Genomic DNA, 57,671 nt, shown 5'->3' on the forward strand with positions numbered 1-57,671 from the left:
TATTGCCGCTGCAAGCTCTCAACCAGGCGATAGTGTGTGCTGAAGAAACGACAGGTTTGGTGCACCATTCGGATCACGGGTCGCAGTATGTCAGCGTGGTCTACAACGAACGACTTTCCCAGCACGGGATTACAGCTTCCACCGGCAGTGTTGGTGACTGGTATGACAATGCATTGGCTGAAAACGTCAACGGTTCTTACAAGAACGAGCTGATCCATACTCGCAGGTGGGATGACGTTATCGAGGTAGAAATCGCGACATTCGAGTGGGTGTCATGGTGGAACGAGACAAGGCTCCACCAGAGCTTGGGGTACCGAACCCCGGTCGAGGTTGAAGACGCGTTTTGGGAACAAGATGAGTCTCGGGAAATAATGGAAAATAGGGTAAATGCCTAGGAACAAAACCCAGTACACTTCACTCATGAACAGATTCATTCTTCCAACAGCCTGCCTAGCCATCGCCGTGGGTTATGCAATTTCCCATGCAACATCAACAGCTATGCTCGAAGGGCAGGCGAACGGGCTACTTTTCTCACGCAATCTAGTGGGGCAAATCATGGGATCGGCGTCTTTATGGATAAGCTGTGCATTTCTGGCAGGAAAATCCATATCGGGCAGAACACTACTCTCATCGTTCGTCGGAGTATTTACACTCCTTTTTATGTTGGCAGTCCACTATGCGACGGGCGCGCTTCTCGGATTTTTTTCATCTAGTATTTTTTCTGATAATCAGATTTGGTTCCTCGCTTCATTGCCTGCAGGAATGATATTTGGCCTATTAGGCCATTTCTCGAATAGAATCCCTTTGCTTAGCTTAATTCTTGCATTGTGTTTCTTAACTGAGCCTTTCGTAATTGGATATATACCTGGGGTGAAATCTCTTCCCTGGACAACTGTTCTCGCCGGCCAGATTGCCGGAATTTCCTTGATATGTGTAGGTATTCTTATTGTTTATATAGCCTGTAAGGAAGCCATTAAGGGTGGTAGAAATGGGTAACATACTTATATAAGGGTTTGCTCCGAGCAATCTTGGGACGTAGCGGAACAACTGGCTGCAACCTTCTCTGTAAAAGTTACAGATGATGAAATTCAGTACGATTTCCCAAGGGATATTACAGTCGTGCAAGAGGATGAAGATTTACCTGAATTATCCCCTCTAAGAGAGGTTTATCGTGTTTTCGACGTCAGTGAAGTGCCCCGAGTTTTGTTCCTAGGCATTTGCCTTGATTTCTATTATTGCCTGTGGCGCGTTCTGCTTCCAGAATTCGGTTTCAACCTCGACCGGGGTTCGGTATCTCAAGCTTTGGTGGAGCCTTGTCTCGTTCCACCAATTCACCCACTCGAATGTCGCGATTTCTACCTCCACAACGTCATCCCACCTGCGGGTATGAATCAGCTCGTTCTTGTAAGAACCGTTGACATTCTCAGCTAGCGCATTGTCATAGGAGTCACCAACAGTCCCGGTGGAAGCTGTAATGCTGTGCTGGGCTAGCCGCTCGTTGTAGACAACGCTGACGTACTGCGATCCGTGATCCGAATGGTGCACCAAACCTGTTGTTTCTTCAGCGCACACTATCGCCTGGTTGAGTGCTTGCAGCGGCAATACTTCGGTGCGCATGGAATCTGATAACGCCCACCCAACGATGCGTCGAGAAAACACGTCGGTGACAAACGCGGTGTAGACAAAACCTGGGACACTTCAGTTTAAGCTGCCATCGCAGCATAACCGGACCATGGCGGTCGAAATTGGTACGCAGTCGGCGGGGCTGTCTTCCGGCATGGCCGCAAAGTTCTTTAACCCAAGAAGCAGCGTTGCCGGGCGCTGGCGCAGTCGTTACCCACCACCCGCTAAATATGGTTTAGTTCACAAAAAATCCGGTTTGTTGGCTGGTTCCCCGCTATAATTGCGGGGCATGATCTTCCAACGAACCGTACCTAAGCGTTTGTCCCTGCAACCACTGCCCGATAAATTTGCCGAGCACCTGCGCAGCTTCGCGTTTACTGGTGCTGATGTTAATGCAGCTGCTGATGCGGACCGCCGCGAAATCGAAGCGCCGTTTCTCGATGAGCCCCTCGGTTGGGTGCCGCAGGTCGGTGCAGACGTCGTCGAGCAAGCCTTCGAAAAGGCTCGCACTAAGCAGACTGAATGGCATGAGCTCGGTGTGAAAAAACGCGCAAAAATCTTCAAGAAATTCCATGATCTGGTGCTCAGTAACCGTGAATTGATCATGGATTTAGTGCAGCTGGAGATGGGTAAAGCACGCTCCGGCGCATTCGATGAGGTTACCGATGTCGCCAATAACGCGCGCTATTACGCCACCCAGGCTCCAAAGCTGTTGCGGCCAGAAAAGCGTCGTGGCGGAATGCCGGTGTTGACGAAGACCTACCTGCATCATGATCCGAAAGGCGTTGTCGGTCAGATTAGCCCGTGGAATTATCCATTTAGTTTGGGCATCGCAGATGCCATCCCGGCGTTGTTGGCGGGCAACACCGTCGTCGCCAAGCCAGACTCAGAAACGCCATTTACCTCGCTGCTGATTGCGCACCTGCTGGCAGAAGCTGGGCTTCCCGACGGCGTGTTCACCATTGTTCTCGGATCCGGCAGGGTAGTTGGTTCCGCGATCGCGGATCACTGCGATTTCTTGATGTTCACTGGTTCCACCGCCACCGGCAAGACCCTGGCGGAGCAGGTCAGTAAACGCCTGGTGGGCTTTTCTGCCGAATTAGGTGGGAAGAATCCGCTGATTGTGGCGGCCGATGCCAACCTGGATACCGCCGTACGTGCGATTACTCACGCTTGTCTGTCTAACACGGGCCAGCTATGCGTATCGATCGAGCGCATCTACGTCGAAGAAGAAGTCTACGAGGAATTGTGCACGCGACTGGCCGAGTCTTTTGAGTCGCAGAAGTTGGGCGGGAAACTGGATTGGAAGAACCAGGTCGGCTCGCTGGTCAATGCCAGCCAGCTGGAAACCGTGGAAAACTTCGTCGCGGATGCACGCCAGGCAGGTGCCACGGTTCTGACAGGTGGCAAAGCCCGGCCAGAGCTCGGCAAGTATTTTTATGAGCCGACGATTCTTCTCGACGTGCCAGATGATGCCCGTGTGCTGCGGGAAGAAGTCTTTGGCCCGGTGATTTATATCCAGCCGGTGGCAGATCTGGATGCGGCCGTCGCTGCTGCCAACGACACCTGCTACGGCCTGAACTCGTCAATCTTTGCTGCACCGAAAACCGCCTGGAAGATCGCCCCGCGGGTGCAGGCAGGATCGGTCAATATTAACGACGGTTACGTCGCAGGTTGGGCATCGATTGATAGCCCGATTGGCGGCTACAAAGAATCCGGTGTTTCGCGTCGCCATGGTGCCGAGGGATTGCTGAAATACACTGAACCAAAAACCATTGCCCAGCAGCGTGGATTCCCGATCTGGGGGCCGCGGCGTCTGCCACAAAAGGCCTGGTCAAAGGTGCTGAGCCGGAGTCTTTCTCTCGGTAAAAAGACGGGGTTGCTGCGCTAGTAGTTTTTCGTTATAGTAGGAAGTGTCTTCGCAGGCCGTGGCCTTGGCCGCCACCCCCCGAGTGGTCACTGGCCCTCCTGCTTGAAGACATCGCCCCGTGGAATTCACCCCCCCGAAATTCCACGGGGCTTTAAAAATTTGCAGTGAAGTTTTTGTTGTCATGAAGCTTGTGTAGAGAAGCCGCCGCACCAGCACTGAACGCATATTTTGCCCCGCTTGAGCACCGGCGGTTGACTCGCCCGCGCTAGATTACTAAACATAAATTATGTCGCTAAAAACTACTTCCACCCGCCATTTCGGGCACAATCTTCGAGAACACACGCTCACCGTCCCATGGGAACCACAGAATCCCGCAGCAGGAACCTTCGAACTCTACGCCCGCGAGATCTACGCGGACGGTAACGAAGACAAACCAGCAATCCTCTACCTGCAAGGCGGGCCGGGCTTCCCATCGCCACGCCCCATCGGGGGAGCAGGTAAAGCAGCCGGATCAGATCTCGGCGGTGTCATCGGCAAAGCCCTCGACGAATTCCGCTTCATTCTGCTGGATCAGCGCGGCACCGGACGCTCGCACCGCATCGACAGTGCCAGCCCGGACGACGACCTCACCGTAGAACGCCTGTCGACGCTGCAGCAGGACTACATCGTCGAAGACGCCGAAGCTCTGCGCACCGCACTTGACATCGAAAAGTGGTCGCTATTTGGCCAGTCCTTCGGTGGTTTCTGCATCACTTCGTACCTGTCACGCTACCCAGACTCCGTCGAACACGCCTACCTCACCGGCGGCCTGCCTGCGACCAGCGTCGGCATCGACGATGTTTACCGCTCCACGTTCGACAAGGTCAAAGCCTGCCACCAGGGCCTGTACCGCGAATACCCGTGGATCGACGCCCGCATCCGCGAAGTCTGCCACCACCTGGACAACTCTGAGGAACGCTTGCCGACAGGCGAGCGCCTGAGTTCTCGCCGCCTGCGCACCATTGGTATCACCCTCGGGCAGGGTCCAGGGTTCCACATCCTGGCCTATCTCTTCGAAGACCCCTTCCGCACCGTCGGTGGCGAAAAGCGCCTCAAGACCGATTTCCTCGCCAGCGTTTCCGGCATGGTCTCGTTCGCCGATGGGCCGCTCTATGCTGCGATACATGAATCCATCTACGGTGGCGTGGTCACCCCCGGTGCGACCAATTGGTCGGCACACCGCATTCGCGAAGAGATCCCAGGTTTTGCAGAAAACGCTGATCCGCGCGCGAAAGACGAGCCGTTCTACCTCACCGGCGAGCACGTGTTCCCCTGGCAGTTCGAGGAAGATCCCGCGTTGCAGGCCTTCCGGCAATCTGCTCATGACTTGGCGCAGCACGACTTCCAGGTCTCGCCCTATGACCGGGAAAAGTTAGCGCAAGCACCAGTTTCCGCGGCGGCCGTCTACCTCGACGACATGTACGTGCCGTTCGAGCTTTCTCGCGATACCGCCAGTGCCTTCGCTGACTGCCGTGTGCACGTGACTAACCTCTATCAGCACGATGGCATCGGATACGCCGGCGAAGACATCTTCAGCGCATTGCGCGAAAAGGTCCGCGATTTCTAGCTTTTCGTAGAACCAGAGTGCATCTGCGCAGCCGCTAACAACCGCTGCGTATAAGCCGCGCTGGGGTTATCCCAGATCGTATCGACGGCACCTGTCTCGATAATGCGCCCGTTGTGCATGACGATCACCTCATCGCAGATCTGGCGCACCACCTGCAGGTCGTGGCTGACAAAAACCAGTGTCAGCCCGTAGTTTTCTACCAAGAAATCGAGCAGGCGCAGTACCTGGGAGCGCACGGAAACATCAAGGGCAGACACTGCTTCGTCGGCAAGCAAAATTTCCGGGTAGCCGGCCACCGATCGCGCGATGGAAATGCGCTGACGCTGCCCGCCGGAAAACTCATGCGGCAGGCGCTGTCGGGCGTCGGCGGATAGGCCTACCTCTGCGAGGATTTCTGTGATGCGCTCGTCGCTACCGCCACCTTCGGCGATCGTGTGCCCGATTTTCAGCCGCGGGTTCAACGACGAAAACGGGTCCTGGAATACCATCTGCACGCTGGCGCCAACCTGCACGCTTCCCGACGACGGTTGCTCTAGGCCCGCAATGATCTTGAGTAACGTGGATTTGCCCGAACCAGAGCCGCCGACGATGCCCAATCGTGCGCCGCGGCGAACCTGGAGGTTGATGTCGTGCACGACGGTATTCGTGCCATAGGCATGATGGACATTATCCAGGGCGATGACGGCATCATCGCTCGTGTCCGCCGTGCTGTTCGCGCCCGCTGTGCTGTCCGTTCGTGCAGTGTTAGCAGCTACTCCTGTGCGCCGTGGCAATTCCTGCTGCGAGGCCGCCACTAAGTGCTGGGTATACGGCTGCTCCGGGTGCGCTAACACAGTGGACGTCGCGCCGCGTTCGACCGCACGGCCGCGATAAAGCACCAGGACGCTGTCACACATCCGCTGGACTACCGCCAGATCGTGGCTGATGAACAACAACGCCATCCCACGTTCGCGCACCAAACGCTCAACCAAGCTGAGCACCTCATCTTGTGCGATAACATCCAGGGCAGTGGTCGGCTCGTCGCAAATGAGCACCTCTGGGTCCTGCGAAATTGCCAAGGCCAGCAGCACGCGTTGGCGCTGCCCACCAGATAATTCGAACGGGTAGCGGGACACTAAATCTGGGTCAAGCCCGACCTCTGCCAGCAGCGAGCGGGCAGTACGCCCGAGCAAGCGACCAACTTTCTTGAGCGGATCGAGTGCCGACATCGGCTCTTGAAACACCATGCCGATGCGCTTGCCGCGAATGCCAGCCCACCGCTTTTCTTGTGTGCGCCGTGAGCTGGTGCCCGCATACATGTCCGTACCGGCGATGCGCACACCACCGGAAACGGTAACCCCACGTGGGCATAACCCGAGCAGCGCCAGTGCCGTGAGCGATTTTCCGGAACCGGATTCACCGATGATTCCGAGCCGTTCACCGGGCGCCAGCGTGAAACTAAGGTCGTCGACAAGCAGTGATTGTGCGCCGCCCGGCGCCTGGATGCACAGATTTTCCATGTCGAGAAGATTCATCGCACCCTCCTGCGTGGATCAAGCTGGTCGCGCAACCCGTCGCCAAGCATATTGAACCCGAGCACCGCCAGTGCGATCGCCAGGCCCGGCCACAGCGCCAACAGGGGAGAGCTGGCCAGCTGCGTCTGTGCGGCTTGCAGCATCAGCCCCCACGACGGCGCCGGTGGGCTTGCCCCCAGCCCGAGGAAACTCAACGCGGCTTCGGCAAGAATCGCCAAGGCAAAAGCTACCGAAGCCTGCACGATGGCCAGGCCGCGAATATTCGGCCACACGTGCCGCCATGCAATCACCGGCGCGGAAACCCCAGAAATGCGGGCGGCCGAAATATAGTCCTGTGTTAGTACCTGCAGCGTGCCAGCGCGGGCCACACGCGCAAAGCCCGGAACCCCCGCCACACCAATGGCCAGCATCGCGGACAACGTCGACGGCCCGAACACCGCGGCGGCAATGATCGCCAACAACAAAGCCGGAAAGGCCAACACGAGATCAGCACCGCGCATGATCACCGCATCAATCCAACCGCGTCGCATTCCCGCCCAGACCCCCAACGGAATACCGAGAAGTGCCGAAATGCCCACCGCAATCATCCCGACGAAAAGCGTCACCTGCGCACCAACCATCAGCCGCGAAGCGATGTCGCGCCCGAAGCGGTCTGTGCCCAACCAATAGTGTGATGATGGTGCTTGCAAGCGATCCGCGGGCACGGCGTGTAGCGGGTCGTGCGGAGTCCACAGCAGCGACACCGCCGCGATGATCACGATGGCACCGACGATGCCCGCTCCTAGCCAGAGCGAAAAATTCTTTGGTGCAGCGCCCGTCATACTCGACCCGCCTTTGCTTGTCGACGGCTCACGCGCGCACCGGCATCTCGCCGCAAGCGCGGGTCAACAACCCGGTAGGCGAGATCGACGCACAGCGTCACCGCCAGTGTGAAAAACACCAGCACCATGACCAGTGATTGCACCGTAGGCAGGTCCCGCGCATTGACCGCATCCAACAACATAGAGCTGAGCCCCGGAATGACGAATACGCGCTCAATCACCACCGCGCTGGCGACCAAACTCGCCAGTTGCACACCCGCAACCGTCAACACTGGGAGGGCGGCGTTGCGCAAACCGTGGCGTCGTAAAGCCTGCAATTCGGTATCGCCACTCGCACGTGCGGTACGCACATAATCCTGTTCGATAACTTCCAACACCGCAGAACGCACATAGCGCGTCAAAATCGCAGCCTGTACCAACGCCAGCGCAATCACCGGCAACACCAGGTGGGCAAAGAAACCACCGAATCCATAATTTGGGGGCAACCACCCACCCGCCGGCAACCACCCGAGGTGCACCGCGAAAATCGCCACCAGCACGATCGCCAACAGAAACGACGGCACCGCGATACCTAACTGCACCAACCCGGAAAGCACAGCCGCATCCGGCTTGCCCTGCCGATACGCCAGCCAAGTGCCCACGGGTACCGCGATAGCCAGGGACAATCCCATCGCCAGGCCCACCAAAATCAGCGAGACCTGCGCGCGATCCAACACCAGCGGGGTAATATTTTCCTGCGACACCAGCGAGACTCCGAAATTGCCACGCAGCAACCCAGTGACCCAATCCCAGTACTGCACCAGCAACGGGCGATCCAAGCCCAGCGTCGCGGAGAGCTTGGCGACGTCATCTTCTGCGGCAGAAACCCCCAGCGCCACCCGCGCCGGGTTACCTGGGGCCGCGCGCAACAACACGAAAATCAGCACAGAGGCGAGCGTAAGCAACACGAAAAACCGGGCGCACACCCGGGCGATGGCACGAATCATGCAGCCTCCTGCGGGGCGTGCCGCAACGCAGACAACGTGATGGAATCGGTGACCATCGTCGGTGAAATGCCGGAAACGCTCGGATCAGACAACACAATATTCGGCAGATTAGCAATCGTCAGCGCGCCAGCGTCATTCATGATCATTTCAACGGCAGCGGCCATCTCTGGTACGGGATCGGCGCTGGTGCTGGCGGCGTCGAAAAGCTCGCGCACGCGGGGGTTATCGAAACCCAGATAATATTCCGGGTTGCCAAACATGTGCTCGGTATCGCGGGCTTCCAGGTGCGCGATGATCGAGGCTTGATAATCCGCGGCCGCATGCACCTGGTTGAGCCACACCGCCGGAAATTCCACGGTCTCGACGGCAACGTTGAATCCGACCGAACGGAGCTGCGAATAGATCAGCTCCGCCAACAGGCGCGCATAGGGCAACGACGGAACCGTGAGCGTGACCAGCTCGCCGTTATAGGAGCTGCTGGTCAATAACTCGCGTGCGCGCTCTGGAGCAAAGGGATAAAAACCAGCGGCTGCGTCGTCTACGCGTGCGACTACCTCATCGAACCACGGATCCGTCGGCGAGACCGGAGCACCCGCGGTATCGGTCGCGTGCCCCGAAAAGACCACCTCGTTTGCCGCGTGCCGGTCAATGGCAAAAGCCGCCGCCTGGCGCACCTGCACATCGTCGAAAGGCGCGGCGTTGTTGTTCATCGAGAAAATGATTTCGCCATTCGTGGTACCAATATCGACGTTGATGGAATCGTCCAATGAGCCCAGCAGCTCTGGTGCCTGCATCGCCCACACCACATCCACCTGTCCGGACTGTAGGGCATTGATCGACGAAATCGCATCCGCGAAATAACGAATTTCTACTGGTGATTGCGCTAAGGTGCCCCAATAATCCTCGCGCGGGGCAAACCGAATCGATTCGCCGGTGGCAAAACTCTCTACCTCCAATGGGCCGGTGCCGACGGGATCACTGGCCAAAGTATCCACACCAGTGGGCGAGAGCATCGCGCCGATCGTCGTGCCCATCGACCACAGCCAGCCAGAATCCGGGTGTTCCAACCGCACGCGCAACGTGTAGTCATCCACGGCCGTTGCTGCAGAAACCACGTCCATGCCTGCTTTCAAACCATTCGTCCACTCGTTTTGCACATAGGCAATGCTAAAGGCCGCGGATTCCGCGTTGAACGGGGAACCGTCCGAAAAATTTACATCTTCGCGCAGGTGAAAGACATATTCGGTGCGATCATCCGAAACTTCCCAGCTGGTTGCCAAATGCGGTGTGATCTCGCCGTCGTCGTCGATACGCACCAGCGTTTCATAGACATCATTCAACAAGGCCCCGGGAGCGGCAGAACCACCGGTATTGGTGAAATCCAGTGAGCTGGCAGCAGAGGTTGCGGCCACCACGATGGCACTGTTGTCTGTCGGGCGGGCATAATTCGCCGATTGCCCAGCCGAACACCCGGCTAACGCTAGCGCACTGACCAAGGCAATAACTGAGCTGACTGCTCTGCACAAAGGTAGGCGCACTAGCCCAACTGCCAAGCGTTCGCCAGATGCCGCATGCCCGCCGCGGTGTCGTCAAAGGTGGTGCCTTGCAGAGAAATCATCAGCTCATCGGCATGTGCGGTAGTTGCGAAATCCTGCAGGTAGTCGCGTACTTCGTCCTCGGTACCGACGGCGGTGTAATGCAGCATGGAAATAATTTGTTGCCCCTGCGGCGAGTGCACCAAATCTTCCAACTGGGCGTCGGTGATCTTCCGGCCACGCGCAGCGAAAGCACGTACGCGACTGCGAGCCACCTGGTCAAATTGCTGTTGCGCGCCCGCGGTTGTCTCGTCGGCGATGACGTTGACCGCCGCGATGACATAAGGCTCGGAAAGGTATTCGGACGGCTGGAAATTTTCGCGATAATAGGCCGTGGCATTTTCCAAGTGTTGCGGCGCGAAATGCGAGGCGAAGGCATAAGGCAGGCCGTATTTAGCTGCCAGGGAGGCGCCAAACATGGACGAGCCCAGAATATACAGTGGCACATTGGTATTCCGGCCCGGAATCGCAATGACACCAGGAACCGGGGAATCTTCCGGTGCGCCTAAAAAGCCTTGCAGTTGTCGCACATCGTCTGGGAAGTTTTCTGCCGCACGCGGGTCACGTCGTAAAGCCCGACCCAAGGTGTGCATATCGGTGCCCGGTGCCCGGCCTAAGCCAAGGTCGATACGGCCGGGATACATTTCTGCCAGTGTGCCGTATTGTTCCGCGATGGAATAGGGCGAGTGGTTTGGCAGCATCACACCACCGGCGCCCAAACGGATCGAGTCCGTGTGCGCACCCACGTGTGCCATAATCAGCGCTGGCACGGACGAAGCGATGTGTGGCATGTTGTGGTGCTCGGCGTACCAAATACGGGAAAAACCAAGTTTTTCTGCAGAACGAGCAAATTCCACCGACCGAGCCATGGTGTCGGCGGTGGATTCCCCGGAATACAAAGTGCAGAAATCAATCAGGGACAGAGGGATGCGCTGGGCGGAAGCGTCGGCGGGACTAGCGGAACCAGTGGAAACAGAATCAGACATAATGCCCGCCAAATTAGTCTTTGATTATGTTCTCCGCAATATTTTCTTGCGCGAATGTTCTTTACTGCGCATTGGTTCCATTCTGGATGCGTTTATGCTTCGCGCACTGCTTCCTGGCGCAGGTGAGTCTGCTCTGGTGCTTGCCGGGGCTTGGAAATATCCACGATCAGGCCAATGACCACAGCGATGAGCACCGGCAAAACCCATCCGAGGTTGACTGCGTGCAGCGGCGTCCAACCGATGATCGGCTCCAGGCCTTCCGCACCTTGGGACACAGCGACCATGAATGCGGACCACACGACTGCGGTCCACAGCCCGAGGCGGAAGGTAAAGAAGAAGTTGACCTTGCCGCTGAAAATGGGCTCAAGCAGAGTCAGGATGATCAGGGTGATTGCTGGCGGGTACAAGAAGATGATGATGGGGACAGCAATATCCAGTACGAAATCCAGCCCCTGTGCAGCCAGCACCAGCGAAACCACGGTGAAGATGACGGCCCAGACGCGGTATCCCATCTGTGGGGTCAGCGTCGCAAAGAACTCAGAGGTCGACGAGATCAGGCCGACGGCGGTGGTCAAACACGCCAGCAAGACGATGAAAGCCCAAATGATCTGGCCGGGGGTACCCAGCGCGGATTCGGCTGCAGCGGACAAGATTGCCGCTCCGGAATCATGATCAGCAGCGCCCGGCAGCGTCTGGCCGATATAACCCAAGCCGATATAAATAGCGGCCAAGAAAACACCGGCGATGATGCCGGTGGTGATGGTGCCGCGAACCAGCTGACCACCTTCAGCAAAACCTTTGGTGCGCAGCGTAGAAATGATGACGATACCGAAGGCCAGACCAGCGATAGAGTCCATCGTCAGGTAGCCCTCTAACAGGCCGGAGGTGAACGCGGATTCCGAGTACTCCTCTGCAGCGGTCAAGGTTTGCGGCTCAAAATTGGTGATTGCAGAAACCACCAGGATGATCAGCAAAATGGTCAGCGCCGGGGTCAAAATACGGCCCAGGGTGTCCATGATGGTGGTTGGGCGCCAGGCCAGAGCCAGGGCGATGCCGAAGAAGATTAGACAGAAAACCCAGTTTGCAGCAGTGCCTTCAAAACCCAGGATCGGGGTGATCGCGGTTTCAAAAGATACGGCAGCGGTGCGGGGAAGCGCATAAAATGCACCGATTGACAAGTAGGCCAACAGCGAAAAGACCAGGCCGAAGATTGCTCCGCCACGAGCAGCTAGGTCGCGGACGCTGTTACCGGAAATAGCGATGGCGATGATTGCCAGCACCGGCAACACCACGCCGGAACCAACGAACCCGAGGATCGCCGGCCAGAAGTTCTCACCGGACTGTACGCCCAGCATCGGCGGGAAAATCAGGTTTCCGGCGCCGAAAAACATGGAAAACAGCATCAGCGAGCTGAAGATGATGATGCTGATGCCCGGACCAGATTTGCCCGAGCCTGTAGCCGTGCTCGCGCTGGCCTGTGTAGCGGCTGTCGCCATAGTGAGTCACCTTAACTTTTCTGGTGAGTAGTGATAAGCAATATTCAAAATACTGTACACAGACCCTAATTAGTTTGTCGTGATGGGGCTAACAAATTCCCAGTTTTTATTCAGGAATGCCTGGCTCGATTGCTTGATGACGTCAGCGCTAAAGCTATTAACCTTGTGCGTGCTTGTCGACGGCTTCTGCAATTCGGGTGACGGCCTCCTGCAAAATCTCCCGCGACGTTGCAAAGTTCAGCCGTGCGTGGCCCGCGCCTCCGGTGCCAAAGTCGGTGCCTTCGTTCAGCCCAACTTTCGCGTGACGACGTAGCCACTGCGCCGGGGTATCCAGATCTCCCAGGGCAGTTTCTCGGAAATCCAACCACATCAGGTACGTCGCATGGGTCGCGGACACTTTCAGGCCGTCGACGGCCTTGGGCAAGGTCTCGAGCAACCAATCGCGGGTTTCGTGCAAGTACTCCACCTGCGCATCGAGCTGTTCACGTCCGTCGCGGTAGCAGGTTTGCGAAGCCACGATGCCGAGCGTGCCGGTGCCGTCTTTGGCGACGCCAGTCAACTGCGACCATTTCTCGCGGTCAGCGTCATTGGAAAAGATGATTTGCGCGCATTTCAGCCCGGCGATATTCCAGGCTTTCGACGCCGCGGTGACGGTGATGCATACCCGTGCGGCTTTGTCCGATAGCGAAGCCGCCGGTACGTGCTCGCCGTCATAGACCAGCGGCGCATGGATCTCGTCGAGAAGCAGGCGTGCGTCGTATTCGTCGGCAAGCTCCACCAAGCGGGTCAGGGTCTCGCGGGAAAAGACCTCGCCCAGCGGGTTATAGGGGTTAGACAGCACCAGTGCACCGGCGCCGTCGCGGAAAGCGCGCTCAATCTCGTCGAGATCCAACCCACCGCAGGCATCCACCTCGATTTTTTCGCGACCAGCGGTTCCGGGTAGTTCCAGCAACGGCGGGTACGACGGGGTAGGGATGATGACCGCGGATTCCTCGCGCGTGAAATACTGCAGGCCCAGTAGTAGCCCGCGCACTACGTCAGCGCACCACACGATATTGTGCGGATCCGGGCGCCAACCGAAATAGTCTGCATAAAAATCAGCCAGCGAATCCGCCAGATGCGTGGTGTGCGGGGCAGGGGAATAGCCGAAGGTTTCTTCGTCGATGGCCTGCCGGATGCGCTGGTGCACTGGCGGCGCGGTCGGGAAATCGCTTTCGGCAACCCACAGCGGAAGTACGTCGTCGTCGAAAACGGTCCACTTGCGGGTGCCTCGGGCACGGAGTTGTTCTAAGGTCGGAAATTCTAAAGCATTCATGCATCCCAGCCTAGTGTTGGCAGCCAGTGCGCGGACAAGGTTTGGCGTGGTTGGTAATTACTCGGCGTTATCGTGGACCATGCCGTAGCGCTGGAAATGCTGGCGTTGTTCCTCGGTAACCCGCTTATCTGGGTTTGCCGAGACGGTCTCAGACAACTCCAGCAGTTGTGCATATATTCCGCCGCTGCGCGCCAATTCGACCGGGGAACCGGATTCGACCACGCGGCCTTTTTCTATGGTGAAAATCGTGTCCACATCCGCGATGGTGGAAAGCCGGTGCGCGATGATCAGCGTCGTGCGGTTTTTCATCAGCTCCTCGAGTCCGGCCTGTACGCTGCGCTCGGCCTTGGTGTCCAGCGCTGAGGTGGCCTCATCCAGAATCAGTAGTGGTGCATCTTTTAACATCGCACGGGCGACAGCCACCCGCTGTTTTTGCCCACCGGATAGCCGCAGGCCACGCTCACCGATCACGGTGTCGTAGCCATCTGGGAATGCGGAGATGAAATCGTGCGCGTTTGCTCGGTGGGCTACCGCGACTATTTCCTCCATCGTGGCCTCGGGTTTGCCGTAGGCGATGTTTTCGCGGATCGTGCCAGAAAACAGCGATGGCTCTTGGAACACCACGCCAACCGAAGCGCGCAATTTTTCTGGCCCTAGCTCCGCGGTGTCGTGACCCAGCACGGAGACCTGCCCAGCTTGTGGCTGGTACAACCCCAGCAGCAGGTTGACGACGGTGGACTTGCCACCGCCGGATTCACCGATCAGCGCGATCTTGCTGCCCTTCGGCGCAGACAGTGAGATATCGTCAAGCACGGGCTTGCCTTCTTCATAGGCGAAAGAGACATTGTGTAGCTCGAAGCCAGGCTCAGAACTTTCCTGTTTCACCGGTGTTGGGATCGACGTGTCGACGTCTGGAATATCGGGCGCAGCAATGGTTTTCAGTAGCTGTGGGTTGGAACTGGCGTCGAGTTCCTCGTCCATGATCTGGAAATAATCCCGGGAGTTAGCCATGGCTTTTTGTGCGGCGTCGACAAGAAACGACAGCATGAAAACCGGGGTTTTGGCCATGTTCATCAGCTGAATCAGCATCACCATATCGCCGAGCGAGAAATGGCCTTCCAGCGTGCGCCAGAAAATCAGGGCGTAGATGCCGAAGAAAATCAGCGCTGTGCTCAGCCCACGGGCGATATCCATCGAGTGCCACCAGCGCGACTGCGGGCGCGTGATCGAGACCGTACGACGATAGTGCTTGCCGAAGCTGGCCAGCTCACGGACCTCAGAAACAAAGGACTTGGTGATTTTTACCTGGCCAATCGCCTCAGCGAAACGCGAGTTTGCGGTATCGACCTGTTCGTTTTTCTCGTGCTCATAGCGCTGCCAACGATTCGAAGTCAGCGCGGTCAGCCACAGATAGGTCGGGAACAAGAGCGCAAGTAGCACCGCCAGCGGCCAATAATAAAAGAAGGTGATGCCCAAAATCACGACCAGCTGCATCAAGATCGTGAACATGTTGTTCGAAAAATACTGGATGAACTGCGTGACCGCATGAATCGAGCGATCCAGCCGGGCGATAATCGCGCCGGTGTTCTGGTTATCGTGGAAGCGCTGCGGCAATGCGAGTAGCTTCGCGTAGTAGCGCGTCGACAAGATCTGGCGCAGGCGAGCGGCCATCACATCGCCCCAGTAGCCGCCGAGGTTATCCACGAGAACGCGCAGGGCATCAGCGGCAAACAGTGCGACAGCGAGCCACAGCACCGTCGTCAAGACCGCCGAGGTATCGCCTCCTTCGCGAATGCCGTCGGCAATGGTATCCGTGGCCTGGCCGACCAGAAACGGGCCGACCATCGACAAAATAGCGACGACGGTAGCGGAGATAATGACGCCTAAATACAGCGGCCAGAGTGCGGACGCGCTGCGCATGATACGGAAGAGGGAAGACACGAAACTACGCTCTCACAAGGTCTCAAAAATATGGGCCGACCAGCGGAGGCGCGAGACCCATAAATAAAGGTTAATCAGTCAAGGTATTGAACCGACCATTGTGCCATAACGCTCTAACACCGAAATTGCGTTGCTGTACGAGCGGAAGTGGTGTTGCCACAGATGAGTGTTCGATTACCATGACTTTTACGGTGAGCAACTACAATGAAGTGCTTGACGACGACGTGTGATGACGTTTGATGATGTGCAACGATGCTGAAAGGCAGTGGAACAACCATGGTGAAACCAATCGTGCAACCGCGCACAACCAAGCGGGCGTGGGCAGCCGGCGCGCTGGCGACCGCAGCCTTTACCCTGGCAGCCTGCGGAGACACGAATGGTGGTTCAACCGCGGACCCCGCCAGCACCATTGAGGTGGAAGAAACCGAGGAGCCGGATTATAAATCGAAATCCGTTGATCCGGTCAAACCAGAAAACATCAACGCTCAGGTAGAAGACCCAGGCTATGGCGTGAGCTTTACCTACCAAGGTGCGGTATCGGGGAGCCAAGGCGGCACGGTGATCACCATCGCTGTGCGCAACGATAACGACGTGACTCTGCCGCCGGATGCTTTTGATGAGCCAACCCTGGAAACCGGCAGCGGCGACGGAAACTACAGCAAGGTAGATCTGCTGCAGTCCGAACCGAGCGACGGTAACCAAAACAGTGCGCTCGGTGGTCTCGACCTGCCACTCGGCGTGGGAGCGACGACAAATCTACAGTATGTTTTCGATACCACTCCGGGAGCGTTGTGGAATGCGCGTTTGACCATCGGAAACGTGGTCTATGAGGGCAACCTGAGTAACTAATGCGCTAGCGCCGGATTCCTGCCAGCGCTGGCTACCTACTAGCGCCGGGATTCCGTCGGGAAATGATTGGCCAACCGCGGGATGCGGGACTGTGCCATCGTGGCTTTTCCAGTCCCGAAATCCAGCCGCCAGGTGCGCCCCGTGGAAGAGTAGCTTGCAAACCCCGGATCACCGGTGCGGGCAAAAGCCAACAAAGCCTTGTGCAATCTGTTGCGCGCGGATCGTTCCGTCTGCCCAGTGCCGACGCCGAACAAATAAGCGATATCAGAAGAATGCTGCACACCACCTGGGGTGCTGCGGTAGTACTCAGACAACCAGACTGGCCCGGTGGCTTTGGTGACCGCGCTGGCCGCCCAGCGTCCAATGAGAGCATCCGTGAGCAACCGGCCCATTGGGCGGTAAGGATCCAGCGCGAGCGCACCTTCCATCCACGCGTCAAAATTGCGGGATAATTGCAGATCCCGTGCGGTCTTTTTAAACAGTGCTTTCGAACCTGGCACACTGCGCACCCACGGTTTGCTATCGGTGGCCGCTAGCGGGTGGTGGTGAAATTCATCGTGGGTGGTAGATACCCACAGTGGGACGTCGGCAAGCTCACCTAATTCGCGCAAGTCCGGCCCTAACGCGACGTCATTAATGTGTAGGTATTTGAAGCGCTGGTAGCCGCGGTCGAGTTTTTTCTGCGGCAGTTCGGCCAAACGGCGGCGAGTCAGCGGGACTTGCATTGCCATACGCAGGGTAGAAGTGCGGGCTTCGATTGGTTCACGCGGTGAGGCCGGCGACATAGCAATTGCCCGGCGGAACCCACCCCGATAATGATCTGGGCGGCAGAGCCACAGCACTAAGTTGGCCCCAGCGGATTGTCCGGCCAGGGTAACGTTTGTGGGATCACCGCCAAAAGATTCAATATTGCGCTGAATCCATTCTAGGGCCAGTAGACAGTCGTGTACCCCGCGGTAATGACCGGGGGCATCGTTATTGAAGCGGGCAAATCCAGGTAATTTCTTACGGTAACCAATATTGACCTGCACGCAGCCAGCCTGCACGTTGGCGGTGGCATCGTGGCGCGGGTCATCGTGTGAACCAGTTTCGAATGATCCACCGTGGATAAACACGATGACCGGAAGATCGTCGCGATCGTGGGCATCGGCCGGGGCTGCGACCGTCAATGCCACAGCATCTGGGGCGGGTGTGCTGGCATCCACATCGCCGTTGGCAGTACGCAGTTCGGCGTCGTCAAAATCCCCGAGGAAGTTCGCATACGGAATGGAATAAAAGCGCCGCACCGTGTGGTTGTTGCTCCAGGCCCCGGTGATCATGCCAGTGGGAGTAACGACGTGTGGTTGTGATGTCATAAACTAAGACACTAGCTTTATCCAGTTAGGATCGTTAGCGATGTGGGAGGGATCGTCCTGGATGGCTTTCTTCTCCGGGAAAATGATTGGGGAATAAGGAAAATTATTCTGCAAGAACTCAGATTTCCATGGGAGCTTTACTTTGATGTAAAACATATCTCTACTGCGCACAGTATACTGCGGAGAATAATGTTGAGTAATGTTTCCTTCAAGATCTTGGTGATAAGAGGTCTCTCGTGGAGAAATTATTCCACGTTTATAGCACCGCAATAGATGCCTAATATAATCCTCATCGAAAGATGCAGCATAAGGCGCTAACGAACATAGGTCGAAATCTTCATCTGACCGATTATAAATTCTCTCGTTTAGTTCGTCGAGGGTGGTTATGTTCTGTAAGTATTGGTTGAATCGTTCCAGAAAGTAATCAATCCGTTCTTTCTGTATTTGTTTGCCCAGAGCCCCTGCGCGTAACAATAAAGAGATTTCTTGTTTTTCCCTGTTTTGCTTCTCGCAAGCTGTTGGAGGCGCAACTATCATGATGTATTCGCCTAGCTCGATGAGAAAATCTGAATCAGGGGTTTCCTCATCGAGCAGTGCGTGACCTTGGGCACGTGTGGTATAGCCGCATTCGAACATGCACCGACTGGATGTCCATCGCGGAGCTAAATCCACGACGCAAATCCGTTCGCTCTGATCCAGAAATTTGCTCTCGTATTCCCTAATATCTTTCGTGGTGCGAAAATCTGGGTAATTTGCAGAAGTAGACATGGAATTATTTTCTTCCTATACATTTGGTATCGTCATCGACTTCGGTCTTAAATACGCCTCGGAGTGGATCGCCAAAAGCTAGTTCGATCACTATTTGGGTAGTTCCTTGATAGGGCCTGACCCCCGGTGTGTCCACTTTCCGGGGGTCAGGCCCGTTTCTTGTGCAGTTGTCTCATCAATATTTTGCTCAACTGTGCGAAAAAACTCTTGCATTTCTTCAACTTCTTCTTCTGAATAGCCGCCTACTCCGTCGACCGAAAGCGGGGGAAGATCACTGGCAAGGGTGACGGTCTCTGGGGCTTGGCTAGCTGGGACCGAAGGATCCGCATAAGCGATATTTGTCGTTGTAACAGACCCGATAAGCGCTAGGAGCGCCGTGAGCGTTGTGAAAAGATGCCGTTTTAACATGTGAGCCCTCATGTCTGTTTGTTATCTGTATCTCAGTTTATTCAAGTATGCCAGATGAAACATATTTGGTGTGGAAACTTATGGATTTATGCCAATAGGTCGGAGGAACCGTTACCTGGCGAGGGTCTAATTGGAGACATTGTGCCCTTCCACTCTGCAGGACTCTATGTCTAGAATGAACGCAATGGACGATGCACTGATAACCAGCACATCGATAGCTGGGGGAACTCTAACGGGAGTAACGCAGATGCTGGTATCGCTATCGCCGTGGCTGCAGATGCCGATTGTCGTGGTGGTCGCAGGAATCGTGGCGGCGGTCTTGGCGACGGTAATCGTGCGCGGTGTGAACTTTGTGGTAGCTGCCTGGCTGTCGTTACGGGGTAGCGTACGTAATAAACCAGCAGCGAAGACACAGGATAGCCAGTCGGCTGCCAAGTGACGGATTAAGCGGTAAAAGGCTAGGCTAGTGGCATGGCGAAGCAGAAGAAGTACCCGCGTTCCCGAGTGCGTTTTGCACTTATTACTTTGCTGGTACTGATTGTCCTGGTGTATTTGTTTAGTCGTTTTTAAGTTGTTTCTAGCTTAAGGCTTCACCGCGAACGCCCGGCATGTGGGCGTCGGCCCGCATTAGCACGTCCGACTTCGGGCAAACGCGGGGTGGGGGAGTACAGTAACCCAGTGAGTAAGTGGAACGGCACGTAACCACCTAGGAGAACTGTGCGAGAAGCCTTCAGCCCCGCGAAATACACCATTGAACCTGGCCAGACGTTATTAACCCTGACCATTGATGCGGTGAAATCCCAGCCCAAGGCCGAGATGTTTAGCCGCCCGAAAAACCACACCTGGGTCCCGGTGAGCCGCCAAGAGTTTCTCGATGAGGTCTACGCGGTGGCCAAGGGGCTGATCGACGCCGGAGTTGGGCAGGGCGACCGCGTCGCATTGATGGCGAATACGCGTTATGAGTGGATGCTCGTTAACTACGCGATTTGGGCTGCCGGTGGCATCGTCGTGCCAATTTATCCATCATCGTCACTCTCGCAGGTGCAGTGGATCATCGAAAACTCCGGAGCGGTGCTCGGCATTGGTGAAACCCAAGAGCACACCGAAATCTTGCGCATGTTGCAGCTTGCCGACGACGGACAGCCGCGGTTGAAAGACTCCAGCTCGCAGATGCGCGCGGTCTACGAGATTAACGATGGCGCGGTTGCGGCCTTAACAGAAGCTGGGAAAAATATTGCTGATGAGCTCGTCGACAAGCGCATCGCTGCCACCGCAACCGATGACGTGGCCTCGCTGGTGTATACCTCGGGGACGACGGGGCGGCCGAAGGGATGCATGCTCACCCACCGCAACTGGAACGCGCAGATTCTGGGCCTGCTGACCAACCCGATTGGCGGTATCGCGCACGCCGGAAAGCATGTGCTGACGTTTCTGCCGCTGGCACACGTGCTGGCGTTTTCGGTCTCTGCAGCCGGGATGATCAGCGGACCGACGCAGAACTTCTGGGGAGATTTCGCGACTTTGCCGACGGAATTCCAGCGCTCCAAACCGAACCTGATTCTGGGCGTGCCGCGCGTGTTTGAGAAGGTGCGCAACGGTGCGCGTGCGAAAGCCCATGATGCAGGACCAATCCAGGGCGCGTTGTTCGATCGCGCTGAGGCTACCGCGATCGCTTATTCCCGCGCACTAGATACGGAGAACGGGCCGTCGTTTGCGCTACGTAGCGCGCATAAAGCACTGGATAAACTAGTGCTGTCCAAAATCCGTGCAGGCATGGGCGGCGAGGTAGACTACTGCATTTCTGGTGGATCGGCGATGAGCACCGAACTGATGCACTTCTTTCGCGGCATCGGGGTGCCAATTTATGAAGGTTACGGTCTGACTGAAACCGCAGCGGCTGCGACGGTGGATTTCGAAGATCAGAAAATCGGCACCGTCGGCCCGCCATTGGGTGGCATGCGCGTGCGCGTCGCCGGCGATGGGGAATTGCAGTTGTGCGGAGACCTGGTTTTCGACGGCTATTGGCGCAACTCGGACGCTACCGACGAAGCCTTCGACGGGCAGTGGTACTGCACCGGTGATCTGGGGGAGATTCTGCCGTCAGGCCATGTGAAAATTGTCGGGCGGAAAAAGGATCTGATCGTGACTGCCGGCGGGAAAAACGTCGCGCCGGGCGGTATGGAAGACGAGTTGCGCTCGCACCCGCTGATCTCGCAGGCCCTGGTAGTTGGCGATGGCAAGCCCTTCGTCGGCGTGCTGGTGACTCTGGATGAAGGAGCGTTAGCGCGCTGGAAATCGCAGCACAACATTGACGCTTCACGCAGCGTGAGCGAATTGGTGCATGATGCGTCGTTGCGCGCGGAAGTGCAAGATGCGGTCAACGCCGCCAATGCCACCGTCTCGCATGCCGAAGCGATCAAGAAGTTCTACATTCTTACCGACGATTTCACCGAAGAGTCCGGCGAGCTGACCCCGACGATGAAGGTTAAGCGTAATGTCGTCGTCGAGCGTTATGCAGACGCTTTGGAGCAGCTGTACTCGCGGTAGCCTGGCTCGTCGCAAAGCAGCCGTCGCCAAGCTGATAATCCGCTGGAATTTTTCCGGCGAGTCGAACCATTTTTGGGTGGTTTCTGCAATAGGCTACAGCGCAGAGAAACTCTCAACTAGCACTTCAGGTTGTGAGGTTCGCAGACTGCCTTGGGCGGTGTTGCGCGCCGAACAGGAGGTGCTGTCGGGGGACAGGGTATTCGGTCGCGACGGTTTAGAAGGAGACAGCCTCGTTATGCGCAAAATCGCTGCTGAGCTGCGCCATCGTGAGCTCACCCAAGAGGTGTACAACATTGGCGACGAGGTGGCCGAATACATTGAGCACGTAATCGAGGCTGTCGAAGATTACGACGCGGAACTCGTCGAGGACTGCCTGGCTGAGTTGGCAGAGATCGTGGAAGATGCGCGCCGTGATTCCCGCGACGTGGTCGGTGAGCTGATCGGTTTGCGCCAGGCATTGGTTTCTGGGGTGGCTTCGGGGAGCTTGTCGGCGGCTGCCGACGGCACGAAGCGGGTGAGCGAACCGGAAGCAGTGACGGCGGAAAGTTTGCAAGCATTTTTCCCATTGTCGGGCCCGCCGGTTGTGGTCAACGAACTGGTACACACGCTGCATGAGCGCACCACACATACCGTAGATTTCCTGCACGAGTTGGTGGAGTACGTGCTCGAACAAACCGAGGCGGTGGCACACGATCTGGATGCGGTCTCCCTGCCGCATTTGTATAACAAGGTCGGACGGATGGCTGCGACGGCGGCGCACGCGTGGGAGACGACGGCTGTGTCCGCGCACCCGGCGTTCGCACGGAGTATGCGCGGGCGTAAACCACCGCAGTTTTTGGAAGAGCGCGCGCGGGTCGATCGCATCGTCGCCAAGGTTGCGGCGAAACGTGCGCGCTTGCGCGCCGCCAGCGTGGGGTAAATTGCGGGGTAGCGCTGAGGCAGACGTGGGAAAACCAATCCTTACAGCTACTTTTCTATAGCGCATCTGTCGTGGTCCCGTGGCGTTGGTATAGGCTTACGGGGTTTGGTGGATTGCGTATTGAGGGGCTTCATGGGAATTGGAAGTACTATCGCTAAGACGGCGCTGGCGGGGATTCTTGCAGCCGGAGGGATTGCTGTGGCGACCGGGGTGGTGCAGGGGAACCCGACTACGGTGACTAAAATTGTTGACGGCGATACGATTGATGTCGAAAGTTCAGGCGAAACCACACGTATTCGGCTATTGAACATTGATACGCCGGAAATTGGTCGCGGAGGTAAACCATCGGAATGCTTGGCTGAAGAAGCCCGTGATTTCCTGAAAAACCGGTTGCCTATTGGAACTGAGGTACGTCTTGAGTTCGATGAAGAGCGCGAGGACAAATATGGTCGAACTCTGGCAGGAGTCTTCCTGGATGACTCGTTGATAAATGCGGAAATTGCAGCAGAAGGTCTTGCAGTGCCAATGGAGATAGCACCCAATCGGCGTTTTTATCCAGAAGTCTCTGAGGCATCCGAACAGGCGAAGTCTGCCAATAAAGGTATCCACAGTGTTGGGCCTGAATGCTATACCGCTGATGCCAAGAATTTTGAGGAGTTGGTGGGGGCACAACAAAAGCTCAATGATATTGAACAAGATCTTCAGGGCATGGTCCAGGGAGATTTGGATCTAACGCGCATTAAGAAAGCGCGGAAAGAAGTGGCTGGGGTTATTAGGGGTCTCGGTAGCTTAAAGTACAAAAAGATCGAGCAATCAGACTTTCAACGCGCTGCATATGGAGACCTTTTCCGAAACGAAGTACATGAGTCGAGTAGGCGTGCGAGTGAACTAAGCACAGAGCTAGATGTGGTGTTCAGGGAGCAAAAACAAAAACTACGCGATGAGCGAAAACGTGAACGGGAGCGGAGCGCTGCAGAAAAGGAATCTGTGTTAGAGCGCGCCTTGGAAGAATTCGAACAATCGTTTGACAGCGATGCTTATCAAGCTCCGTCGCAGGGCTCACCGTCACAGCACCAGCCGCAGAGCCCACAGCCACAGCCCGCTCCGGCGCCTCAACAGCAAACGCCTAATCCCGCTAGTGGTGGCGGTGGAGGCGCTGATGGATATACAGGATGTCGAGCCTATGGCGGGAACTATATCTTAAGCAATATCGACAGTAAGGGTCGACCGTATGCCAAGATCGATTGCACCACCAAGCAGCAGATTGGTTAATTGAGAAGGTAGCCTCACCCGAAGGTTGCGCACTGTAAGGGAAATTGAGAATAGGATTTGAAATTCAAACATATGTTCTGATTTTGTGGTGGTCGTTGCGTCGTATGTGACGGGGTCCCGCTAGCTTATAACTAAGTAAAAACGACCAGGGCATTCGACGGGGTTGGATGCCGAATATGCCAGCAGGGGGAAGCATGGCTGAGTTCACGACACCTAACGATGCTGATGGGGCGCATGCCCCCACTGCGTATTTCACGCATTGCAACCCGCACAGCAAACAGGCAATGGCGATGCTAGAACTGCGCCGCCACAAATATCTCGTGTGGGATCGCGGTATTGACTTCGATTGCGACGATTACGACCAACTCGAATCCTTACTTGCCAAAGATAGCGGGGAAGGCAAACAGCGCGTCGAAGCCATCATGGGAGCCTATTACCGCATGAGTGAGCTGCCAAAACTTCATGCATTAGCCACCACGCTATGGCACCTGGATGTAGAACACTGGATCGCTATCGACCGAGCTTTGTGTAAGGCCGGCGGATACCACGCGCTGCTTTTCGACGTGGTTGATGAGATGCTAGTGAAACTTCTCACCCCCACCAAGCCTGCCCAACGCATGGCGACGAAACGCACCATCACTTCTCGCATTACTCGTGAGATTGATGCATATGATTCCAGCCTGCGGGTCAACGAGAAAAAGAACTCTCGGAAAACTTATACCGTCAACGATCTTTCTCCGGTTATCGCCAATGGTGATGACAGCCATGAATTCCGGTTTGACACCAATGCTGCCACCGCTATCGAGGTGGACGCCCGGATCCGCAACCACGCACAGGAGGCAGGGATTTCTTTACGTGATGCTGCTGTGGAGTTGTTATTGGGCAAAGGCGAGGCAGCCACTCTCACTCTGAATTGTTATCGCGCCAGTGATATTGCCGATGCACCGTTGTTTGTGGAGACTACTACAGGTACTGGGGTAGCGACCTTGTTTGGTGATGCCGCGAACGACCTTGCTTCTCGTGCCACGAAGCACCGCGATATGGATGCGACTATGCACTCAGAAGTTACCGGGTACGTTCCCACCCCGGCGATGCGTAGTGCAGTCGCAGGAAGGGACGGACACTGCCGGTACCCAGGGTGTAATAGACCTGCGGCTGTGTGCCAGCTGGATCATGTTGTGGAATTTAATCGTGGTGGCCCCACCACACCGGACAATCTCATGGCGTTGTGCCAGCATCATCACAATATTAAAACTGATAAGCGGATCCGCCCGATCTTGGATCCTGCCAGTGGCACGGCGGTGTGGTTGCATGCCGATGGCTCGTGGCAGTCAACAGAGGCTGAAGGCCCTCTCGCTGGGTCGAATCGGCGGTGGGCGCAAACCGTGGCGCAGAAAATCGAGTGCTACCGGCAAGCTAGCCGAGAAAACGCGGAGCAACAGCATCGTAGAGAACAGCAGCGCGAACAACAGCGTGAAGAACAGCGCAAAAATCAGCAGGACGAAGAACAGCAGCGTGAGCAACGCGGCGAACAACAAGGCAAACAAGCAGGCTGTCCTCCAGGGATCTTTTCTGCGGAAAATTCTGCAGACCGTTGTACATGGCTGACCAAAACACAGGAAGAAGAGATGTGGGCGCGTAATATGCGGCGGCTAGAACTTGCTTTGGCAGATCGGAGTTTTTCTGCGGTCACGATTCCGCAGTGCCGGGCACAGCTGGAAAAGATTCGGGCAGCGGTGGCGATATTGAAGGAACAGGGGCCCGGTGCCGAGGCAGGTGGCGGCCCGCACGAGCGAAACTCAGACGAGCCGCCGTTCTAAGGTGCACCTGCTTGAGCCGTTCTTACACGCAAAGGGGTGGCCATTCCTGCACGCAGATGCGTGAAGGTAAATAGGTTGAGACTACTACGCCACAACTACGGCGTTAGCGCTCCAGCTGCTTCGTGATCTCTGGCCACAGCTGGCCCATGATGTCGTCCCAGTTCAGAATCCACAGCGACTCGCTGTTGTCTCCGCGGCCGACGACTACGATCTGCTCGCCCAGTGCTCGCATGTGCTCGATGGCGTGCTGCACTTTCGTGGAACCAGCCAAAGACAATGCCGGGCGTGCTAGATCGGAGGCTGGGCTGTCCGCATCATGCAACAAGGTATCGCGCACGTGCACTACCCGTGGCACCGCGGATTCCTCATCCGCAACCACCACGCGCAGGCGGTTCATCGAACGGCTGGCCTCCTGCACATCACGCACCGTCGCATCATGGGGTAGGGGAGTGATCTCCACACCATGTGCCCGCGCCAAGGCAGAGACAGTCGAATTTTCCAATTCGATCACGCCGCTGATCTGCTGTGCAGATTTTTGATCCATCGCACCCGTCTGCCCGGAGTGCTGTACCAGCGTGCGCAGAGTATCTGTGTCATAGCCTTGCGCACCAGCCCTGTCGACGGGCTCGACACCAGCGGCGGCAACCAACTTATTCGCCATCACGTTGATCCACTTCAACAGTGGACGGAAAAGCCAAATGAACCCACGGGCAGGCAGTGCGATCACCCGTACAGCAAGCTCCGGGTGCGCGATCGCCCATGACTTCGGAGCCATCTCACCAACCACGAGGTGCAAAAACGTCACGATCAGCAGTGCGACAACGAAGGCGATGGTATCTGCCACCCCACCCGAAATACCGACAGCCGCGAACGCGGGCATCAGCAAATGATGCACCCACGGCTTCGCAATCGCACCCAGCGCAAACGTCGCAGCAGTAATACCCAATTGTGCACCGGCCAACATGATCGTCAGCTCATTCAAACTCCGCAATGCCGCGCGTGAGGCAGCAGAAGTTTCCGCGGTTTCTTCCAAACGGTGCCGACGCGCACCCATCAGAGAAAACTCGATGATGACGAAAAAACCAGACAAAATCACGATTGCCAGGCTCAACGGGCCAGCGATGTACCATTCCTGCATCTTTTAGCCCCTCTCCGAATTGCTGCTGCGGCTGCCGCCAGTTCTTCCGGAACCACCAGTTCGCCCGGCGTCCTCATCAGCGTCCTCGCCGTCGAATTCTTCTACCAACTCCAAAGACAAGCTCGACGGCACGTGGCGTTCGACCTCATCAACGGTGATGATCAACTGCCGGTTCGGTGCGGCATCGGCATCAATCCAGTCTTCCGGTTCTGCTTCCAACTCGATGGTGTGCGTTTCGCCTTCTTCAACCAACGAACCAACCTGCGCGATCAACAATCCGGCGACGGTCTCGTAATCACCTTCGGGTAGGTCGTGCCCAATGGCGCGTTCCACCTCATCCAGCGGGGTATCGCCGTCGACAGTCCAATGATCCTCGGCGGTTTCGGTGATCTCTTCGGATTCCTCGATATCAATATCGTGCTCGTCGGTGACGTCGCCAAGAATTTCCTCGGCGAGATCCTCTAGGGTGACGATGCCGACGAACCCGCCGTACTCGTCAATCACGCACGCCAGCTTCTCGTCGTTTTCCTGCAGCTCGACGACGACGTCGGGAAGCGGCATCAGCTCCGGCACCACCAGGGCCTGGCGCATCAGCTCCGTGGCCAAGGTGGTATCCGGCTTCTCGGTCAGCAAAATATCCGCCAGGTGTACCACACCGATCGGGGTGTGTTCGTCGTCGATGATGGGGTAGCGAGTATGCGCAATCGCCATGAGTTCCCGCAGCTCACCCAGGGTGGTCTCGGGGTCGATCACGTCGACGCGCGAACGCGGGATCATGGCATGTTCGACGTCGTGGTCCGGGAAGTCCAGCAGCCGGTCGAGCACCATGAAGGTCTCGTCGTCAATGTCACCGGTCTCGTGTGAGTTTTCGACGATGGACTCGAACTCTTTCGTCGTTGCCGAAGCATCAATATCGGCGACCGGCTCGATGCGCAACAACCGCAGCAGAGCGTTGGAAGAAAGATCAAAAAATTTGATTAGCGGGCCGAAAATCCGCAGGTACCAGGCAGTAGAGCGCGACAGGAAGAGCGCGGATTTCATCGGCGCGGCGATGGTGTAGTTCTTCGGGAACAGTTCACCGAAAATCATCTGCACGATCGTCGATACCGCCAGCGCAGCGACGGTGCCGATCGCGACAGCAGCGGTGACTGAAATTCCCGTTGCCCCCAGCAGCGTACCCAGCGACTGCCCGACCAGCGGCTCTGCCACATAACCGACCAACAAACCGGTGACGGTAATGCCCAGCTGCGCGCCGGAAAGCATAAATGACGTGCGGTCGGTGATATTCAGCGCGCGCTGGCTGGCTTCGTCGCCACGCGCCGCGTTGGTACGCAACAACGCGCGATCCACCGACATATAAGAAAATTCTTGGGCTACAAAATAGCCATTGGCCACGATGATTAAGAAAATCACTGCCAGGCCGAGAATGAGGAAAGCTACCGCACTGAGCATCAGCTCATCACCTGCCGAACCTGACAATTAGCGAGGCAATCAGCTCGATAATCAGATAGTTGCGGGGTGTCGATACTTCGACTCGGAGGCTCCACCATCATCCTTCCTGTGCTACCTGGCATTCACGCTACCGTGCATGCACGAAACAAGCTGCACAACATGCAATAAATACGACCAGCGTACACCTTGGTTGGTGGCACGACCAACTATTAGGCTGGTGCTATGCAATCGCAGTTATCTTCGTCGTCGACAAGCCCATTCGGCTTGTATATCCACGTCCCGTTTTGTGCTACACGCTGCGGGTATTGCGATTTCAACACCTACACCCCGCGCGAAGCCGGCGGCGCGAATCCAGCTGGCTACCTGGACGCGCTCGATATCGAACTCGACCTGGCAGCCCAACGCGTCGGACGCGCAGCCGAGACCGTGTTCATCGGCGGCGGCACCCCATCGTTGCTGGGAGCGGATGGGTTAGCGCGGATCTTGACGACGGTGCGCAATACTTTCGGTCTCGCCGACGGCGCGGAGATCACCACCGAGTCGAACCCGGAATCGACCTCGCCCGAGTTTTTCGCTGGCATCCGTGAAGCCGGCTACAACCGCGTGTCGTTGGGGATGCAGTCCGCCTCGCAGAATGTGCTGCGCGTGCTGGAGCGTGCGCACACCCCCGGCCGCGCCTTCGCGGCAGCTCGTGAGGCCCGCGCGGCTGGTTTCGACCACGTCAATCTGGACATGATCTATGCCACCCCGACCGAGACTGACGACGACGTCGCCCACACCTTGGATCGCGTGATCGAAACCGACGTCGACCATGTTTCGGCCTATTCGCTGATCGTGGAAGACGGAACCGCCATGGCGCGTAAGGTTCGCCGCGGCGAAATCCCGGCACCGCAAGAAGAAGTCATGGCCACCCGCTACGAAATGATCGCCGAGCGCCTGGACGCCGCGGGCATGGAGTGGTACGAGGTCTCGAACTGGGCGCGACCAGGCGGCGAATGCCAGCACAACTTGATCTACTGGCGCGATGGCGACTGGTGGGGTGCTGGGCCGGGCGCGCACTCGCACCTGGACATGCAGCGGTTTTCTAATGTCAAGCACCCGAATCGCTACTCTGCGTTGCTTGCCGACGGCCAGCTGCCGATCAATCACGTCGAAGAATTGGATGCGGCTGACCGTCACACCGAACTGCTGATGCTGGGGCTGCGTTTGCGAGAAGGTATTGCCTATTCGGCGGTCGGGCGTGGCGCGGAAGGCGTCGTCAAGAATTTTGTGGACCGCGGGCTGCTGCATTTTCCCCGCCCCGGGCGTTTGGCAATCACTGACGCCGGAAGGCTGCTTGCCGACGGCATCATCACCGATATTTTGGTGGCCGAAGATGATGCAGCACCTGCAAGTGACGCAAGCACTGCAAGCACGGAAGCGAGGGTGTGATGGCTGCTGGAACTGAAGCGCGGCGGGTGGAAGTCCTGCGTGCGATCGTCACGGACTATATTGCCTCGCAAGAACCGGTGGGTTCCAAGGCGTTGGTTGAGCGGCACCAGTTGGGCGTGTCCTCAGCGACGATCCGCAACGACATGGCGGTGTTGGAATCGGAGGGGTTCATCGCGCAGCAGCATGCGTCGTCGGGCAGGGTGCCGACGGAAAAGGGCTACCGGCGCTTCGTCGATGGCTTGGGCGAGGTTAAACCAATGTCGGAAGCGGAAAAACGCGCGATCCGCACTTTCCTGGAAGACGGCGTGGACCTTGAAGACGTGCTGCGCCGGTCCGTGCGCCTGCTCGCGCAGCTCACCCGCCAAGCGGCAGTGGTGCAAATGCCGACGCTGAATGTCTCGCACGTCAAACACGTCGAGGTGGTCGATCTGACGCCGCTGCGCCTGTTGTTGGTGCTGATTACGGATACCGGCCGCGTCGATCAGCGCAATGTCGAGCTCGCAGCTCCGATTTCGGAGGCCGAAGTGCACGAGTTGCGGCAATTGCTCAACCGGGCGCTGGCGCGGGTGCCGGTGGGCCGGGCTGCTGGTGCTGTAGCGGATCTGCTGGAGCATTCGCCGTCGGAGCTGCGGCAACACATGATTCGCGTCGCGACGGTGCTTATCGAAACCCTGGTGGAGCAGCCGAATGATCGCCTGCTGATGGCGGGTGCATCGAACCTGACTCGTGGTGTCCGGGATTTCCCGCAGGGGCTGCCGCAGATTATCGATGCGCTGGAAGAACAAGTCGTGATGTTTAAGCTGTTAGCGAACGTTCCGGAGCTGGGCAACGTCGATGTGCTGATCGGCCAAGAAAACGAAGACGAAGAACTACAACATGCGTCGATCGTTACCGCAGGTTATGGCAATGAATCCGCCACGCTAGGAGGCCTCGGTGTGGTGGGGCCCACGTTTATGGACTATTCGGGAACAATTTCGTCGGTACGCGCTGTTGCACGGTATGTCAGTCAGATTCTGGCAGGCACGAATTAGCCTGTATTCTGGTAGATCGACTAATGCATAAAATTGCATATCCTGCAGCAAACAGACCTGAGACTAGCTAAACCAACTGACCTACTAAACCAACTGACCTAAGGAATCGATACAACAGTGGCTCGTGACTATTACGGAATTTTGGGAGTATCCAAAGACGCCAGCGAGGCGGAGATTAAAAAGGCGTACCGCAAACTCGCCCGTAAATATCACCCGGATGTGAACCCATCCGACGAGGCCGCGTCGAAGTTCTCGGAAGCGACCGACGCCCACGACGTCTTGATGGATCCACAAAAACGCAAAATCGTCGACATGGGTGGCGACCCAATGGAGCAAGGCGGCGGCGCTGGTGGCGGAGCCGGCTTCGGTGGTGCCGGGGGATTCGGCGATATCTTTGAAGCCTTCTTCGGCGGGGGTGCCGGGGGCGGCTCGCGTGGCCCGCGTTCGCGCGTACAGCCGGGCAACGATGCCCTGTTGCGCACCTCGATCACCTTGAACCAGGCGTACACCGGCATGAAGAAGCAAGTCACTGTCGATACCGCAGTGCTGTGTAACCGTTGTACCGGCTCGGGTTCTGCGGACGGCGAAAAGCCGGTGACCTGTGAGGTCTGCAACGGTGCCGGCGAGATCCAGGAGATGCAGCGCAGCTTCTTGGGCAACGTGATGACCTCCCGTGCCTGCCACAACTGCCAGGGCTTCGGTGAAGTGATCAAGGATCCGTGCAACCACTGCGGTGGTGATGGTCGCGTAAAGAAGCGCCGTGACTTGACCATCAACATCCCGAAGGGCATTGACGACGGCATGCGCATCCGCATGGCTGGCCAGGGAGAAGTCGGCCACGGCGGTGGTGCAGCCGGTGACTTGTACGTCGAAGTTCGCGTGAAAAAGCACGATATCTTCACCCGCGACGCCGATACTCTGCACCTTTCCATCACCGTGCCGATGGTCGACGCCGCACTGGGCACCACCTGCAGCGTGGAAGGCCTGGACGGCGAAGACATTGAGTTTGAAATCGCCGCTGGCACCCAGCCGGGTGGCCAGATCGTCAAAGATGGCAAAGGTATGCCACGCGTGCGTACCGATGGTCAGGGCAAGATGATTGCCCATGTCGACGTTGCCGTGCCGACGGATCTCGATAAGAAGACCCGCCAGTTGCTGGAGGAAGTCCGCGACAAGCGCGAGGAATCTTCCCGCGTGAACTCCGAGGCCGACGGCAACTCCGATGGTCTGTTTAGCCGTCTTCGTGGACGGTTCGGCTTCTAGCGCACAAGGTTGTCGCAATGTCACTCCCGGTATTTTTCGCTTCCGCGCCGCTGCCCGCACGCGGCGAGCACACCACTTTGGATGGGGCAGAAGCGCGTCATGCAGTGACCGTGAAGCGGATCGCAGCAGGCGAGCACATCCAGCTTATCGACGGCGCGGGTCGCTGGGCAGAAATTGCCGTGACTGAAACCAGCGGCAAAGACCACTTGGCTGGTGAAGCCGTCGCGGTCGGCGAATGCGACCGCCCCGAACCGTACGTTGTCGTCGTGCAGGCTTTGCCGAAAGCAGAACGCAGCGAGCTAGCCGTGGACCTGGCGACGCAAGCCGGGGCCGACGAGATCATCCCGTGGCAAGCCGGGCGCTGTATTGCGAAATGGCAGGGCGCCAAACGCAGCAAAGGCGTGCAGAAATGGCAGTCCGCGGCGGCTGCGGCGGCGAAACAATCGCGCCGGGTGACAGTCCCGGAAGTCCGGGAACCGGTGAGCACCGCGCAGCTGGCGCAGCTGATCGATGGACATACCGCCGTCGTATTGCACGAAGAAGCAAGTCAGCCGCTAGCCCAGCTGGCTCCAGAGCTTTCCGGGACGGTGTTTCTTATCGTCGGGCCAGAAGGCGGCATAGGCGACGAAGAAGTAGCACTACTGCGCAGCGCCGGTGCGCAGCCAGTGGTTCTGGGGCCACAGGTGTTGCGCACGGCTTCTGCGGCGATGGTGGCGTTGTCCGTCATCGGTGCAGCCACCAGTCGCTGGGGTGGGTAGAGGGTTTTCGAAGTTTTTTGTTTGTGGTTTTCGGACTACCCGTCATAGAAGTCCTCGCTGGTGACCAAGCGAGAAGCGTGTTCGCGGAGATAATCCCGCAAATAAGGCAGTGCAAAGTCAATTTTTCCCCGCCCAGTGTCGAGGATCATTTCAGCTTCCAAGAGGCGTTTTCTATAGTTACTGATATAGGAAGCAGTCTTATTCATGCGGGTCGCAATATCACCGACATTTGACGGGCCGTCATCCTTGGCCATGTGGATGAGGAATGTGCGGTCTACCGGTGAAAGGTCCGAGAGAGCAGCCTCGTGCACCAACTTTCCGAGTCTCGTCTGCGCCCGTTTAATCCCAGTCCGTGCTGATTTTTCAGTAATGATCCCATCTTCCTTTTCATGAAAGGTGCATTGACCGACCAATTGGATCATAAATGGGTAGCCTTGACACCCAGCGACAGCAATATCTAATGCTTCCTTTGACCAGTGGACATCGGTTTCTGCAAGAGGCGCGGTGAGCGCTTCTCGGACGTCAATATCAGAAATAGTATCTAGCTCGATTTGGTGTGCCCGACGTAAAAACGTGACTGGGTTAAAGCTATCGCTACCTCGTAGGCGGCTGGCGAGTAGAGGCTTTATCGCCGAAGGAATGCCCGCCATGGTTACGGCAATTTCTTCGTCTTCCCGAACGAGATGCTGGATCGTGGTTCCAAAGTCGATGACCTCTCGGCTTCGTTGATAATGCATTTCATCTAAGGAAATGAAAACACCGGTTGGTGGTTGCCCCAATTTTTCATCGAGGCTGCGTTGGTAAGCAAGAAGGTCTTTTAAAGCGTCACGTAGGGAATATGTGGAATTTGCGAGTGTGTTGCTTTCCCAGTTTGCCCCTAAGCCAATCCCAAATAAGGTGAGGTTGAGTCCTCGTAGTTTCTTCTGGTCTCTCGCAAATTTTTGGATGATGGTGGTGCGGAGTCGCTCAGTGAACCCTTCAGTAGCTGATTCACTGATGACAATCCAGCCGCGTTCTCGTGCTTGAGACTCAAAAGCATTAAGCAAAGCGGTTTTGCCGATGCCACGTGGTCCGACGGTCAGTGAGATGCGCTCGTGGGTGCCAGGACCATCATCCAAGGCGTAGGAGAAATCCCTGATGGCTTCGTCACGACCCACTAATAGCGGTGGGGTTGCTCCGAGGGTGGCCTTATAAGGATTTCGGGTGGTGCTCATGTTCGTCATCATAACCCATACGCTTATGAATTCTTATGAACTTTATGAAGTTTATGAATTTATGCGCTGAAGTGGGGAAACGCTGACGAACATGTGTTCGCGTGTCGCTAAACTACCCAAAAGTAAACGAATACAAGCTCAAACCGGGTGAGACTTCGATGTCCAAGATTCCGGCTTGCGCGTCCTCGGTATCGAGCAGGTCGACGGTGCCGTCGGCTGCTACCGGGAACTGTTTACCATCGGCGGTGATGGTGCCGCTGCCAGATACCACTACCTGCACGCGTGATGCGCGGTAGTTCAGCCGGATCTTTGCGTTGTCACCAGCTGTGATGTTTTCTTGCTCGATCGTCCAATCGCCTTCCAGCGTGTACTGGCCGATCTCTGGTTCTGGCCCAGACAAGGTGCCGGATTTATATGCGGGGTTGGCGTAGTAGCGTGCGCGTTGGCTGCCCAAATAGGTCTCTGGGTTGCGTTGCTGGGTGGTGACGTCGTCAGCATCTTCCAGCGGTGCAGGAAGCTCGACGGATGGGTCGCGTTTTTGCAGCAACTCGCGCACTAGCTGCTCGGTGCGGGCGTAGGCGCCTTCGCCTTCGTGGATCTCGCGGACGGTGCCGTCGGCATCGACAAGATAATGCGCAGGCCAATAGTGGTTGTTGAAGGCCTTCCACGTCGCAAAGGAGTTGTCTTGGGCGACGGGGTAGTTGATGTTTTGCTCGGCAATCGCTTGGCGCACGTTTTCAGTTTCGCGTTCGAAGGCATATTCCGGTGCGTGGACGCCGATGACGGTCAGACCGTAATCACGGTAGTGATCATAAAGCTTGGTGATGTGCGCATTCGCGCGCTGACAGTTGATGCAGGCATAAGCCCAGAAATCGATCAGAGTGACATCACCGGAAGTCCGCGGGTCGATCGGTGCGTCGGTGTTCATCCAGTTCTCCAAGCCAACTAGCTCAGGCACGGTGCCGCAGTTTCCGAGTTCGCCGATGCCGCGGCAATCTTCGAGCGAATCCGAGGCTGCGTCATCGTTTGCCAGCTGTGCGGTCACGGCTTTTTCTGCATCGCCGGTCCAGTTTGGGAGCTTCTGCTGAATCCAAGCAGGTGCGCCCAGAGCCAAAGCTCCGGCCATGGCGATGACGATGATACCCGCGGTGGCGCGGAAAGCACGTTGGCGGGACTGGAAGAAGTCGACGCGCTTGCCGACCTGCTGGCCGCCGAGTGCAAAGACCAGCAGTGGGATCGCCACGCCGATGGCAAAAGAAACGCACAATACCGCGATGCGGGCGTCGATTTCTCCGGTGGCACCAGCGACGGTGATGGCGGCTAGGACAGGGCCGGCGCAGGGCACGAACACGACACCCATGGCCAGACCAACGGCGAAACCGCCCTTATCGCGGGCTTTGGCCTGCAATTTGTGTGCGCGGGGCAGGAACTGGAACGGCCATTCCAGCAGCTCTTGCAGCTTCGGGAAGATCATGCCCAGGCCGACGAGTACCAGCAGAGCGATGCCGACCTTCCACAAAATATCAGCGGGCAGACCCAGTGCATTCAACAGCGTGGTGGCAAAAAGCGTAACGACGGTAAAGCTGGTAACCAAACCGCCGACTACCAACCAAGGCCGCGCTTTGGAGCCTTGGGATACAGCTAATACCAGCGGCAGGATGGGCAAAATGCACGGCGAAATGCCCGTGATAAGGCCACCGATGAAACCGATGGCGATTGTGCTGAGCATAGTAGTGTGACCTTTCTTGAATTTCTGCAGCGTCGGCGCGCAGATCGCGGCGCGCTGTTTTGTTAGTCATGTGCTTTTTCGGAGCCAGCTATGATGCTGGATTGGTTGTGGGGCTGAAAGTTAGCTGAAGATATCGCACTGGATCTCACAGAAAACTGGAATAAAAAATGACGTGGCAACGTAGACAAAAACTTCTTGAAAAATTTTCTGATTTATCCAATCCGGTTGTGGGATGGCTCCGCAGTAGTACATGAAGGCAGTTCGCTGAACGCAATGTAGGGCTGGCTTCGCACCAAGATTTTCACCGCTATCTCGAAGGAGAAACCCCCATGTCTGCACATATTTCTATGAAGAAGTTTTTCGTCACCGCCGCTGCTTTTGCAATCAGCTCGGTTGGTTTGGCCGCCTGCAGCAACGATGATTCTGCGGAGACGCCCAGCACCACCTCGGAAACTTCGACTCAGATGAGCAGCGAGAAAATGACGAGCGAGAAAATGTCTGACGACAAAATGGAACACGACGACAAGATGGAGAAAGACGACAAGATGTCTGACTCCGACAAGATGGAGAAAGACAAGATGGAGAAAGACAAGATGGAAGGCGACTCCATGGAGCACGACGACAAGATGGAGAAAGACGAAATGGAAGGCGACAAGATGAACAAGTAGTATCAGAAGCTGTGTCTAGTTGCAGCCCCGAAGAACATGCTCGCCTGGACGCGCTCGTCGCAGGCGTCGCTCGCGGGGATCAGCGCGCCTTTTCACAGCTTTATGATGCTCTCTCGCCATTGGCGTTTGGTGTGGTAATCCAGGTATTGGGTAATAGTTCCCTAGCCGAAGAAGTTTTGCAGGAAGTCTTTGTAGAAGTCTGGTACAAGGCAGATAACTTCGACTCGGAACGCGGACATGCCCGCACTTGGGTTGGTCGGATCGCCCATTCGCGCGCAATTGACAAGCTGCGTGCGCATCGTGCCAGTGTGCGTCGTGATGACCAAGATTATGCATTGGATGAACGTATCCGAGGCGTTGATGTGGAAGGTGAAGCTTTGTCGAACGTGGAGGCGTCGCGGCTGCGTGCTGCCGTTGACACAATTGGCGAGCCACATCGCACAGCCGTGTTGTTGACCTTTTTCGACGGGCTCAGCCATGCGGAATTGGCAGAATCCACTGATGTTCCATTGGGGACCGCAAAAACGCGGGTGCGCGATGGAATACGAAAACTAGCAGCTGTTTGGGGAAGGGGTGAGTCGCACCATGAGTAATACAGAACAATTCGATGACGAGACTTTTGACTCCTTCCTCGATTCCGTTCCAGAACATACTCCGCCGCGCCATGTGAAAGACAAGGTGCTGGCAGAGATTTCTGGTGGAAACCTTGCTGCTAGCGTGACTGAAATTCCGGCTCGGGCGGAATCTAGCCCCGAAGAAACCAGCACCGTGGTTCCACTACGGGCACGCTCCGGGAAATCACGCAAGCCAATGTGGGTATTCGGCGGCGCTGCGGCTGCAGCGCTGTTGGTGGCCATCACGGTGATCACACCCGTGCTGAACAGCGATTCCGCTGGTGATGGCGATGGTGCGATCGTGGCTGAAGAAAGCGCTGCAGAAGGCGCACACGAAACCACCGACGGGCATGAACAGATGCACGAGATCATGTCCGCAAACGATATGGTCAAAGGAGCGACGACCGCGGAAGGTGCGCGGTTGGAAATCGTGTCGTCTACAGAGATGGACAAAGCCGGTGCGATGGTGGATGGCCAGCCGGAGCTTGCCGACGGCATGGGCGCGCAAGTATGGTCCGTCGACAAGAATGGTGTGGTGCGCTCGGCAGGCGTGATCGGCCAAGACCCGCACGACGGAGTCTGGATGCCTTTCGATGCGGCAACGAGCAAGGTCATGGTCACTGAAGAACCTGCCGATGGCAGCGAGTCTCCGAGGGGACGCATGCTCGCCGAAGTCGTACTCGAGGCTTAGGTGCTTGCTCGCATCCTGAGAACTTCGTTGGTATTCAGTTTCACTTGGTAGGCTGGCTCCGTGCACATTCAAACCCGCAAAATCGACCTGGACCCCGCTCACGCACGCACAGTGCTGGGTACCACCGACGAAAATCTTCGCGTGTTAGACAACCATGTGGACGCGGATATTTTTGCCCGCGGAACCATGGTGAAAATCACCGGCCCGGATTATGAGGTCGCACGCGCGGTCAAAGCCTTTGCTGAGCTCGAAGCAATGGCGCGGCGCGGGCATACCGTCAGTCCGGATGGCGTGAAGCACGTGTTATCGCTGCTGAGTGAAGATTCGCCCATTGCAGTCGCGCAAGCGCTCGGGGGCAGCATTGTCTCGCGGCGCGGGAAAAAAATTCGTGCAAAAACCGTCGGCCAGGCAGAATACGTCGATGCGATCGACGAAAACACCATTGTTTTTGGCTTGGGTCCGGCGGGTACTGGTAAGACATACCTGGCGGTGGCTAAAGCCGTGCAAGCTTTGCAGAACAAGCAGGTACAGCGCATTATTTTGACTCGCCCTGCGGTCGAAGCTGGCGAGAAGCTCGGCTTTTTGCCGGGTACGCTTAATGACAAGATCGACCCGTATTTGCGTCCTTTGCACGATGCCCTGCGTGACATGCTTGACCCGGAATCCATCCCGCGTTTGATGGAAGCGGGCATCATTGAGGTTGCCCCGCTGGCGTATATGCGCGGGCGCACGCTCAACGATGCATTCGTGATTCTCGACGAGGCGCAAAACACCACTGCGGCGCAGATGAAAATGTTCTTGACGCGTCTGGGCTTTGGTACCACGTTTGTGGTCACCGGTGATGAATCGCAGGTTGATCTGCCGCGTGGGCAAAACTCTGGCTTGCAGACGGTACGCCGCATTTTGCGTGGGGTCGAGGGAATCCACTTCGCGGAAATGGGGGCGGGTGATGTCGTGCGTCACTCGCTGGTTGGGCGCATCGTTGATGCATACGATTATTACGAAAATGAGCATTCTGACAACGGTCACGGCGGCCAGAAATCACAGTCCCGACACTAGCGAGGCAGGAACCAACCATGAGTATCGAATTTTTCAATGAGTCTGGTTTCGACGGCATCAATGAGGAAATGCTGCTTGATGTCGCCGCGTTCACGCTGGCAGCGATGGATCTCAGCCCAGAAGCCGAAGCCACAATCACCTGCGTTGACGAAGACACCATCGCTGAACTGCACATGCACTGGATGAACCTGCCGGGGCCGACGGATGTGATGAGCTTTCCTATCGATGAGCTCACCCCGGGCTTTCACACCACGCGCCCGGATGCGGATATGGCTGGCCCAGCAATGCTCGGTGATATCGTGCTGTGCCCCGCGTTCGCGCAGAAACAGGCAGATGCCGGCGGGCATAGCTTGGCGCACGAGCTGGCTTTGCTGACCACGCATTCGTGTTTGCACTTGTTGGGGTATGATCACGGCACCCCGGCAGAAGAAAAAGAGATGTTTGCCCTACAAAACGAGATTCTTGCAGACTGGTACGACGACGTCCAACGTCGCGGGAAGAAATTCCCACCCAAGCCGACTGGACCGCAAGCATTCCCGTCGGCAGCTGATAGAGCCGACTTGGATGAACAATTGGCCAGCAACGCGCTTGCCGACGGCGAGATCCCGGCGATTGGCGAACCACAACACAACGATGGCGAATCCACTACTGACGAGTCTCAGGTTGAGAGGTAATTGATAATGAATATGAACACGATTTTGTCGATCCAGTCGCACGTCAGCTTCGGCCACGTAGGCAACTCCGCGGCAGTATTTCCGTTGCAGCGCGCTGGATACGAAGTGTGGCCAGTGCATACCGTGAACTTCTCCAACCACACCGGCTACGGCGACTGGGGTGGTCCGCTGCTGCCTGCCGACCAGGTCGCCGATGTCATCAACGGGCTGGAACGTCGTCAAGCATTCGAGAAGATCAACGTCGTGCTGTCGGGCTACCAGGGAAGCCCGGAAATTGCGGATGTCATCATCGACGCGGTGCAGCGCATCAAGAAAGAAAACCCGAATGCGCTCTACGCCTGTGATCCGGTGATGGGGAACGCGAAATCGGGCTGTTTCGTGGATGATTCAATTCCGCCGTTGCTGCGAGACAAAGTCGTGCCGGTCGCGGATATCGCCACCCCGAACCAGTTTGAGCTGGGCTTTTTGACCGGCAAGGCGGTGGAGACCTTTGATGAGGTCTTGGGCGCTGTGCGCGCGTTGCAAGAGATGGGGCCGCGCGTGGTGCTGGTGACCTCATTGGTGCGCCCGAGCAGCCCCGACGACGTCGTTGAGATGCTCGCCGTCGATGGGGACGAGGCTTACCTGGTGCAAACCCCGTTCCTCAATTTCAAGCGTAATGGTTCCGGCGACGTGACTGCCGCCTTGTTCAGCGGGCACTATGCCTATCACGGCGAGGTCGCCAAGGCCCTCGAGGCGACGGCTGCCTCGGTCTATGAACTGATCGAGACCACCTATAAGCGTGGTTCTGCTGAGTTGGACCTGATCGCGGCGCAAAACGCCTTCGTGGATCCAAAGCACCACTTCGAGGTCGAGGCCGTTGAATTCGGTTCCGCTGGCGACGCTGCTACTGAAGAGAGCTAAACCATGAGCATCGATAGCTACCTTGATGTACCCGAAGGATTCCGCTCGGGGTTCGTCAGTTTCGTCGGCCGACCGAATACTGGCAAGTCGACGTTGACGAATGCCCTGGTGGGCCAAAAGATCGCGATTACGGCAGACCAACCAGAGACCACCCGGCACGCGATTCGTGGGCTGATCCACCGCGACGACGCGCAGGTCGTTGTCGTGGATACCCCTGGGCTGCACCGTCCACGCACCTTGCTCGGTGAGAGGCTCAACGAGCTGGTGAAAGATAACTACTCGGATGTCGACGTGATTGGTTTTACCGTCCCTGCTGACGAGAAGATCGGCCCGGGTGATCGTTGGATTTTGGATAATATCCGTTCCGTCGCGCCGAACGTGCCGATCATCGGCATCGTCACCAAGCTAGACAAGGTGGGTCGGGATGCCGTCGGCAAGCAACTGCTCGCGCTCCACGAGCTGCTCGGTGGCGACTGCGAAGTAGTGCCAGTTTCTGCTACCGAACGCACCCAGATTGATGTGCTCACCGACGTGATCGTCCAGCAGCTGCCCGAAGGCCACAAGTTCTACCCGGATGACCACATCACTGATGACGATAATTTCACCCGCATCAGCGAACTTATCCGCGAGGCTGCTTTATCGGGTCTGCGCGATGAGCTGCCGCACTCGGTGGCAGTGGAAATCGACGAGATTCTTCCTGACGACGAACGGCCGGGCGTGAGCAATATTCACGCGGTGCTTTATGTTGAACGCCCTGGGCAAAAGAAGATCATCGAGGGCAAGGATGGTCGACGCTTTGGGCGCATCGTGCACACCGCGCGCAAGCAGATCATTGAGTTGCTGGGGCACAACGTGTTTTTGGACCTGCGCATCAAAGTGTTGAAAAATTGGCAGTCGGATCCGAAGTCGCTGGGGCGGTTGGGATTCTAGGTCAGAAACTCGAGATGCACAGACGTGGCGCGTAGCAAGCCCTATCGCGAAAATGCCGTCGTCGTGCGTACTTATGATTTTGGCGAGGCCGATCGCATCATCGTGTTGCTGACCCAGCGCCACGGGGTGGTGCGCGCGGTGGCGAAAGGCGTGCGCCGGGCGAAATCACGATTTGGTTCCCGCCTGGCGCCATTTGTGCATCTGAATGTGCAGCTGTACCCCGGGCGCAATTTGCACACGATTACCGGCGCGGATACGGTGGCGTTTTTTGCCACCGGCATCATCGATGATTACGAGCGCTATACCGCAGGATGTGCCATGTTGGAGGCCGCCGAGCGCCTCGCCCAGCCTGACGACGAATCACTATTCACCGCATTGATTGAGGCTTTGGGCATACTCGCCGCGGCGGCAGACCCAGTGGCGGTGCTGGATTCATTCTTGCTGCAAGCCATGGAATTTGCCGGTTGGGCGCCGGTGCTGTTTGCGTGCGCGCAGTGCTCCCGTCCGGGCCCGCACCACGCGTTTCACCCTGGCGTGGGCGGGGCGTGTTGCCACGAGTGCCGTCCGAGTGGCTCGGCGGATATCGCCGAAGAAGTTCTGCACTATATGTGGCTATTGGCTGGCAGGCATTGGGAAAAAGCCGCAGAGATCACTGCGGCGCACCCCGACTATTCCGCCGCGGCGCACCGCTTGGTGCGTGCGCACCTGCAATGGCATATGGAACACAACGTCAAAGCGCTGAGCATCATGGAACAATCGCTGTAATTGGCGGCTGCTCTAGCTTGCAGCTAGGAATGAGCACTCCGGTTGTAAACTATCAGGCGATGAGTATTTTCGACACGGACCACCAGATCCCGCAGCAGTTCATTCCGCGCCACATAGCCCTGGTCATGGACGGAAACGGCCGTTGGGCGCAAGAGCGCGGCATGGAGCGCACAGAAGGGCACAAGCGAGGCGAGGCTGTGCTGATGGATGCTGTCGATGCCTGCCTGGAACTTGGTGTGGATTACCTTTCGGCGTACGCGTTTTCTACGGAAAATTGGCGTCGTTCTGCCAGCGAGGTTCGTTTCCTCATGGGGTTTAACCGTGATGTGTTGCGTCGGCAGCGCGATGTGCTACATGAAAAAGGTGTGCGTGTGGTCTGGGCGGGCCGCCGTCCGCGGTTGTGGCGCAGCGTCATTAAAGAGTTGCGCGAGGCAGAAGAACTTACCAAGAATAACTCGCGGATGACGCTGGTGATGTGCGTGAACTATGGTGGCCGCGCCGAGCTTGCCGACGCCATGCAGCAGATGGGGCGCGATATTGCAACTGGGGTGCTGCGTGCGAGCGATGTCAGCGAAAAGACCATCGGGCAGTATCTCTACGACCCGCAAATGCCGGATGTGGATTTGTTTTTGCGCCCGTCGGGTGAAAAGCGCACCTCGAATTTTCTGTTGTGGCAATCGGCCTATGCAGAGATGGTTTACCAGGATAAACTGTTTCCTGATTTTACCCCGCAGGATCTTTACGACGCGGTTGCTGAATATGCGCGACGGGATCGTAGGTTTGGAGGCACCAAGTGAGCGAGCGCGCCAGCACTGCCGAAAACGGCAGCCAGAGCGAGAACGCCAGCCAGGGCGCACAAGCTGGGCCTTCACAACAGCAACTGGAGCGTTGGCGACGGTATCTTGCGAATGAGCGTTCCGAGGCCGAAGTCTATAAAATCCTGGCGGCGCGGCAAAAGGATCCAGAAGACCGAGAGATCCTTACCAAGATCGCTGCTGCCGAATCACGCCACCAGCAGTACTGGCGTAACAAGCTGGGGGATCAATTAGGTACCCCGCGCAAAGCGGATTTTAACACCCGGTTTTTGGGTTTTCTGGCGAAGAACTTCGGCTCTGTGTTCACCTTGGCGCTGATGCAATCGGCGGAATCGCGCAGCCCGTATCTAGCGGACAACGATGCCTCCGAGCAGTTGGCGATGGACGAGCAAGTCCATGCCGAGGTCGTGCGCGGGCTTGCCAACCGTTCGCGCGAGCGTATGTCTGGCACTTTCCGCGCCGCGGTTTTCGGGGTCAACGACGGGTTGGTCTCAAACCTGGCGCTGGTGCTCGGCGTGCTGGGTTCTGGTGTGGGCAGCTCAGTGGTGCTGCTTACCGGTGTTTCTGGGCTGTTGGCCGGGGCTTTATCGATGGGCGCGGGCGAGTTCATTTCCGTGAAATCACAGAATGAGTTGCTGGGGGCTTCGCAGCCGCAAACATCGTCGTCGGCGATGGCTGCCAATGTTGATGTCGAGGCCAATGAGTTGGCGCTGGTGTTCCGTGCCCGTGGTATGTCGCAAGAAGATGCTCAGGCGAAAGCGGATCAGTTATTTGCACAGATTTCGCATGGCGGCGACGCGGGGGAGGAAGAAGAATTCCACCAGATCCATTCTCCGGGTGGTGCTTGGGAGGCGGCGATTTCCAGCTTCTTGTTCTTCGCCGGAGGCGCGCTGTTGCCGATCCTGCCGTTTATCTTTGGCGCTTCTACCACAGTCGGTGCGGTGGTCGGCGTCGTTCTGGTCTCGCTGGCGCTGCTGGTGACAGGGGGAGTGACCGGAATCTTGTCCGGCAAACCGCCCGCCTGGCGTGCGGTGCGCCAATTGCTCATTGGTCTAGGTGCAGCTGGGGTGACCTACGTGCTGGGCTTGGCGTTCGGCGGAATCGTCGGCTAGCAGCCGAAAGCTGCCGTTGCCGCCCGGCAGGTTTTATTTTTCAGCAGCAGCTTTTTTGCTGCAGTCGGCGCACACGCCAAAGACCTCGGCGTCGTGGCCGGTGAGTTGGAAACCGTAGGCGGCAACCACGTCGCGTGCCCAGTCTTCGACGGGGCCACCATCGATTTCTTCGGTGCGCCCACAACTAGTGCACACCAAGTGGTGGTGATGATCGTGCGTATCGCAGCTGCGGTAAAGAGTTTCGCCCGACGGCATGTGCAGTACGTCGACGGCTTCGATCTCGGCGAGTGATTGCAGCGTACGGTAGACCGTCGTCAAGCCAACTTGGCTTTCGCGGTGCACCAATTCGTGGTGAATAGTTTTTGCAGAAGCAAAATTGTCCAAGTCGCGCAATACTTGGACCACAGCAGTGCGCTGGCGGGTGTTGCGCGCACCCAGTTTGGGGATGGCGGACTGTACGGAAGACATTCTTCCAGTCTATTTAAGGAGCGATGCTGGCCGCAATGGCTGCGATGTTGAGCGCCTCGCGGCGAGTGAGTTGGTAGGTTACCTCGCGCCCGCACGAGTGAGACGAGACCAAGCCGGACTGCTTGAGAATGCGCAGGTGCTGGCTCACCAGTGGTTGGGAACGTCCCAATTCGCTGACAAGTTCGTAGACACAGCAGTCGCGCTGGCTCAGGCAGTGCAAAATTTGCAGGCGCAAAGGAGAGTTGAGTGCACGGATAATAGTCGCCGCTGCGGTGGTATTCGCGATAACGTCGGTGGGCATCACGAGTCCTTCCTGGTGAGTGGTATATCCATCGCGTCGCGTGCGCCACGGATAGCGCTCCCGTCTATTGGGAGCAATCTTCAATAAGTGCAATCTTAAACGTTTTCAGGCGCCTGAACAAAATCCAAGCAAGTGTTACCTTATATACACTGCATGTTTGTCTAGAAACTCACCCCCATCCGGGTTCGGCCGTGAATATAAGTTGCGGCAGGGGAGGTAGTGGTAGCTCCGACGATCGCTGTAATGCCGAAGCGTGGTTTGAGCTTTGGGTTCGAGCTTGGGTTACCTAACTCTAGAAGGCTTGCGTTGACGCGGTAGGATAGCCTGCGACGACCCGTACCGTGTGGGTGCGGACGACAACCGACTTATCCCCTACCAGAGGAGTCCTTTTCACAATGGCGAATGTCATCGACACCGTCGTAAACCTATGTAAGCGCCGCGGCCTGGTTTACCAGGCTGGTGAGATCTATGGCGGCTCGCGTTCGGCATGGGATTACGGCCCGCTGGGTGTCGAGCTCAAAGAAAACATCAAGCGTCAGTGGTGGCGCCACATGGTGCAATCCCGCGATGACGTCGTCGGTATTGATTCTTCCATCATCCTGCCACGCCAGACCTGGGTCTCGTCGGGCCACGTGGAAGTTTTCACCGACCCGCTGGTGGAATCGCTCTACACCCACAAGCGTTACCGCGCTGACCACCTGCTGGAAGCCTACGAAGAAAAGCACGGCCACCCACCAGAAAACGGCTTGGCGGATATTAACGACCCAGAAACCGGCCAGCCAGGTAACTGGACCGAGCCACGTGCATTTTCTGGTCTGCTCAAGACCTTCTTGGGGCCAGTCGACGACGAAGAAGGTCTGCACTACCTGCGCCCAGAGACCGCGCAGGGTATTTTCGTGAACTTCAAGAACGTGCTGACCTCCTCGCGCATGAAGCCACCGTTCGGCATCGCGAATATCGGTAAGTCCTTCCGCAACGAGATCACCCCGGGTAACTTCATTTTCCGCACCCGCGAGTTCGAGCAGATGGAGATGGAATTCTTCGTTGAGCCGGGCACCGACGAAGAATGGCACCAGTACTGGATCGATGACCGCCACCAGTGGTACATCGACCTGGGAATCAAGCCAGAAAACCTGCGCCTGTATGAGCACCCACCAGAGTCGCTGTCGCACTATTCCAAGCGCACCGTCGACGTGGAATACGCCTTCGGTTTCCAGGGCTCGAAGTGGGGAGAGCTGGAAGGCGTCGCCAACCGTACTGACTACGACCTGCGCGTGCACCAAGAAGGCTCCGGCGAAGACATGTCGTATTTCGACCAGTCGAAAGAAGAGCGCTGGATCCCCTACGTCATCGAACCGGCTGCCGGCCTGGGCCGTTCCATGATGGCATTCCTTGTCGACGCTTACCACGAGGAAGAAGCCCCGAACGCCAAGGGTGGCACCGACAAGCGCGTCGTGCTGCGCCTGGACCGTCGCCTGGCGCCGGTCAAGGTTGCGGTTTTGCCATTGTCGAAGAAGGAAGAACTCACTGGCCCAGCCAAGGAGCTATCACAGAAGCTGCGCCAGCACTGGAACGTCGACTTCGACACCTCCGGTGCCATCGGCCGCCGCTACCGTCGTCACGACGAGATCGGTACACCGTTCTGCGTGACCTACGACTTCGATTCGCTGGAAGACGGCGCCGTGACCGTGCGTGAGCGCGACACGATGGAACAAGAACGCGTGGCCATCGAGGACCTGGAATCCTACCTGGCTGCCCGTCTGCTGGGCTGCTAAGAGCGGGGCTGCTAAGGCCGCGCGGTTGCAGAGCTGCGCGGCCGAAGAGCGGCAAGCCTGCAAGCTGCACAGCTGTCAGTTAGGCGTTACAACAGAAAGGCACGCGTATGCGTTATACCAGTTGGGACCGTAATGACCGCAATACGCCAGTGTTGCTGGAAGAAGACGGCCCGCAGCGCCTGGGAGTTTTCAGCGACGACGTGGCCGAGCTCGACGGGGCTCGCTGGCAGCTGCAGGTAGAGCAATCCCGCGGGATTGACGTCGTTGATGCAGAGACCACTGAGTCGAAGCTGGCGATTGACGGCAACCTGGCGCGTGCCTCCCGTCTGCTTGCCCGCGTTGGTGACCGGGAATTTACGCTGGTTAATGAGTCGGGCAAGAATTGGATCATTGACGACGAAGACGGCAACAAGATTGCCCAATTCACCGGTGCGAACCGGGGAGTGCGGCGTGCCGTTTTAGAATTCGATGCTGAAACCGAAGCAAAACCACTGGAGCGTGATGAGATCATCGCGTTGAGCTTCGCTGCCCGCATGATTCTCGAATCGCGGCTGTCTTCGTCCGCAGTCGGTATTATCGCCACGCTGCTGCTGTGCACAGTCGTGGCGATCCTGGCCTTTTTGTTTTAGCTAAACCCCAGCTGGCTCTAGCTCGGTATAGCTAGTTTTAGCTGGGGTTTAGATGGGATTTAGGGTTTAGAACGATCCTCCGGAGTGACCGCCGCCAAAGCCGCCACCTCCACCGAAGCTTCCGCCGCCACCGAAACCGCCGCCGAAGCCACTGCTTCCGCTGGATCCGCCCAGGATGGATCCCAGCACCATGCCGGTCAACAATGAGCCGGTTGAACTACGCCCACGCCGGTAACCGCGGCTGCCGAGCCCACCGAAACCACCACCGTGCGAATTCATCGAACGCTGGTGGTCTTTCACATCATCTTCGGCGCGCTTAATCGCAGCCTGTGCGGCCTGTCCGGCTCCGCGGGCCGCTTCGATCGCCAGACGCGCATCGGTATCACGCAATTGCATGGCCTCGGCGTGCATGCGCTGGGCGTCGGCAAGCGCGGTGCGAGCGCCGGACTTCACAATGCGGCCACGGGAAGAAATCAGGTCCTCGGCCGCGCGGATCCGTGAGCTAGCAGACTGCAGTTGCTGCTGTAGAAGCTGCAGCGTGCGCTGGTGATCGGCGGATTTTTCACGGACCCGATCGAGCTTGTCGTCGAGCTCGGTATCGGCATCCAGCAGCTGGTTGTAGCTGCCGAGCGGGTCGGTATCTTTGTTCTCCTTGGCGTGAGCCAGAGCCTGGTGCGCATTGTTGACGATGGAATCGAGCGCATCCCAATCAGCCGGTGTGCCGTCCTGCGAACCTTGTTGTTTCAGTTGCTTGGCCTCGTCGATTTCATCTTCGACTTCAGCGATCAAGTCATTAATGCTGGATTTCGCGGTCGCGATATCTGAGCGCGCATTTTCCACGCCATCAAGCAGTCGGGTGGTGACTTCCAAGGCGTGTTCTGCCTCGCGAATGGTTTCCACCAATCCTTGCTGCTGGCCGGCGGGTTTATCGTGCAGCTGGTTGGCGTGCCCGAGCAAATCCTCGGCTTCTTCCAAAGAAACCTCGGCCATCTCTGGGTTATCAGCGATAGAGTGCAGCACCTCGGCTGCATAGTTTTCCCGCAGTGATTCCATGGTGGATTGGGCACGCTGCAACTGCGCACGTGCTGCGACGCTGCGCTGGGTGAGTTCGGAGATCTTGGTGTCTGCCTGGCCAAGCAGGTTGCGCATTTCGGCGAATTTCTCGGCTTGCGAATCCAACTCGCGATCGGCCTTGCCGCAATCGGAGATGATCTCGACCAAACGGGCACGGCGCTGATCTTCGGGCAGTGCGTTGTGCGAATCCAGCTCTTTCTTCGAGCGGAAGGCGCGCTGCATGACGGATTTCGAGTTATTCATCGCGCGAGTGAATTGGCGTGCGCGGTCGGCGCCGAACTCCGCGATTGCCAAATCGAGTTCTTCTTTGGCGCGGCGGATGGATTCATCGGTCGAGGTGATTTCTTCATCGGCGCGTTCTTCCAGCGTCGCCACCGGCAAGCGCAGCAGGGAACTGGTGTCGTCCGGCGAAATCTGCCGGGCGTCGGCGAGCAACTTCGTGGAATCCTGCTTGGTCTTGCGACGGTTGTAGTACCAGATACCACCGCCACCAGCGACGACGGCGAGACCGCCAGCAGCAAGCCAGCCCGCACCGTCGGAATCGCCACCGCTGCTTGTGCTACCGTCACCAGCTGAACCGGTGCGCACCGCCTGCGCGGCGGCTAATCCTGCGGCTGCGAAGTCGTCGTTAATCAATTCGTCGTAAGCCGCAGCGGATGCAGCATCGAGTTTGTTCTGGCTCCAAGTACCACCTGGGGAGGCATAAACGTCGTATTGGCGGTCTTCTACCGCGATAGCAAGCACACCGACGTTGCTGCCCTGGCCACCACCGTTGGCCGCGGCGGTGGTCTCTGCGAACTCTTGCGAGCTCATCGAACCGAAGGTGTCGGTGTAGACGATGTAGAACTGGATGCGGTCGGATTGCTGCAGGGCTTGCAGCTCTTCGGTGATGGCTTGTTTTTGTTCGTCGTTCAGGATGCCGACGCCATCTACCAGCTGGGATTCGAGCCGGCCAGCGTCAACGGCTTGGGCGAGGGTGGCCGTGTCCACGCCGTGTTGTGCGCTTACATCGTGTCCTGCGGTGGCGGCGTGTGCAGTGCCTGCGGCGCCAGAGGCCTCTGCTACACCGAAGGTCGCAGCCCACCCGGTCGCCGCGGTCAGTGCCGCGATCCCGGCTGCGGTGCGGAAACCTCGCGGGCTTCCAGAACCAAGCAGCCGACGTCGAAAAACTGTTGGAGTTGCTGAAACTGAATTCTGCCGCATGGCGACGATAATACCCGCGTTGCCCATAAGGCAGACTAGAAAGCGTGAAATTGCGAAACCTCCGTGCTACCGCGACCACCACCGCCATCGTCAGCACAATCGCCGCTGTTATCGCAGCCCCGCTCGTGATCGCCGGTGTACAAGCAGCCCGTGTTCTGGTCATCGCTCGCCGACGCATCTATCTGCCGGAATACGAACCCGAAGCCATCGTCGTGTTGGGGACTGCGCAATATAACGGTACGCCGTCGCGGCAATTCGCGGCACGCCTCGAGCAGGCGAAATTCGCCTCCCGCATTTTTCCGGATGCCCAGGTGTTGTGCTTGGGCGGTGCGCTCCCCGGCGATGACGACACCGAAGGCGCGGTCGGCGCGAGGTATCTGCAAGCACGGGGGATCGCCGCGGCAGAAGCCGTCGGCGAAGGCTCTGATACTTCTGCCAGCCTTGCCGCGACGCTGAGCCGCTACCCGAACCTCGCGGGCTGCGACGTCATGCTGATCACCGACCCGAACCACAGCTTGCGCGCGGAAAAAATCGCCCGCCGCTACGGGGTGATTCCGCAGGCATTTCCCACGCCGTATTCTCCGAGCCGGTACCCGAGCTGTGCGTGGTGGAAATCCTTGACCCACGAGATCGGCGGTCTGTGCGTCGCCGATGTGTATGTCCGGGCTGGCGCGTCGCATGCGATTAGGCTGGAAACCATCTTGCGCCGAGTGCAATCCGCGGTGTGGCCATCGCGCCGGGCACGGCACGAGGAATTGCGTCGGCAATACGAGCAGGCACAACAGCCAGAATAGGGGAGCACGCAGTGAGCACAGGCCGTTTTCATTATCGCGAAGCCGATATGCAACGCCGCTATGCCGAGCCACCGAAACAAAGCAGCTTGTCGACGCCCACCGGGTCAGGCACAGGTGCTAGCAACCCGCCAACATTCGCTGAACAGCGTGACGAGTTCTCCCGCGACCGCGCCCGCGCCCTGCACTCGGCGGCGCTGCGTCGCCTGGCGGATAAAACCCAGGTCGTCGGGCCCCGCGATGGCGATACGCCCCGCACGCGGCTGACACACTCACTGGAAGTCGCGCAGATTTCGCGTGGCATCGGCGAAGGCCTGGGGTTGAACCCTGATCTCTGCGAGATGGCCGGGCTGATTCACGATATTGGCCACCCGCCGTATGGCCACAACGGCGAAACGGCCCTGGACCAGCTGGCCACCGAATGCGGTGGTTTTGAAGGCAACGCGCAAACGCTGCGCATTCTCACGCTGCTGGAGCCGAAAATTCTTGACGACGCCGGCACCAGCCGCGGGCTCAACCTCACCCGGGCAGCCCTGGATGCAGCGTGCAAATATCCACGGATAAAAACCAACACGGATGGCAGCACGAACAAGAAATACGGCTGCTACGACGAGCAAGCAGATGTCTTGGACTGGATCCGTGCCTACGATCCGGCTGACAACCACCGCAGCGGTCTCGCGCGGCCGACGATGGAAGCCCAAACCATGGACTGGTCGGACGATATCGCCTATTCCGTGCACGACGTCGAAGACGGGGTGGTCGCCGGCCGAGTGAATCTCGCGGTGTTGTGGGATTTGGTTGAGCTGGCCGCGTTGGCAGAAAAGGGCGCGAAGGCCTTCGGTGGTGACGCAGAGGAGCTCCTCGACGCTGCCGGTGCGCTACGCGACCTGCCAGTTATCGGAGCCGCAGTAGATTTTTCGCCGAGCCTTTCTGGCTACGTCAAACTGAAAACCATGACCTCCGAGCTGGTGGGGCGCTACGTCGGCGCGACGATTACGGCGAGCCGGGAGCACAATGCGGAGCTCGTCGACAAGCAACAGCTGGGGCGATACAACGGCGAGCTGATTGTTCCGCGCCAGGCTGCGGCCGAGGTTAAGCTGCTGAAGACGCTCGCGGTGCTGTACGTGATGGACGAGCCCTCCCACCTGGCGCGGCAAGATCGGCAGCGCGAACGCATTTTTGGCGTTTACGACTATTTGGTGGCGGGCGCGCCGGGCTCATTGGATCCGATGTTTGCGCTGTGGTGGAAGCAGGCGGACTCGGCGGCGGGACGCCAACGGGTGATCATCGACCAGATCGCCTCGATGACGGAATCGCGCTTGGAACGGCTGGCACACCAAGCGGCACAGCTGTCGGGCTTTTTGAGCTAGGCCTGGTTTTTGCGCTCGCCAACAACGGGTATTCTTTGGAGCATGGCTCAAGGACGGATCCCCGATAGTGATATTCAGGCAATCCGGGAGCGCGCCGCGATTGATGAGATCGTCGGTGAATACGTCCAACTGAAAAACGCCGGACATGATTCGCTCAAGGGGCTTTCTCCGTTCAAAGACGAGAAGACGCCGTCGTTCCACGTGCGCCCGCAGCGCGGCTACTACCACTGCTTTTCGTCTGGCAAGGGCGGTGATGTTTTCAGCTTCTTGATGGAGATGGAACAGCTGAGTTTCCCGGAGGCCGTGGAGGCCGTTGCGGAAAAGATCGGCTATCACATCACCTACCAGGGCGGTACGACGGGCGGGCGCCGGGAAAAACCTGGTACCCGGCAGCGGTTGATTCAGGCGAACCGGGCCGCGCACCTGTTTTATCGCGAGCAGTTAGAAACCGAGCAGGCGCGCACCGGCCGTGAGTTTCTGCTGGAACGCGGGTTTTCGCGCGAGCAAATCTACGAATTTGAAATCGGCTATGCCCCGGCCGGCTGGGATACGTTGACTAAGCACTTGTTGCGCAAGGGGTTTGAGTTCGACGAGCTGGATAAAGCTGGGCTGTCGAAGATGGGTAAGCGCGGCCCGATTGATCGTTTTCACCGCCGGTTGTTGTGGCCGATCAAAGATATCGCCGGCAACGTGATTGGCTTTGGTGCCCGCAAGCTTTTCGACGACGACAAGCTGGGCAAATACATGAACACGCCGGATACCATGCTGTATCACAAGTCGAAGGTGCTATTCGGCCTGGATATGGCGAAAAAGCATATTGCTTCCGGACACCAAGCGGTGATTGTGGAAGGCTATACCGACGTCATGGCGATGCACGCAGCGGGGGTAAAAACCGCCATTGCCGCGTGTGGTACTGCGTTTGGCCAGGAGCATTTGCAGGTGATTCGCCGTCTGATGCTGGATGATAATTATTTCACCGGCGAGCTGATTTATACCTTCGACGGTGATGAGGCCGGACAGAAGGCTGCGATGCGCGCGTTTTCTGGTGAGCAGAAGTTTTCTGGGCAGTCTTTCGTCGCGATTGCCCCACCCGGCATGGACCCGTGTGACCTGCGTTTAGAGCATGGCGATGCAGCCGTGCGTGATTTAGTGGCTGATCGCATCCCCATGTTTGAGTTCGTTGTGCAGTCGATTTTGGCGAGCCAGAAACTGGATTCGGTCGAAGGCCGCCTGCAGGCTTTACGACGCACCGTGCCGGTGGTGGCCGGTATTCGCGACGAGCCACTGCGACTGGAATATGCGCGCCGCTTGTCTGGGTGGGTCGGCTGGAACAGCCCAGATGAAGTGGTTGCTCAGGTTCGCAGAGAAGCCGCGAAGGCGCCGAGTACGCAGGAAACCGTCAAACGTGCCCGTCGTTTTGATGGGGAGAGTCAAGTTGGTGCATGGCAGGATCGGCCGGGAATCGTGGCGCCGAATCCGCGGGATACTTATTTGTGGCCGCAGCGGGAATCGCTGAAGTTGGCGCTGCAGTACCCGCAAGACGTCGGCGACTACTTCGACGGATTAGGCGAGGATGTATTCACCAACGACGCCTACCGTGCGGTGCGGGCTGCGATTGATCAGGCCGGGGGAGTGGCACATGCTCGCGATGGCGTCGACTGGATTGCTGCGGTAGCAGAGAACATGGCGGATCTAGTGGGGCGCTCATTGGTTTCTGAGCTGGCGGTCGAAGAAGTTCGTTATGCCAGCGCTGGACTCGAGGCTTATGTGGATATGGTGTTATCCCGTTTGCAGGAATCACGGGTGGGCGATCAGATCGCGCAGCTCAAAGCACAATTGCAGCGCATGCGTCCCAGCGACGATGAGCAAACCTACCATTCATTGTTCGCCGATTTGGTGGCGCTGGAGCAGGCGCGCAAGGATCTGATTGCGCGGGCGTTTCGCTAGTTAGTTTCTGCGTTAGCTTCTGTGGGGGCGCATCCCGAAACTAGCGCGCTGCTAGCTAGTTTTCGTCGCGGTCGCGCTAGTCCTCGTCGTGTTCGTAGATGCGATCGGATTCCGAATCGCTGCCAGCAACCTGGTCGCGAGTGTTTTTCCCAGCGCGGAGATCTTTGACCTCGCGCATGCGCGGTTCTGGATCAAGCCGGTCGGCGATCGCTTTGCGGGCAGAGCGTGACACTGATTTTGTGACCGGGGAGTTGATGGCCTTTTCGTAGGCATTTTTGATCTGGTGGTACCGCTTTCGGCCCGCCTTCGTGCCGAAGACGTATCCCGCGGTGGCACCGACGACGAACTGAATCATGGTGAAACGTTTCCCTTTTCTTTGCGGTTGCGCACCCTGTGGTGCAGTGGGTGCTATGAGCTGTGTCCTAGCCTACCTGTCTTGGACGAGTTTTCTTGGCCTACCTGTCTTGGACGAGTTTTCTTGGCCTACCGGTTTCGGTGTAGTTAGAGCTGCTTAGTGTCTTGGTCTATTTGTTTCGGGGTTTTCGAACTAGCGCGGCTCTAAAATCCCAGTCTTCAAGGTATTGGCTAGATTTTTAAGGCAAGCGTAACCACGGTCACCCGGCGACTTGCTGTGATATATGCCCCACAATTTGGGGCTTAGACGCATAGTTGACGTGTCAATGTATGTATACTCGCTTATCGTGTCGAGCTGGAGTTCTCAGAGGCTAGACACCGCCTCCCCAGCAAACGCTGGGAAAACTCACAAGACTCATAAGAAGGGTTGAAGACATGAAATCGAATAACTTCCGTCGCGTATCGATTGCGGCTGCAACCGCTGCCTTGGGCCTGACCCTGGCGGCTTGCAATGATGGTGGCACCAGTGCCCCAGTGACTGTCACTGAAACTGCTGCACCTTCGCAGCAGAACAACCAGGGCAACCAGGACAGCGGGCAGGCTACTGTCACCGTCACCGAAGGTGCTAACGCGAACACCGGCGGCAATGCAGGTGCCGGCAACGCAGGCGCTAGCCAGGCTGGCGGCAACGCTGCCACCAACGACCTGCCAACCGAGATCACTGGCTACTCCGGTGAAGCAGAGCGCGACCTGACCGAAGAACGTCTGACTAAGGACGAAGTAGCTCAGGTTCTGCAGCGTGCCCACAACGGTGAAGGCAAGGTCAAGTGGGACAACGACGGCTACTGGGAAGTTGAAGTTGGTGGCATCGACATCGACATCGACCAGAACGGTCTGGTTCTTAACGTTGACCGCTAAATAGGTCCCCTCCGCTTCTGCATAGCTTTGTGACTATGCAGGGCACTGAATAATTGGTTCTTTTGGGAACCCAGCGAAACCGTCCGATGCGCTTAGCGTGCCGGGCGGTTTTCTTATGTAGCGGTGGGGCTTGCGGCATCCTGTCGCGCGGAGAACATGCCGCTGGTAATCATGTCTATTGTGTCTTTTTTGCAAATAGGCGTGGTAAAAGAGGCCTTTTTCGTTCACTATTTGTAAAAAAGACACCAAATCCCGACACTCCGACAAGGGGGGCAACCCCGGACACACTTTTGTCTATTAACCCCACACTTTTTGTCGTATAACCCCAATTCCACGACATGCGAAACATTTTTAGGCATTTCCAGATACGTTCAGATACGTTGGGCAAAGTACAAATAGCCCCGCCAACCAGCAAAAAACGCTAGCTAACGGGGCTGTATGTTGCTCCTCCAACTGGGCTCGAACCAGTGACCCTTCGATTAACAGTCGAATGCTCTGCCAACTGAGCTATGGAGGATTATTTTCTACGTCTTCCGGCTGGACCTTTGGTTCTGATTTGTTCTGAACTTTTCGGTCTGTGCCTTCCGGCGCAACGATGATTAACTATATAACCGTATTTAATACTGTGCAAATCACCAGCTCAAAATATGTTTTTGGAGCTATTTGGTATTGCTTATTGTTGGGGGGTTGTCAGGCGGCGGCACAAAGTGTTGCCCGTCGCATCGGGAATAAAACTCGGTTTCGCGTCGTTGGTATTGATAGCACGATCGACAAAACCAATAATAGCTGCCTATAGATTAAGGAAGGCCTGAACACGAATGAGTGAAAATATGGACGTTGACGTACTGGTTATCGGATTCGGCAAAGCCGGCAAAACCATTGCGATGAACCGTGCCGCAGCGGGTGACAGGGTGGCTCTGGTGGAACAATCCAGCGCAATGTACGGCGGTACTTGCATCAACATTGGCTGTGTGCCGACGAAAGCCTTGCTTACCGACGCAGAACGCCACCACGCACGGCCAACGGTCGACGGCTCCACGGCTTTCGCAGAAGCCATTCAACGCCGTGGCACTCTGACCTCCAAGATGAACCAAGCCAACTTAGATCTCGCGGAAGGCAAAGGTGTCATTGTCGTCGACGGCCACGCTAGCTTCATTAGTGAAAAGACCGTGGAAGTCACCGGCGGCGATGACCGCATGGAGATCACCGGCGAGACCGTGATCATCAATACCGGCGCAGTGCCCGTCGTTCTGCCGCTCCCGGGTGCTGATTTGGAGCGCGTCATCGACTCCACGGCAGCACAGCAACTTGATGAGCGCCCGGATTCGCTGCTGATCGTTGGCGGCGGCCCGATCGGCATGGAATTTGCGACCTATTTCGCGAAATTCGGCACGAAGGTGACCGTGGTCGATACCGCCGACAAGCCGTTCGCCAACTTTGACCGGGATATTGCAGATCACGTCGGCACGATCATGGATGATTTGGGCATCACTTGGGTTACAGGTGCGCAGGTCACTGAATTCCGCGAAAACGGTGCCGACGCAGTCACCACTGTTTGGAAAGACGGCGACGGCAATGAACAGACTGCCGAGACTTCGCACGTGTTGGTTGCAGTTGGACGCAAACCGGCGACGAAGGATCTTGGTCTGGACAAAGCGGGCATTGAGCTGACTGAGCGGGGTGCGGTCGCCGTCGACAAGCACCTGCGCACCAACGTCGAGGGAGTCTATGCCGCGGGTGACGTCAACGGTGGGCCGCAGTTCACCTATGTGTCATTCGATGATCACCGCGTGATTCTTTCGGATCGCTGGGGTGATGGCTCGCGGACGACCGACAACCGTGTGGTTCCGACGACGACGTTTATCGACCCTCCGCTGGCGACGGTTGGTTTGGGTGAAGACGCTGCCCGCAAAGAAGTCGAGGGGCGCGGGAACACTCTGGACGTTAAGGCAGCGGATATCAAGGACATTCCGATCATGCCGCGCCCGAAGATTCTGGGGAAGCCGGAAGGTCGCGCGAAGATCCTGGTGGAGCGTGAGACTGATCGCATCGTCGGCGCAACCCTGCTGTGCGTGGATGCGCAAGAGCTGATCAACACGCTGGCATTGGCGATGTTTGCGGATATTTCAGCAAGTACCGTCGGCAGCGGAATTTATACCCACCCAAGCTCAAGCGAGGTTTTCAACGCTTTGCTGGGGTAGTGCTTTCCGACGGTTAAACTGCCGTTATACTAAACAACAGTTTTGGCGCTCGGGCTTGCGGGCTCGAGAGTGCGAAAACTGGAAGGGGCTATAGCTCAGTCGGTTAGAGCAGTGGACTCATAATCCATTGGTCGCGGGTTCGAGCCCCGCTGGCCCCACAGAATGGCATCAGTTGCGGCATAGTTGGCATTAGGGGTCGCAACGTGGTGGATATGCCGGCGGTATCTGTTCTGATTCAGGTGCCGTCGGCTGTTCTCATTTTCGCCCGGATTTCCCGGTTAGAGTTAGGCAGTCTATTTCCGCTAGCAAGCACGGTATTGCCAAAAGCTAAGGTTCTTATTCGCAGGCTACTCCGTCACCGTCACGGTCTAACTTGGTGCTATAGCCTGGATTTCCTCGGTACAGCGGGGCAGCGCCAGCTGCACGTGCTGCAGCGCAGTTAGGGTAATAGGCGCTCGGAGCCGGAGCCGGAGCCGGTGCAGGTGCAGGTGCAGGTGCTGGAGCTGGTGCTGGTTCAATATGTTGTTGTTGCTCTGCTGGCTCCGAAGGGAGTATTGGGCTTGGCTCGTCGACATATTTTTCAGGTACATGAGAACCACTAGTGGTGCTTGTCTTCGTGCTAGAAGACTTGCTAGAAGACTTGGTGGAAGACTTTGTAGTTTTGCGAGTCGTGGAACTTGCGGAAGTTGTGGTCGTTGACTT

Annotated in this window: 50 protein-coding genes, 2 tRNA genes and 2 pseudogenes (1 of these 54 running past the window's edge); 33 read left to right on the plus strand and 21 right to left on the minus strand. The window is 57.4% G+C overall.

All coding sequences use genetic code 11. From position 1 onward, the window contains the following. Together U1140_RS07360 and U1140_RS07365 are read left to right on the plus strand one after the other, a co-directional pair. Positions 1-395 (plus strand): transposase (locus U1140_RS07360; RefSeq protein ID WP_369846897.1); only part of this gene is annotated, 395 nt, incomplete at its 5' end. 25 nt (positions 396-420) lie between these two features. Further along, positions 421-996 (plus strand): hypothetical protein, encoded by a 576-nt coding sequence (locus U1140_RS07365; protein WP_369846899.1) that lies wholly within the window; start codon positions 421-423, stop codon positions 994-996. 213 nt (positions 997-1,209) lie between these two features. Here the strand turns inward: U1140_RS07365 and U1140_RS07370 are convergent. Then, positions 1,210-1,677 (minus strand): annotated as a pseudogene (locus tag U1140_RS07370) (transposase); the annotation flags it as partial. A gap of 25 nt (positions 1,678-1,702) precedes the next feature. Here U1140_RS07370 and U1140_RS07375 point away from each other — a divergent pair. The 3 genes and pseudogenes from U1140_RS07375 to U1140_RS07385 form a co-directional block, all read left to right on the plus strand. Continuing rightward, positions 1,703-1,844, plus strand: a pseudogene (locus U1140_RS07375) (bile acid:sodium symporter family protein); the annotation flags it as partial. 68 nt (positions 1,845-1,912) lie between these two features. Next, the gene (locus tag U1140_RS07380; RefSeq protein ID WP_369846900.1) at positions 1,913-3,514 is read left to right on the plus strand and encodes a succinic semialdehyde dehydrogenase; all 1,602 of its coding nucleotides are present in this window, start codon (positions 1,913-1,915) and stop codon (positions 3,512-3,514) included. Positions 3,515-3,779: 265 nt separating this feature from the next. Next, complete coding sequence (locus U1140_RS07385) at positions 3,780-5,099, plus strand: alpha/beta fold hydrolase (RefSeq protein ID WP_369846902.1); 1,320 nt, start codon at positions 3,780-3,782, stop codon at positions 5,097-5,099. On the opposite strand, the gene U1140_RS07390 is transcribed toward U1140_RS07385, so the two are convergent. The 8 genes from U1140_RS07390 to U1140_RS07425 all read right to left on the minus strand — a co-directional run bounded on the left by U1140_RS07390 (position 5,096) and on the right by U1140_RS07425 (position 15,732). Beyond that, a complete protein-coding gene (locus tag U1140_RS07390) occupies positions 5,096-6,613 on the minus strand; it encodes an ATP-binding cassette domain-containing protein (RefSeq protein ID WP_369846904.1) in 1,518 nt (505 codons plus the stop codon). The two genes, U1140_RS07385 and U1140_RS07390, sit on opposite strands and share 4 nt — an antisense overlap. After that, positions 6,610-7,434, minus strand: a complete 825-nt coding sequence (locus tag U1140_RS07395) for an ABC transporter permease (protein WP_369846907.1) — start codon at positions 7,432-7,434, stop codon at positions 6,610-6,612. Before U1140_RS07395 ends, U1140_RS07390 begins: the two co-directional genes overlap by 4 nt. Then, positions 7,431-8,420 (minus strand): ABC transporter permease, encoded by a 990-nt coding sequence (locus tag U1140_RS07400; RefSeq protein ID WP_369846910.1) that lies wholly within the window; start codon positions 8,418-8,420, stop codon positions 7,431-7,433. Before U1140_RS07400 ends, U1140_RS07395 begins: the two co-directional genes overlap by 4 nt. Continuing rightward, positions 8,417-9,916: an ABC transporter substrate-binding protein gene (locus U1140_RS07405; protein ID WP_369846912.1), complete on the minus strand. Its 1,500-nt coding sequence runs from the start codon at positions 9,914-9,916 to the stop codon at positions 8,417-8,419. The genes U1140_RS07400 and U1140_RS07405 overlap by 4 nt, the downstream gene beginning before the upstream one ends. A 41-nt stretch (positions 9,917-9,957) precedes the next feature. Further along, positions 9,958-11,001 (minus strand): LLM class flavin-dependent oxidoreductase, encoded by a 1,044-nt coding sequence (locus U1140_RS07410; protein WP_369846915.1) that lies wholly within the window; start codon positions 10,999-11,001, stop codon positions 9,958-9,960. Positions 11,002-11,093: 92 nt separating this feature from the next. After that, positions 11,094-12,497 carry a branched-chain amino acid transport system II carrier protein gene (brnQ, locus tag U1140_RS07415; RefSeq protein ID WP_369846917.1) on the minus strand — a complete coding sequence of 468 codons (1,404 nt, stop codon included), beginning with the start codon at positions 12,495-12,497 and terminating at the stop codon, positions 11,094-11,096. A gap of 157 nt (positions 12,498-12,654) precedes the next feature. After that, complete coding sequence (locus U1140_RS07420) at positions 12,655-13,812, minus strand: MalY/PatB family protein (protein ID WP_369846919.1); 1,158 nt, start codon at positions 13,810-13,812, stop codon at positions 12,655-12,657. 57 nt (positions 13,813-13,869) lie between these two features. After that, positions 13,870-15,732, minus strand: a complete 1,863-nt coding sequence (locus U1140_RS07425; RefSeq protein ID WP_369846920.1) for an ABC transporter ATP-binding protein — start codon at positions 15,730-15,732, stop codon at positions 13,870-13,872. Positions 15,733-16,029: 297 nt separating this feature from the next. Here U1140_RS07425 and U1140_RS07430 point away from each other — a divergent pair, with 297 nt between their 5' ends. Beyond that, positions 16,030-16,602 (plus strand): hypothetical protein, encoded by a 573-nt coding sequence (locus U1140_RS07430; protein ID WP_369846921.1) that lies wholly within the window; start codon positions 16,030-16,032, stop codon positions 16,600-16,602. 38 nt (positions 16,603-16,640) lie between these two features. Here the strand turns inward: U1140_RS07430 and U1140_RS07435 are convergent, their stop codons facing one another. Next, a complete protein-coding gene (locus U1140_RS07435; protein ID WP_369846922.1) occupies positions 16,641-17,957 on the minus strand; it encodes a carboxylesterase family protein in 1,317 nt (438 codons plus the stop codon). A 3-nt stretch (positions 17,958-17,960) separates the two neighbouring features. Then, positions 17,961-18,725 carry a hypothetical protein gene (locus tag U1140_RS07440; protein WP_369846923.1) on the minus strand — a complete coding sequence of 255 codons (765 nt, stop codon included), beginning with the start codon at positions 18,723-18,725 and terminating at the stop codon, positions 17,961-17,963. 592 nt (positions 18,726-19,317) lie between these two features. Here U1140_RS07440 and U1140_RS07445 point away from each other — a divergent pair. The 5 genes from U1140_RS07445 (at position 19,318) to U1140_RS07465 (ending at position 25,691) form a co-directional block, all read left to right on the plus strand. Next, positions 19,318-19,572, plus strand: coding sequence for a hypothetical protein (locus tag U1140_RS07445; protein ID WP_369846925.1), 255 nt, complete (start codon positions 19,318-19,320; stop codon positions 19,570-19,572). A 278-nt stretch (positions 19,573-19,850) separates the two neighbouring features. Further along, a complete protein-coding gene (locus U1140_RS07450) occupies positions 19,851-21,680 on the plus strand; it encodes an AMP-dependent synthetase/ligase (protein WP_369846926.1) in 1,830 nt (609 codons plus the stop codon). Positions 21,681-21,915: 235 nt separating this feature from the next. Then, positions 21,916-22,599 (plus strand): hypothetical protein, encoded by a 684-nt coding sequence (locus tag U1140_RS07455; protein WP_369846928.1) that lies wholly within the window; start codon positions 21,916-21,918, stop codon positions 22,597-22,599. A gap of 132 nt (positions 22,600-22,731) precedes the next feature. Further along, positions 22,732-23,871 (plus strand): thermonuclease family protein, encoded by a 1,140-nt coding sequence (locus U1140_RS07460; protein ID WP_369846929.1) that lies wholly within the window; start codon positions 22,732-22,734, stop codon positions 23,869-23,871. Positions 23,872-24,065: 194 nt separating this feature from the next. Beyond that, complete coding sequence (locus tag U1140_RS07465) at positions 24,066-25,691, plus strand: HNH endonuclease signature motif containing protein (protein ID WP_369846931.1); 1,626 nt, start codon at positions 24,066-24,068, stop codon at positions 25,689-25,691. 103 nt (positions 25,692-25,794) lie between these two features. On the opposite strand, the gene U1140_RS07470 is transcribed toward U1140_RS07465, so the two are convergent. Next, the gene (locus tag U1140_RS07470) at positions 25,795-26,829 is read right to left on the minus strand and encodes a CNNM domain-containing protein (protein WP_369846932.1); all 1,035 of its coding nucleotides are present in this window, start codon (positions 26,827-26,829) and stop codon (positions 25,795-25,797) included. A 3-nt stretch (positions 26,830-26,832) separates the two neighbouring features. Then, positions 26,833-28,281, minus strand: coding sequence for a hemolysin family protein (locus U1140_RS07475; protein ID WP_369847013.1), 1,449 nt, complete (start codon positions 28,279-28,281; stop codon positions 26,833-26,835). A 222-nt stretch (positions 28,282-28,503) separates the two neighbouring features. Here U1140_RS07475 and hemW point away from each other — a divergent pair, with 222 nt between their 5' ends. From hemW to U1140_RS07495, 4 genes are all read left to right on the plus strand, one after another. Beyond that, entirely contained in the window at positions 28,504-29,712 is a 1,209-nt protein-coding gene (gene hemW / locus U1140_RS07480; protein WP_369846933.1) for a radical SAM family heme chaperone HemW, read from the plus strand. Next, a complete protein-coding gene (hrcA, locus tag U1140_RS07485) occupies positions 29,712-30,743 on the plus strand; it encodes a heat-inducible transcriptional repressor HrcA (protein WP_369846934.1) in 1,032 nt (343 codons plus the stop codon). Before hemW ends, hrcA begins: the two co-directional genes overlap by 1 nt. Before the next feature lie 117 nt (positions 30,744-30,860). After that, complete coding sequence (gene dnaJ, locus U1140_RS07490) at positions 30,861-32,006, plus strand: molecular chaperone DnaJ (protein WP_369846936.1); 1,146 nt, start codon at positions 30,861-30,863, stop codon at positions 32,004-32,006. A gap of 17 nt (positions 32,007-32,023) precedes the next feature. After that, entirely contained in the window at positions 32,024-32,764 is a 741-nt protein-coding gene (locus tag U1140_RS07495) for a 16S rRNA (uracil(1498)-N(3))-methyltransferase (RefSeq protein WP_369846939.1), read from the plus strand. A gap of 35 nt (positions 32,765-32,799) precedes the next feature. On the opposite strand, the gene U1140_RS07500 is transcribed toward U1140_RS07495, so the two are convergent. Together U1140_RS07500 and U1140_RS07505 are read right to left on the minus strand one after the other, a co-directional pair. Next, positions 32,800-33,978, minus strand: coding sequence for an ATP-binding protein (locus U1140_RS07500; RefSeq protein ID WP_369846941.1), 1,179 nt, complete (start codon positions 33,976-33,978; stop codon positions 32,800-32,802). 112 nt (positions 33,979-34,090) lie between these two features. Then, positions 34,091-35,707, minus strand: coding sequence for a cytochrome c biogenesis protein CcdA (locus U1140_RS07505; RefSeq protein WP_369846943.1), 1,617 nt, complete (start codon positions 35,705-35,707; stop codon positions 34,091-34,093). Between the two features lie 329 nt (positions 35,708-36,036). On the opposite strand from U1140_RS07505, the gene U1140_RS07510 reads away from it, so the two are divergent. The 10 genes from U1140_RS07510 to U1140_RS07555 all read left to right on the plus strand — a co-directional run bounded on the left by U1140_RS07510 (position 36,037) and on the right by U1140_RS07555 (position 43,938). Further along, on the plus strand, positions 36,037-36,375 hold the full coding sequence (locus tag U1140_RS07510; protein WP_369846945.1) for a hypothetical protein: 339 nt from the start codon (positions 36,037-36,039) through the stop codon (positions 36,373-36,375). Positions 36,376-36,386: 11 nt separating this feature from the next. Then, positions 36,387-36,968, plus strand: coding sequence for a sigma-70 family RNA polymerase sigma factor (locus U1140_RS07515; RefSeq protein WP_369846947.1), 582 nt, complete (start codon positions 36,387-36,389; stop codon positions 36,966-36,968). Further along, a complete protein-coding gene (locus U1140_RS07520; protein ID WP_369846950.1) occupies positions 36,961-37,680 on the plus strand; it encodes an anti-sigma factor in 720 nt (239 codons plus the stop codon). The genes U1140_RS07515 and U1140_RS07520 overlap by 8 nt, the downstream gene beginning before the upstream one ends. Positions 37,681-37,740: 60 nt before the next feature. Next, positions 37,741-38,739, plus strand: coding sequence for a PhoH family protein (locus U1140_RS07525; protein WP_369846952.1), 999 nt, complete (start codon positions 37,741-37,743; stop codon positions 38,737-38,739). 17 nt (positions 38,740-38,756) lie between these two features. Then, on the plus strand, positions 38,757-39,413 hold the full coding sequence (ybeY, locus tag U1140_RS07530) for an rRNA maturation RNase YbeY (protein ID WP_369846953.1): 657 nt from the start codon (positions 38,757-38,759) through the stop codon (positions 39,411-39,413). Positions 39,414-39,419: 6 nt separating this feature from the next. Then, a complete protein-coding gene (gene pdxY / locus U1140_RS07535; protein ID WP_369846955.1) occupies positions 39,420-40,316 on the plus strand; it encodes a pyridoxal kinase PdxY in 897 nt (298 codons plus the stop codon). A 3-nt stretch (positions 40,317-40,319) separates the two neighbouring features. Then, on the plus strand, positions 40,320-41,246 hold the full coding sequence (gene era / locus U1140_RS07540; protein ID WP_369846956.1) for a GTPase Era: 927 nt from the start codon (positions 40,320-40,322) through the stop codon (positions 41,244-41,246). Positions 41,247-41,270: 24 nt separating this feature from the next. After that, positions 41,271-42,011 (plus strand): DNA repair protein RecO, encoded by a 741-nt coding sequence (gene recO, locus U1140_RS07545; protein WP_369846958.1) that lies wholly within the window; start codon positions 41,271-41,273, stop codon positions 42,009-42,011. Between the two features lie 59 nt (positions 42,012-42,070). Further along, positions 42,071-42,808, plus strand: a complete 738-nt coding sequence (locus U1140_RS07550) for an isoprenyl transferase (protein ID WP_369846960.1) — start codon at positions 42,071-42,073, stop codon at positions 42,806-42,808. Positions 42,809-42,891: 83 nt separating this feature from the next. After that, positions 42,892-43,938 carry a VIT1/CCC1 transporter family protein gene (locus U1140_RS07555; RefSeq protein ID WP_369847014.1) on the plus strand — a complete coding sequence of 349 codons (1,047 nt, stop codon included), beginning with the start codon at positions 42,892-42,894 and terminating at the stop codon, positions 43,936-43,938. Positions 43,939-43,971: 33 nt separating this feature from the next. On the opposite strand, the gene U1140_RS07560 is transcribed toward U1140_RS07555, so the two are convergent. Together U1140_RS07560 and U1140_RS07565 are read right to left on the minus strand one after the other, a co-directional pair. After that, positions 43,972-44,406: a Fur family transcriptional regulator gene (locus U1140_RS07560; RefSeq protein WP_369846962.1), complete on the minus strand. Its 435-nt coding sequence runs from the start codon at positions 44,404-44,406 to the stop codon at positions 43,972-43,974. A 13-nt stretch (positions 44,407-44,419) separates the two neighbouring features. Further along, a complete protein-coding gene (locus U1140_RS07565; protein WP_306515147.1) occupies positions 44,420-44,707 on the minus strand; it encodes an ArsR/SmtB family transcription factor in 288 nt (95 codons plus the stop codon). 395 nt (positions 44,708-45,102) lie between these two features. Here U1140_RS07565 and U1140_RS07570 point away from each other — a divergent pair, with 395 nt between their 5' ends. After that, positions 45,103-46,482: a glycine--tRNA ligase gene (locus U1140_RS07570; protein WP_284612307.1), complete on the plus strand. Its 1,380-nt coding sequence runs from the start codon at positions 45,103-45,105 to the stop codon at positions 46,480-46,482. Between the two features lie 107 nt (positions 46,483-46,589). Beyond that, complete coding sequence (locus U1140_RS07575) at positions 46,590-47,111, plus strand: hypothetical protein (protein WP_369846963.1); 522 nt, start codon at positions 46,590-46,592, stop codon at positions 47,109-47,111. A gap of 66 nt (positions 47,112-47,177) precedes the next feature. Here U1140_RS07575 and U1140_RS07580 read toward each other — a convergent pair whose 3' ends face one another. Next, on the minus strand, positions 47,178-49,388 hold the full coding sequence (locus U1140_RS07580) for a TPM domain-containing protein (protein WP_369846964.1): 2,211 nt from the start codon (positions 49,386-49,388) through the stop codon (positions 47,178-47,180). A 44-nt stretch (positions 49,389-49,432) separates the two neighbouring features. Between U1140_RS07580 and U1140_RS07585 the strand changes: the two genes are divergently transcribed. The 3 genes from U1140_RS07585 to dnaG are packed head-to-tail and all read left to right on the plus strand — an operon-like array spanning position 49,433 to position 53,496. Continuing rightward, positions 49,433-50,182 carry a YdcF family protein gene (locus tag U1140_RS07585; protein ID WP_369846965.1) on the plus strand — a complete coding sequence of 250 codons (750 nt, stop codon included), beginning with the start codon at positions 49,433-49,435 and terminating at the stop codon, positions 50,180-50,182. An 11-nt stretch (positions 50,183-50,193) separates the two neighbouring features. Next, positions 50,194-51,549 (plus strand): deoxyguanosinetriphosphate triphosphohydrolase, encoded by a 1,356-nt coding sequence (locus U1140_RS07590; RefSeq protein WP_369846966.1) that lies wholly within the window; start codon positions 50,194-50,196, stop codon positions 51,547-51,549. Positions 51,550-51,591: 42 nt separating this feature from the next. Next, a complete protein-coding gene (gene dnaG / locus U1140_RS07595) occupies positions 51,592-53,496 on the plus strand; it encodes a DNA primase (protein WP_369846967.1) in 1,905 nt (634 codons plus the stop codon). A gap of 76 nt (positions 53,497-53,572) precedes the next feature. On the opposite strand, the gene U1140_RS07600 is transcribed toward dnaG, so the two are convergent. Continuing rightward, positions 53,573-53,851, minus strand: a complete 279-nt coding sequence (locus U1140_RS07600) for a hypothetical protein (RefSeq protein ID WP_369846968.1) — start codon at positions 53,849-53,851, stop codon at positions 53,573-53,575. Between the two features lie 434 nt (positions 53,852-54,285). Between U1140_RS07600 and U1140_RS07605 the strand changes: the two genes are divergently transcribed. Further along, a complete protein-coding gene (locus U1140_RS07605; protein ID WP_369846969.1) occupies positions 54,286-54,768 on the plus strand; it encodes a hypothetical protein in 483 nt (160 codons plus the stop codon). Positions 54,769-55,212: 444 nt separating this feature from the next. Here the strand turns inward: U1140_RS07605 and U1140_RS07610 are convergent. Then, positions 55,213-55,285 (minus strand) — tRNA-Asn (locus tag U1140_RS07610). A gap of 301 nt (positions 55,286-55,586) precedes the next feature. Between U1140_RS07610 and U1140_RS07615 the strand changes: the two genes are divergently transcribed. After that, positions 55,587-56,969, plus strand: a complete 1,383-nt coding sequence (locus U1140_RS07615; RefSeq protein ID WP_369846971.1) for a dihydrolipoyl dehydrogenase family protein — start codon at positions 55,587-55,589, stop codon at positions 56,967-56,969. Positions 56,970-57,053: 84 nt separating this feature from the next. Next, positions 57,054-57,127, plus strand: a tRNA-Ile gene (locus tag U1140_RS07620). Between the two features lie 178 nt (positions 57,128-57,305). Here U1140_RS07620 and U1140_RS07625 read toward each other — a convergent pair. Beyond that, positions 57,306-57,671, minus strand: partial view of an excalibur calcium-binding domain-containing protein gene (locus tag U1140_RS07625; RefSeq protein WP_369847015.1) — the 3' portion only. It continues 330 nt past the right edge of the window; 366 of the gene's 696 nt are visible here — the last part of the coding sequence; its start codon lies off the right edge, out of view; it ends in the stop codon at positions 57,306-57,308.

This window comes from Corynebacterium drakensteinense, from assembly GCF_041224285.1.
In the GTDB taxonomy this organism is placed as follows: Bacteria; Actinomycetota; Actinomycetes; order Mycobacteriales; family Mycobacteriaceae; genus Corynebacterium.

Bases quoted from the DNA above. Each gene is read 5' to 3' on its own strand.
- U1140_RS07365 (WP_369846899.1), top strand. From the start codon at position 421: ATGAACAGATTCATTCTTCCAACAGCCTGCCTAGCCATCGCCGTGGGT.
- U1140_RS07380 (WP_369846900.1), top strand. From the start codon at position 1,913: ATGATCTTCCAACGAACCGTACCTAAGCGTTTGTCCCTGCAACCACTG.
- U1140_RS07385 (WP_369846902.1), top strand. From the start codon at position 3,780: ATGTCGCTAAAAACTACTTCCACCCGCCATTTCGGGCACAATCTTCGA.
- U1140_RS07390 (WP_369846904.1), bottom strand. From the start codon at position 6,613: ATGAATCTTCTCGACATGGAAAATCTGTGCATCCAGGCGCCGGGCGGC.
- U1140_RS07395 (WP_369846907.1), bottom strand. From the start codon at position 7,434: ATGACGGGCGCTGCACCAAAGAATTTTTCGCTCTGGCTAGGAGCGGGC.
- U1140_RS07400 (WP_369846910.1), bottom strand. From the start codon at position 8,420: ATGATTCGTGCCATCGCCCGGGTGTGCGCCCGGTTTTTCGTGTTGCTT.
- U1140_RS07410 (WP_369846915.1), bottom strand. From the start codon at position 11,001: ATGTCTGATTCTGTTTCCACTGGTTCCGCTAGTCCCGCCGACGCTTCC.
- brnQ (WP_369846917.1), bottom strand. From the start codon at position 12,497: ATGGCGACAGCCGCTACACAGGCCAGCGCGAGCACGGCTACAGGCTCG.
- U1140_RS07420 (WP_369846919.1), bottom strand. From the start codon at position 13,812: ATGAATGCTTTAGAATTTCCGACCTTAGAACAACTCCGTGCCCGAGGC.
- U1140_RS07425 (WP_369846920.1), bottom strand. From the start codon at position 15,732: ATGCGCAGCGCGTCCGCACTCTGGCCGCTGTATTTAGGCGTCATTATC.
- U1140_RS07430 (WP_369846921.1), top strand. From the start codon at position 16,030: ATGGTGAAACCAATCGTGCAACCGCGCACAACCAAGCGGGCGTGGGCA.
- U1140_RS07435 (WP_369846922.1), bottom strand. From the start codon at position 17,957: ATGACATCACAACCACACGTCGTTACTCCCACTGGCATGATCACCGGG.
- U1140_RS07440 (WP_369846923.1), bottom strand. From the start codon at position 18,725: ATGTCTACTTCTGCAAATTACCCAGATTTTCGCACCACGAAAGATATT.
- U1140_RS07445 (WP_369846925.1), top strand. From the start codon at position 19,318: ATGGACGATGCACTGATAACCAGCACATCGATAGCTGGGGGAACTCTA.
- U1140_RS07455 (WP_369846928.1), top strand. From the start codon at position 21,916: ATGCGCAAAATCGCTGCTGAGCTGCGCCATCGTGAGCTCACCCAAGAG.
- U1140_RS07460 (WP_369846929.1), top strand. From the start codon at position 22,732: ATGGGAATTGGAAGTACTATCGCTAAGACGGCGCTGGCGGGGATTCTT.
- U1140_RS07465 (WP_369846931.1), top strand. From the start codon at position 24,066: ATGGCTGAGTTCACGACACCTAACGATGCTGATGGGGCGCATGCCCCC.
- U1140_RS07470 (WP_369846932.1), bottom strand. From the start codon at position 26,829: ATGCAGGAATGGTACATCGCTGGCCCGTTGAGCCTGGCAATCGTGATT.
- U1140_RS07475 (WP_369847013.1), bottom strand. From the start codon at position 28,281: ATGCTCAGTGCGGTAGCTTTCCTCATTCTCGGCCTGGCAGTGATTTTC.
- hemW (WP_369846933.1), top strand. From the start codon at position 28,504: ATGCAATCGCAGTTATCTTCGTCGTCGACAAGCCCATTCGGCTTGTAT.
- hrcA (WP_369846934.1), top strand. From the start codon at position 29,712: ATGGCTGCTGGAACTGAAGCGCGGCGGGTGGAAGTCCTGCGTGCGATC.
- U1140_RS07495 (WP_369846939.1), top strand. From the start codon at position 32,024: ATGTCACTCCCGGTATTTTTCGCTTCCGCGCCGCTGCCCGCACGCGGC.
- U1140_RS07500 (WP_369846941.1), bottom strand. From the start codon at position 33,978: ATGAGCACCACCCGAAATCCTTATAAGGCCACCCTCGGAGCAACCCCA.
- U1140_RS07505 (WP_369846943.1), bottom strand. From the start codon at position 35,707: ATGCTCAGCACAATCGCCATCGGTTTCATCGGTGGCCTTATCACGGGC.
- U1140_RS07510 (WP_369846945.1), top strand. From the start codon at position 36,037: ATGTCTGCACATATTTCTATGAAGAAGTTTTTCGTCACCGCCGCTGCT.
- U1140_RS07520 (WP_369846950.1), top strand. From the start codon at position 36,961: ATGAGTAATACAGAACAATTCGATGACGAGACTTTTGACTCCTTCCTC.
- ybeY (WP_369846953.1), top strand. From the start codon at position 38,757: ATGAGTATCGAATTTTTCAATGAGTCTGGTTTCGACGGCATCAATGAG.
- pdxY (WP_369846955.1), top strand. From the start codon at position 39,420: ATGAATATGAACACGATTTTGTCGATCCAGTCGCACGTCAGCTTCGGC.
- era (WP_369846956.1), top strand. From the start codon at position 40,320: ATGAGCATCGATAGCTACCTTGATGTACCCGAAGGATTCCGCTCGGGG.
- U1140_RS07550 (WP_369846960.1), top strand. From the start codon at position 42,071: ATGAGTATTTTCGACACGGACCACCAGATCCCGCAGCAGTTCATTCCG.
- U1140_RS07560 (WP_369846962.1), bottom strand. From the start codon at position 44,406: ATGTCTTCCGTACAGTCCGCCATCCCCAAACTGGGTGCGCGCAACACC.
- U1140_RS07565 (WP_306515147.1), bottom strand. From the start codon at position 44,707: ATGCCCACCGACGTTATCGCGAATACCACCGCAGCGGCGACTATTATC.
- U1140_RS07570 (WP_284612307.1), top strand. From the start codon at position 45,103: ATGGCGAATGTCATCGACACCGTCGTAAACCTATGTAAGCGCCGCGGC.
- U1140_RS07575 (WP_369846963.1), top strand. From the start codon at position 46,590: ATGCGTTATACCAGTTGGGACCGTAATGACCGCAATACGCCAGTGTTG.
- U1140_RS07580 (WP_369846964.1), bottom strand. From the start codon at position 49,388: ATGCGGCAGAATTCAGTTTCAGCAACTCCAACAGTTTTTCGACGTCGG.
- dnaG (WP_369846967.1), top strand. From the start codon at position 51,592: ATGGCTCAAGGACGGATCCCCGATAGTGATATTCAGGCAATCCGGGAG.
- U1140_RS07600 (WP_369846968.1), bottom strand. From the start codon at position 53,851: ATGATTCAGTTCGTCGTCGGTGCCACCGCGGGATACGTCTTCGGCACG.
- U1140_RS07605 (WP_369846969.1), top strand. From the start codon at position 54,286: ATGAAATCGAATAACTTCCGTCGCGTATCGATTGCGGCTGCAACCGCT.
- U1140_RS07615 (WP_369846971.1), top strand. From the start codon at position 55,587: ATGAGTGAAAATATGGACGTTGACGTACTGGTTATCGGATTCGGCAAA.